The organism is Levilactobacillus suantsaiihabitans (assembly GCF_004745505.1).
GTDB lineage: Bacteria > Bacillota > Bacilli > Lactobacillales > Lactobacillaceae > Levilactobacillus > Levilactobacillus suantsaiihabitans.
This window is the reverse complement of sequence record NZ_RKLX01000017.1, coordinates 1-57671: the sequence shown is the minus strand read 5'-3', so window position 1 is coordinate 57671 and position 57671 is coordinate 1. Positions and strand designations below refer to the sequence as shown.

44 protein-coding genes and 1 tRNA gene (1 of these 45 running past the window's edge) are annotated in these 57671 nt (G+C 53.5%); 34 read left to right on the top strand and 11 right to left on the bottom strand.

The features are described 5' to 3' along the window. Nucleotides 1-1667 carry the 3' portion of an excinuclease ABC subunit UvrA gene (locus EGT51_RS09805; protein WP_135368533.1) on the top strand. 847 nt of this gene lie to the left of the window's left edge, so only the last 1667 of its 2514 coding nucleotides appear in the window; its start codon lies off the left edge, out of view; its stop codon occupies nt 1665-1667. Between the two features lie 156 nt (nt 1668-1823). Here EGT51_RS09805 and EGT51_RS09800 read toward each other — a convergent pair whose 3' ends face one another. Together EGT51_RS09800 and EGT51_RS09795 are read right to left on the bottom strand one after the other, a co-directional pair. Next, nucleotides 1824-2060 (bottom strand): hypothetical protein, encoded by a 237-nt coding sequence (locus EGT51_RS09800; RefSeq protein WP_135368532.1) that lies wholly within the window; start codon nt 2058-2060, stop codon nt 1824-1826. Between the two features lie 68 nt (nt 2061-2128). After that, entirely contained in the window at nt 2129-3538 is a 1410-nt protein-coding gene (locus EGT51_RS09795) for a C69 family dipeptidase (RefSeq protein ID WP_135368531.1), read from the bottom strand. Nucleotides 3539-3813: 275 nt separating this feature from the next. Between EGT51_RS09795 and EGT51_RS09790 the strand changes: the two genes are divergently transcribed. The 4 genes from EGT51_RS09790 (at nt 3814) to EGT51_RS09775 (ending at nt 8651) form a co-directional block, all read left to right on the top strand. Beyond that, complete coding sequence (locus EGT51_RS09790; protein ID WP_135368530.1) at nt 3814-4512, top strand: Crp/Fnr family transcriptional regulator; 699 nt, start codon at nt 3814-3816, stop codon at nt 4510-4512. A gap of 146 nt (nt 4513-4658) precedes the next feature. After that, complete coding sequence (gene asnB, locus EGT51_RS09785) at nt 4659-6542, top strand: asparagine synthase (glutamine-hydrolyzing) (RefSeq protein WP_135368529.1); 1884 nt, start codon at nt 4659-4661, stop codon at nt 6540-6542. A gap of 139 nt (nt 6543-6681) precedes the next feature. Continuing rightward, nucleotides 6682-7935, top strand: a complete 1254-nt coding sequence (locus tag EGT51_RS09780) for a carboxylate--amine ligase (RefSeq protein ID WP_135368528.1) — start codon at nt 6682-6684, stop codon at nt 7933-7935. A 5-nt stretch (nt 7936-7940) separates the two neighbouring features. Further along, on the top strand, nt 7941-8651 hold the full coding sequence (locus EGT51_RS09775) for an aspartate/glutamate racemase family protein (protein WP_135368527.1): 711 nt from the start codon (nt 7941-7943) through the stop codon (nt 8649-8651). A 66-nt stretch (nt 8652-8717) separates the two neighbouring features. Here the strand turns inward: EGT51_RS09775 and EGT51_RS09770 are convergent, their stop codons facing one another. The 4 genes from EGT51_RS09770 to EGT51_RS09755 all read right to left on the bottom strand — a co-directional run bounded on the left by EGT51_RS09770 (nt 8718) and on the right by EGT51_RS09755 (nt 12246). Beyond that, nucleotides 8718-9734 (bottom strand): zinc-dependent alcohol dehydrogenase, encoded by a 1017-nt coding sequence (locus EGT51_RS09770; RefSeq protein ID WP_167850188.1) that lies wholly within the window; start codon nt 9732-9734, stop codon nt 8718-8720. 264 nt (nt 9735-9998) lie between these two features. Beyond that, nucleotides 9999-10340, bottom strand: coding sequence for a DUF1516 family protein (locus EGT51_RS09765; RefSeq protein ID WP_135368525.1), 342 nt, complete (start codon nt 10338-10340; stop codon nt 9999-10001). Nucleotides 10341-10403: 63 nt separating this feature from the next. Next, nucleotides 10404-10934 (bottom strand): dihydrofolate reductase family protein, encoded by a 531-nt coding sequence (locus EGT51_RS09760; RefSeq protein ID WP_135368524.1) that lies wholly within the window; start codon nt 10932-10934, stop codon nt 10404-10406. Nucleotides 10935-10998: 64 nt separating this feature from the next. Continuing rightward, entirely contained in the window at nt 10999-12246 is a 1248-nt protein-coding gene (locus EGT51_RS09755; protein ID WP_135368523.1) for a peptidoglycan recognition protein family protein, read from the bottom strand. A gap of 360 nt (nt 12247-12606) precedes the next feature. On the opposite strand from EGT51_RS09755, the gene EGT51_RS09750 reads away from it, so the two are divergent. The 19 genes from EGT51_RS09750 (at nt 12607) to EGT51_RS09660 (ending at nt 33302) form a co-directional block, all read left to right on the top strand. Next, nucleotides 12607-12837 (top strand): DUF2187 domain-containing protein, encoded by a 231-nt coding sequence (locus EGT51_RS09750; RefSeq protein ID WP_125577469.1) that lies wholly within the window; start codon nt 12607-12609, stop codon nt 12835-12837. 78 nt (nt 12838-12915) lie between these two features. Then, nucleotides 12916-12986 (top strand) — tRNA-Gly (locus EGT51_RS09745). 311 nt (nt 12987-13297) lie between these two features. Further along, nucleotides 13298-14989, top strand: coding sequence for an arginine--tRNA ligase (gene argS / locus EGT51_RS09740; RefSeq protein WP_135368522.1), 1692 nt, complete (start codon nt 13298-13300; stop codon nt 14987-14989). A 286-nt stretch (nt 14990-15275) separates the two neighbouring features. Further along, nucleotides 15276-15758, top strand: coding sequence for a 5-(carboxyamino)imidazole ribonucleotide mutase (purE, locus tag EGT51_RS09735; RefSeq protein ID WP_135368521.1), 483 nt, complete (start codon nt 15276-15278; stop codon nt 15756-15758). Continuing rightward, the gene (gene purK / locus EGT51_RS09730; protein ID WP_135368520.1) at nt 15742-16872 is read left to right on the top strand and encodes a 5-(carboxyamino)imidazole ribonucleotide synthase; all 1131 of its coding nucleotides are present in this window, start codon (nt 15742-15744) and stop codon (nt 16870-16872) included. Before purE ends, purK begins: the two co-directional genes overlap by 17 nt. A gap of 5 nt (nt 16873-16877) precedes the next feature. Further along, nucleotides 16878-17615: a phosphoribosylaminoimidazolesuccinocarboxamide synthase gene (gene purC, locus EGT51_RS09725; protein WP_179951144.1), complete on the top strand. Its 738-nt coding sequence runs from the start codon at nt 16878-16880 to the stop codon at nt 17613-17615. After that, complete coding sequence (gene purS, locus EGT51_RS09720; protein WP_135368518.1) at nt 17602-17859, top strand: phosphoribosylformylglycinamidine synthase subunit PurS; 258 nt, start codon at nt 17602-17604, stop codon at nt 17857-17859. The genes purC and purS overlap by 14 nt, the downstream gene beginning before the upstream one ends. Next, nucleotides 17856-18530 (top strand): phosphoribosylformylglycinamidine synthase subunit PurQ, encoded by a 675-nt coding sequence (gene purQ, locus EGT51_RS09715; protein WP_167850187.1) that lies wholly within the window; start codon nt 17856-17858, stop codon nt 18528-18530. Before purS ends, purQ begins: the two co-directional genes overlap by 4 nt. Continuing rightward, nucleotides 18523-20751 (top strand): phosphoribosylformylglycinamidine synthase subunit PurL, encoded by a 2229-nt coding sequence (gene purL, locus EGT51_RS09710; protein WP_135368516.1) that lies wholly within the window; start codon nt 18523-18525, stop codon nt 20749-20751. Before purQ ends, purL begins: the two co-directional genes overlap by 8 nt. Beyond that, nucleotides 20727-22163 carry an amidophosphoribosyltransferase gene (purF, locus tag EGT51_RS09705; RefSeq protein WP_135368515.1) on the top strand — a complete coding sequence of 479 codons (1437 nt, stop codon included), beginning with the start codon at nt 20727-20729 and terminating at the stop codon, nt 22161-22163. The genes purL and purF overlap by 25 nt, the downstream gene beginning before the upstream one ends. A gap of 13 nt (nt 22164-22176) precedes the next feature. After that, nucleotides 22177-23199, top strand: a complete 1023-nt coding sequence (gene purM, locus EGT51_RS09700) for a phosphoribosylformylglycinamidine cyclo-ligase (RefSeq protein WP_135368514.1) — start codon at nt 22177-22179, stop codon at nt 23197-23199. After that, complete coding sequence (gene purN, locus EGT51_RS09695; RefSeq protein ID WP_135368513.1) at nt 23192-23770, top strand: phosphoribosylglycinamide formyltransferase; 579 nt, start codon at nt 23192-23194, stop codon at nt 23768-23770. The genes purM and purN overlap by 8 nt, the downstream gene beginning before the upstream one ends. Before the next feature lie 33 nt (nt 23771-23803). After that, nucleotides 23804-25051: a phosphoribosylamine--glycine ligase gene (gene purD, locus EGT51_RS09690; protein ID WP_135368512.1), complete on the top strand. Its 1248-nt coding sequence runs from the start codon at nt 23804-23806 to the stop codon at nt 25049-25051. A gap of 199 nt (nt 25052-25250) precedes the next feature. After that, nucleotides 25251-25718, top strand: a complete 468-nt coding sequence (locus tag EGT51_RS09685) for an arginine repressor (protein ID WP_135368511.1) — start codon at nt 25251-25253, stop codon at nt 25716-25718. Nucleotides 25719-25874: 156 nt separating this feature from the next. After that, nucleotides 25875-27965 carry a PBP1A family penicillin-binding protein gene (locus EGT51_RS09680; protein WP_135368510.1) on the top strand — a complete coding sequence of 697 codons (2091 nt, stop codon included), beginning with the start codon at nt 25875-25877 and terminating at the stop codon, nt 27963-27965. 89 nt (nt 27966-28054) lie between these two features. Beyond that, nucleotides 28055-28399, top strand: coding sequence for a YlbF family regulator (locus tag EGT51_RS09675; RefSeq protein ID WP_135368509.1), 345 nt, complete (start codon nt 28055-28057; stop codon nt 28397-28399). A gap of 86 nt (nt 28400-28485) precedes the next feature. Beyond that, complete coding sequence (locus EGT51_RS09670) at nt 28486-29703, top strand: metallophosphoesterase family protein (protein ID WP_135368508.1); 1218 nt, start codon at nt 28486-28488, stop codon at nt 29701-29703. Continuing rightward, nucleotides 29693-32314 carry an ATP-binding protein gene (locus tag EGT51_RS09665; protein ID WP_135368507.1) on the top strand — a complete coding sequence of 874 codons (2622 nt, stop codon included), beginning with the start codon at nt 29693-29695 and terminating at the stop codon, nt 32312-32314. Before EGT51_RS09670 ends, EGT51_RS09665 begins: the two co-directional genes overlap by 11 nt. A 10-nt stretch (nt 32315-32324) precedes the next feature. Continuing rightward, complete coding sequence (locus EGT51_RS09660) at nt 32325-33302, top strand: 3'-5' exoribonuclease YhaM family protein (RefSeq protein WP_135368506.1); 978 nt, start codon at nt 32325-32327, stop codon at nt 33300-33302. A gap of 215 nt (nt 33303-33517) precedes the next feature. Here the strand turns inward: EGT51_RS09660 and EGT51_RS09655 are convergent, their stop codons facing one another. From EGT51_RS09655 to EGT51_RS09645, 3 genes are all read right to left on the bottom strand, one after another. Further along, nucleotides 33518-34435 carry a peptidylprolyl isomerase PrsA gene (locus tag EGT51_RS09655; RefSeq protein WP_135368505.1) on the bottom strand — a complete coding sequence of 306 codons (918 nt, stop codon included), beginning with the start codon at nt 34433-34435 and terminating at the stop codon, nt 33518-33520. A 112-nt stretch (nt 34436-34547) separates the two neighbouring features. Beyond that, the gene (locus tag EGT51_RS09650; protein WP_135368504.1) at nt 34548-34868 is read right to left on the bottom strand and encodes a hypothetical protein; all 321 of its coding nucleotides are present in this window, start codon (nt 34866-34868) and stop codon (nt 34548-34550) included. Nucleotides 34869-34870: 2 nt separating this feature from the next. Beyond that, on the bottom strand, nt 34871-35329 hold the full coding sequence (locus tag EGT51_RS09645) for an HIT family protein (RefSeq protein ID WP_135368503.1): 459 nt from the start codon (nt 35327-35329) through the stop codon (nt 34871-34873). A 689-nt stretch (nt 35330-36018) separates the two neighbouring features. Here EGT51_RS09645 and EGT51_RS09640 point away from each other — a divergent pair. The 6 genes from EGT51_RS09640 (at nt 36019) to pepF (ending at nt 42932) form a co-directional block, all read left to right on the top strand. Further along, nucleotides 36019-36753, top strand: a complete 735-nt coding sequence (locus EGT51_RS09640; RefSeq protein WP_135368502.1) for an ABC transporter ATP-binding protein — start codon at nt 36019-36021, stop codon at nt 36751-36753. Continuing rightward, a complete protein-coding gene (locus tag EGT51_RS09635) occupies nt 36750-37970 on the top strand; it encodes an ABC transporter permease (protein WP_135368501.1) in 1221 nt (406 codons plus the stop codon). The genes EGT51_RS09640 and EGT51_RS09635 overlap by 4 nt, the downstream gene beginning before the upstream one ends. A gap of 68 nt (nt 37971-38038) precedes the next feature. Further along, on the top strand, nt 38039-38830 hold the full coding sequence (locus EGT51_RS09630) for a phosphotransferase family protein (protein ID WP_135368500.1): 792 nt from the start codon (nt 38039-38041) through the stop codon (nt 38828-38830). A gap of 66 nt (nt 38831-38896) precedes the next feature. After that, nucleotides 38897-39544, top strand: a complete 648-nt coding sequence (trmB, locus tag EGT51_RS09625) for a tRNA (guanosine(46)-N7)-methyltransferase TrmB (RefSeq protein ID WP_135368499.1) — start codon at nt 38897-38899, stop codon at nt 39542-39544. Between the two features lie 419 nt (nt 39545-39963). Beyond that, on the top strand, nt 39964-41058 hold the full coding sequence (locus EGT51_RS09620) for a competence protein CoiA (RefSeq protein ID WP_135368498.1): 1095 nt from the start codon (nt 39964-39966) through the stop codon (nt 41056-41058). A 56-nt stretch (nt 41059-41114) separates the two neighbouring features. Next, nucleotides 41115-42932 carry an oligoendopeptidase F gene (gene pepF / locus EGT51_RS09615; protein ID WP_167850186.1) on the top strand — a complete coding sequence of 606 codons (1818 nt, stop codon included), beginning with the start codon at nt 41115-41117 and terminating at the stop codon, nt 42930-42932. Between the two features lie 488 nt (nt 42933-43420). On the opposite strand, the gene EGT51_RS09610 is transcribed toward pepF, so the two are convergent. After that, nucleotides 43421-44281, bottom strand: a complete 861-nt coding sequence (locus tag EGT51_RS09610; protein ID WP_135368496.1) for a DegV family protein — start codon at nt 44279-44281, stop codon at nt 43421-43423. 220 nt (nt 44282-44501) lie between these two features. Beyond that, nucleotides 44502-45152 (bottom strand): DsbA family protein, encoded by a 651-nt coding sequence (locus tag EGT51_RS09605; protein ID WP_135368495.1) that lies wholly within the window; start codon nt 45150-45152, stop codon nt 44502-44504. A gap of 325 nt (nt 45153-45477) precedes the next feature. On the opposite strand from EGT51_RS09605, the gene EGT51_RS09600 reads away from it, so the two are divergent. The 4 genes from EGT51_RS09600 to EGT51_RS13005 all read left to right on the top strand — a co-directional run. Further along, nucleotides 45478-46134, top strand: coding sequence for a GTP pyrophosphokinase (locus tag EGT51_RS09600; protein ID WP_135368494.1), 657 nt, complete (start codon nt 45478-45480; stop codon nt 46132-46134). Between the two features lies 1 nt (nt 46135). Further along, nucleotides 46136-46939, top strand: a complete 804-nt coding sequence (locus tag EGT51_RS09595) for an NAD kinase (RefSeq protein ID WP_135368493.1) — start codon at nt 46136-46138, stop codon at nt 46937-46939. Further along, nucleotides 46936-47835: an RluA family pseudouridine synthase gene (locus EGT51_RS09590; RefSeq protein ID WP_135368492.1), complete on the top strand. Its 900-nt coding sequence runs from the start codon at nt 46936-46938 to the stop codon at nt 47833-47835. Before EGT51_RS09595 ends, EGT51_RS09590 begins: the two co-directional genes overlap by 4 nt. Before the next feature lie 855 nt (nt 47836-48690). Next, on the top strand, nt 48691-57671 hold an 8981-nt coding region (locus EGT51_RS13005), incomplete at its 3' end, for a KxYKxGKxW signal peptide domain-containing protein (RefSeq protein WP_318531309.1).

The following is a 57671-nucleotide window of genomic DNA, read 5'->3' as shown; positions in this document are numbered from 1 at the left end:
CGATTGCCAAGCTCAACAAGTTTTACACCTTTGATACCTGCCCGGATTGTCACGGCACGCGGTTGAATCCGAAATTACTGCGGCAACAGCTAAACGGGAAAAATATTGCCGAGGTCGCCGATTTACCCATCAATCAGTTGCGCGAATTTGCGACGACCATTGTCGACTGGCTTCCCGAACGGATGCACAAACTCGGTAGTGATTTGGTTGCTGAATTGCGGCTGAGCCTTCAGCCAATGGTCGACTTGGGGCTGGATTACCTGACGTTGAGCCGGCCAGGAGATACGCTGTCGACCGGGGAACTCCAACGAATCCAGTTGGGGCGGACCCTGCGCAGTGCCACGACGGGCGTGCTCTACGTCTTGGATGAGCCTTCAGTGGGACTGCATCCGGCCAACGTGACCGGGTTGATCAAGGCCTTTCGCGGACTGGTCGCCCAGGGGAATTCCGTGGTCGTGGTCGATCACGATACCCGTATCATTGGCGCGGCCGACTACGTGATCGAAATCGGCCCGGGTGCCGGGAAGAACGGCGGTACCGTGGTGGATGAAGGCACCGTCGACCAGGTGGCCCATAGCGCGCATTCGTTGATCGCACCATTTCTCAACGGAACGGCGACCTTGCGTGAACGGCCACAGCTGGCGGCCGACGCGCTCTGGCAAAAGGGCCAGCTGGCCATCGAGGTGCAACACCGGTTTAACATTGCTGACGTCGCCGTGAAATTTCCCAAGAATCGGCTGACGACGGTCACGGGGATGAGCGGGGCCGGCAAGACGACGCTGGTCTTGGACAGCCTGATTCCGGCTATCGAGGCCGACGTGGATCACCGGACCTTGCCGCGGCACGTGACCCATTTGGACCGGGCCGGCATTCGCCACGTGGTGAAGGTCGATTCGGTACCGGTCGGCAAAAACGTGCGCTCCACAGTCGCCACCTATACGGATATTTTGAACCGGCTGCGTAAACTCTTTGCGGCCACCCCAGCGGCTAAAGCACACGGCTATACCAATAGTCGCTTCTCTTACAACGTTAAGGCGGGCGCATGCCCAATGTGTGGCGGGACCGGACAAATTTCACTAGATGTGCAGTACCTGCCGGACATCACGGAAGTCTGCCCGCAATGTCACGGTCAGCGCTACAATCAAGAAACGTTGGCCGTGAAGTGGCATGACTACAGCATTGCCGACGTTTTGGCCTTGTCCGTGGATGAGGCTTTGCCCGTCTTTGCCGAGGAAGCCGGTATTGAACAGACCTTGCAGACCCTGCATGACATGGGGCTGGGCTACCTCTTGTTAGGGGAGAGCACGCCGGCCTTGTCCGGTGGTGAGGCCCAACGGCTCAAGCTGGTCTCTCGGATCGGCAAACGCCAAAACGGTACGCTGTTTATTTTTGATGAACCCACGGTGGGCCTGCATCCGCTGGATATTCAACAGCTGGTCAAGGTCTTTGACCAGTTACTACAGCAGGGGGCCACAGTTATCGCGATTGAACACGATTTGGACCTGATTGCCAATGCCGATTACGTGATCGACATGGGTCCCGGCGGCGGAATCAACGGGGGCCAATTGGTTGCCACGGGGACGCCGGCAGCTGTGAGTGAAACACCCGGGAGCGTCACGGGCAAGTACCTCAAGGACCAGTTGGCCTTGTTCGGACAACGGGCTTAGTCAGCGTTGATGGTCAAATAGTCGTTATGCCAATCAATTTGGTGAAACCATGACGCCAGCCACAGGCCAATCAATGGTCGGTTCAGATAGACTAACTGTTAGCCAGACAAACTAAAAAGCGCATCGCCAATTGCTCGGCGGTGCGCTTTATTTGGATTACATTTTCTTAGAAACGGTGTAGCGTTGTTTGGTCGAGGGTTCCGACTTATCCGTTAGCTGTTGCTCCGCTAAAAAGATATCAAATGATGGTTCCCCGTGTTCGCTCTTAACGACCAGGACGTGGCCGGATTCATCGTGACGTTCCCGGTAAATCTGAGCTTGCTGCACAGCTTCATGATAATCATGAAAGTTACCAATTGAATCTCCTGGGTTGAAAAGGACTACTTCATCCATCTAATCATTCCTTTCGCTGCTAGCTACTAATTTCATTATAGCGCATTTGCCTTGAAAACGATACCAAATTACAACCCGGCATCCATGGTGAAGGTCAATGCGGATTGCTCGGCGTTGGCCGCAACTAATCTGCCAATCTGTTCTTGCATCAATGTGGCCATCGTGGCAGCCGTGGTTGCGTTGAACGCGCCTAATCCCGTGGCCGAGGTGGTCGCCTGTTGGTCGCCGACCTGTAGGCGGTGGTAGCCGGCGATTTGCGTTTGCTTGAGGAAGCTGTCTAGGAGCTTGCGGTTTTGGTGATAGTGGGCTTCACTCAAGACGTCGAGCAGTTTGTTGGTCCAATAGGGATTCTTTTGGGTGTAGGCCTGGTTGTCGGCACTGTAAGCGGCGCCAACCTGGTCGCCTTGCGCGTAGAAAGGCAAATACGGGCTAAACGCGGGATTGCCCAGGCATTGCCAAATGACACCGGCGAGGACCGGCTGGACGTTGCGGCGAATTTGCAAGATGTGAGAGTTTTGCGTTCGCGACAGGCCGACCGCTCTGAATTGGTGTTTTTCCGTTGCTTTTCCGCTGCCGAGTGGGTCGTAGGGCGTTTCTTGATAGTGGGAGCCTAAAAACTCCTGAACCGCCGCCACGCTGATTTTTTGTTCGGCGTGCCGGATGAAGGGGAGGTCCTGGCTGGTCGGGTTCTCAAAGGCACTGGGCGTAAACAACTTGTGGCCGTACCACACGCGCGGCGTATTGTAGTGGGCGTCGTCACTGGTCTGAGTCCCAAAGATATGGCGAGAATTGAACCGATTGCCGTCCGGGTTCAAGCGGTTGGCCTGGACGAAGTGACGGATACCTTGTGAGGACATGAAGTTGTGCGGGTCGTCGAAATCAATGTCTTCGATGGCCAATTGGTTGGCGACCACGGCGTAAGCATTATCCGGGATGCGTTGGGCGACCCAGTGATGACCACTCACGATTTCCATGTACCAAACCTCTTCGCTGTCACTGAATAGCACCCCGTTGGTTTCGGCCGCGCCGTTGGTCGTGACCAGTTCGCCGAGGCGTTGAACGCCGGCCTGAGCGGAGTCTACGTAGGGCAAGACCACGGTTACCATGGCGTCTTCGGCAATGCCGTCTGCGACTAAGGGGTCCACACCCAGCACTCGAGAATTGGTATAGGCACTTTCGGTGGCACTCATCGCCACGTTTTTCTCATTGATACCGCTCTCCTCGTAGAAACCTTCACTAGGATCGGTATCGGGCATTGCCGTGTAATGGTAGGCTTTTTTGGGAAGTGTCGTGGTAAAATGGTTGCCCTTGGAAATAAAATTGAGGTCCCGCGGTTCGTTAGCTGCGTGAATCTGTGCGCGTTTGGGCCAAATCGCCACAAAATTATCTTCGTTGCGGGCAATCAGCGTGCTGCCATCGATGGTGGCCAGCTTGCCGGCCAAAAATGACGTGCACGCCGCATGAGTTTGACGGGTCATGAAAAATTCCTCCTTAACGTTAGGTTGAAACTAGTTGTCATTACTATAGCACAATTGCGACACTAACCCATGATATGTATGAAGGTTTGCGGGCATGAGGCATTCGCCACCGCTAAATCAGCAAAGTTTGCTAGAATAGGGGTGAGTCTCATGGTTAAGTGGCAATGCGTATTTTTATTGGGGGTGCGCCTACTTTGGCGACGGTAGGCGGCCAGCACACAATAGCGTTGCCCAGGCGATTAGAGTGATTAAAAAATCAAAAAGGAGATGCCGGTATGGCACATGCACATCAGCATGAATCAATTGAACAGGAACTAGAATGCGTTTCGCAAGTCCCAATTTTTCAGCGCCTGGCCGCCGATCAGTTGACGTCGGTCGCTCAGATGACCCGGCCCGTGGTGGCCAAGAAGGGGGGCACCGTCTTCAGTACCGGTGAGGTCTCCCAGACGCTGTACATCGTCAACGTTGGCCAGGTGCGGCTCTATCACTTGGCCGAAGACGGCCGTGAACAGGTCTTGCGGGTTCTGAATCCGGGCGACTTCATTGGGGAGATTGCCCTGTTTACGGATGAAATTCATTCATCTTATGCGGAAGCTACTAAGGATAGTGAACTGTGCACGATTTCGCGGGCCTCGCTAACGGCTCTGATCAAGGACATGCCGCAGCTATCAATGGCCTTGTTAGGGGCACTGGCGGATCGCTTGAAGACGGCGGAACGGCAGGCCACCTTGCTCGCCATTCCGGATGCCTTGCCGCGGCTAGCCGGCTATTTGCAAGAGATCAGTGGCCATCAGGCCGGGACCATCGACTTACCGATGAGTAAGCAAGACCTGGCCGCTTATTTGGGAATGACGCCAGAATCCTTGAGCCGTAAGCTGCGCCAGCTGGTCAAGGACGGCGTGATCGAAACGATTGGTCGCCGACAAGTGAAGGTTTTGGATAGCTCGGCGTTGGCCGCGGTGGCCCCTGAATAGGTAACGGGTTAGCTATCCCTTAAGAATCCTTAATATTATGGTATTCACCAAACAAATTTGCTAAAATAATGGGTGTTGTGTTTCATTTATCTTAATGAACGACTAAAATTAGACTTTAAATGACTTAGAAAAAAGGGGATACGCACATGTGTGGATTCGTTGGCTACGTGAATCAAAAAGATGTTCCGACTAACACCATCAATAGTATGGCAGATCGGATTAAGCACCGGGGGCCGGATGACGAGGCCTACTTCCACGACGAACAAGCCGTGATGGGTTTCCGCCGGCTGTCAATCATTGACTTGGCTCACGGAAAGCAACCAATGTACAACCGGGATCAAACCAAGGTTTTGACCTTTAACGGTGAAATTTACAACTATCAAGAAATTCGGGCTGACTTACAAAAGTTAGGCTACGAATTTCAAACGGACGTGGACTCAGAAGTCTTGATCCACGGTTACGATGCTTGGGGTCCTAAGCTGTTGGACCGGCTGCGGGGGATGTACGCCTTTGTCATTTATGACAAGACGACTAACGAAGTCTTTGGTGCCCGGGATCACTTTGGCATCAAACCGCTTTACTACTATGATGACGGCGACACGTTCTTGTGGGCGTCTGAAATCAAGGCGTTCTTGGAACATCCTAATTTCAAGAAGGAATTCAACGAAGCGCTCTTGCCAATCCATTTGAGCTTTGAGTTCATTCCTTCACGTGACACCATGTTCAAGAATGTCTACAAGGTCTTGCCAGGCCAATACTTCATTCACCACGCCAATGGGGAAACGGAAACACACCGTTACTTCAAGTTCAACTACGATCACATCGACAACACCCAAACGGTTGAAGCAGATGCCAAGAAGATTCGCGGCATTGTGGACGAATCCGTTAAGGCGCACATGATTGCCGACGTGGAAGTGGGGAGCTTCTTATCCAGTGGGATCGATTCTTCCTACGTTTTGAATGAAGCGTCCAAGTTAAAGCCAATCCAATCCTTCTCCTTAGGGTTCAAGAATTCTAAGTACAGTGAATTGAGCTGGTCCACGGAATTTGCCAAGGAAATCAAGCAAAAGAACACACCATTGTACATGACCGGGGATGACTACTTTGACATCTTGCCAACTATCATGTACTACATGGACGAACCGCTGTCGAACCCATCGGCCATGCAGCTGTACTACCTGTCCAAAGGGACGCGGAAATCCGTCAAGGTGGCGCTGTCTGGTGAAGGGGCCGACGAATTCTTCGGGGGCTACAACACCTATCTGGAAGCCATTCCGTTCGAACGTTACCAAAAGTGGGTTCCTAAGGGTATTCGCAAGATGCTGGGTGGCATCGCCGAAAAGCTGCCACGGTTCCACGGTCGGCGGTTCTTAGTTCGTGGGGCGCAACCGCTGAGCGAACGTTACTACCGGGTCAACTACGTCTTTGACTACCATGACCGCAACAAGATCTTGAAGAACCCTAGTCTGAACCAAGACGCTGGGGCTTACACCAAGCATCTGTTCGACGATGTCAAGGGCTTAGACGAAATGACGCAAATGCAATACTTCGATATCAACACCTGGTTGCCTTACGACATTTTGCACAAGGCCGACCGGATGAGTATGGCCAACTCCCTAGAAGTTCGGACGCCATTAGTGGATAAAGAAGTGGCTAAATTTGCGGCAACCATGCCTGTCAAGACGCGGATTCACGCCGATGAGACCAAGGTATCCTTGCGAACGGCCGCTGAAGCCGAATTGCCAGAACGTGTGGCCAAGAAGGAAAAGATGGGCTTCCCATCTCCAATTGCCACTTGGATCAAGACGGAACCTTACAAGTCGCGGATCATCGAGGCGTTTAACTCTGATGTGGCCCACAAGTTCTTTAATACCGATGCGTTGATGGAAATTTTGCATGAACATATCAATGGCAAATCCAGCATGCAAAAGATCTTTACCATTTACACGTTTATTCTGTGGTACGAAGTTTACTTCCCAGAAGACACGACGGCCAAGACGGTCGACTTAGTTCACCGCACGCAAGTTTAATTTAACCGGACCGCCGTTTGGCAGGACCGACCCTGATCAAGGTTGCTATTGGACTCGTCCGTTAACAACCTTGATTGTGTTTACTTAGCAAAATTTATTTTTAGAAATCCAGTACGTTGTGAAGGGACTTTAATTCGTTATGGAAACCAATGGAGTAAAATTCACGCCCGTTTTATTGGGGAGTGACTTTAACGTTTACGGGATGGCGCGGTCATTTTATGAACTGTACCACCAACCCGTTCAGGCCTTTGCCAGCATTCAGCTCGCACCGACCCGCTACACGAAAGTTGTCAACTTGGAATTGATTCCGGGATTCGATGAGGACCCCGTGTGGATCGAAACCATGCGCAAGTTGAAGGAACGCTACGCTAATCATCCGGAACCCGTGATTCTGATCGGGTGTGGGGATGGCTATGCCGAGTTGATCAGTAAGCACAAGGCTGAATTGGAAGACGTGTTCATTTGCCCGTACATTGATTACGATCAGTTGCGCCACTTGAACAATAAGGAAAACTTCTACAAGGTCTGTGATCAATACGGCTTGCCATACCCGGCAACGCGCATCATCACCAAGGCTGAAGCCACGGCCGGCGACGTGGAACAACCCTTTGACTATCCGGTGGCCCTGAAGCCCGCCAACAGTGTGGAGTGGTTGGATGTCCATTTTGAGGGCCGCAAGAAGGCCTTCCGGATTCAAAGCGAAGCCGAATTCAAGGATATCGTGGGAAAAATCTACGACAACGGCTACACGTCCGACCTGATCTTACAGGATTTCGTCCCCGGCGATGACAGCAACATGCGGGTGCTAAACGCCTACGTGGACCGCAACCATCACGTGAAGATGATGTGTCTGGGTCACCCGTTGTTAGAAGATCCCGCACCATCGGCTATCGGCAATTACGTGGCCATCATTCCCGAATACAACGAGACCATTTACCACAACATTCAAAAATTCTTGGAAGCCATCAAGTTCACCGGCTATGCCAACTTCGATATGAAATACGACGTGCGTGACCAGTCGTTCAAGCTGTTTGAAATCAACTTGCGTCAAGGCCGCAGCAGTTTCTTCGTGACGCTCAACGGCTACAACCTGGCCGATTGGGTCGTCAAGGACTACGTGAAGGACAGCCTCGAAGACGCGCCCACCGTTTACGGCAACCAAGATGAAAGTCAGCACGCTTTGTGGCTCGGGGTACCGGTCAAGGTCTTCAAGCGCTACACTCGCGAAAACGCCGACAAGGAACGCGCCTTAAAGCTGATTGCGGCGGGTAAGTACGGCACGACCTACCGTTACGATCAAGACATGAACCTGAAGCGTTGGGCCCTGATCCAATGGATGCAGCACAACTACACGGTTAACTTTAAGAAGTATTTCGCAGAAAATAAGGGGTAACTACCATGAAAAAATTCTTTACGATCATTGGTGGCATGGGCACCATGGCGACCGAAAGCTATATTCACTTGCTGAATAAGCGGACGCCAGCCCACGCCGATCAGGAGTATTTGAATTATATTTTGGTCAACCACGCGACGGTGCCGGACCGGACGGCTTACATTTTAGATCACAGCCAACCGAGCCCGTTGCCGAGTCTGCTCGAGGATATTCGCCAGCAGAATCAACTGGGCCCAGCCTTTTTCACCTTGCCGTGCAACACGGCACATTACTTTTATGATGACCTGCAAGCGGCGGCCGACGTGCCATTGCTGCACATGCCGCGCGAAACGGTCAAGGAAATCATCCGCAAGTTCCCCAATGCCAAGCGCATCGGTATCACCGGGACGCAGGGGACCATTACGGACAAGGTCTATGAACATGAGGTCTTGGCGGCGGGGTTGACGCCCGTGTTGCCGACCGATGAGATCGAAGCGGAGACCATGGCCTTGATCTACGACAACATCAAGGAAAAAGACCACGTGGATCCCGTGCTCTACCACCGCATCTTGCGGCAAATGATCGACGAACAGGGGGCCGACATCGTCATCCTCGGCTGCACCGAGTTGTCACTGGCCCAAGAACGCGAACCCGAAACACAGATTCCTTTAGTGGACGGCCAATCCGTATTGGTTGACCGGACCTTGGAACTGGCTTTAAAGATGCGTGAAGCCTAAAAAAACCGCACCAACCTGACTTCCCTAAGACGGGAGGTGGGTTGGCGCGGTTTTTTTAGATTTAAATTAGTCGTTGACGTCGATGACGACCTTTAGCGCCGTCTTATCGGTGTTGGCCCGTTGGAAGGCCTGTTCACTGTCGGCTAGGGGATAGTGAGCAGAAACGATGTTAGGGAAGAGATTGTCCGGTTGGGCAACGTTAGCGATGGCTTCCTGAATATCGGTAGCTGTGTAAATGGCTGAACCAATCAGACTGATTTCGTTCATGGCCAAGAACTGTGGCTTGAAGGTAACGGGCTCAGCCCCTAAGGCCACAACCACAAACTTGGCACCGAATTTTGCTTGGGCAATGAAGTCAGTCATGAAGCTAGGCAGGCCCACGCAGTCGATGTAAGTATCAACGCCAATTCGTTCGTCACCCATGAGGCCAGTACCTGTGCCGAACAGGTCTTTTAGCGCAGCGGTCAAGTCGGTCTTGGCCGAATTGATGACGTGGGCGCCGAGGCGTTTGGCAAAGGCTAAACGTTGCTCGTCGATATCGACCACAGCCACTTGGGTAATCCCTTGTTGTAACAATCCGGAGGCGCTTGCCAGTCCGACCGGTCCAGCACCAAAGATGCAGAAGCTTTGTTCCGGAGTGGGGTGGACGATGTTCTTGCCATGGATCCCGACAGCGTAGGGTTCAATAACTACAGCGCGGTCAAAGGAAAGGTCGCTTGGCAAAAGAAAGACATTGTCATTTAACACGGCGTCTTTGATGAGATTCAATTGTGAAAGGCCACCGGCCATAGCCAATTGACTGGTTGACCCCTTAGCTCGGCTAGGATTGACGAAAACGTGGTCCCCGGGGTGGATACCCTGAACGTTAGCGCCAACTTCAGCGACCTCGCCGACAAATTCGTGTCCGAGCGCGCCGCCTTTCAGGATACCAATCTCGTCGCCACCCAGATTGTAGGCGTGGAGGTCGGAGCCACAAATGCCGTTACGCATGACCTTTAGGACCAGATCGTTGGCGGTTGGTTGAGGGGCAGGGAGTTCCTCGACTGAAATATCATGAATACCGTGATAAATAACACCTTTCATTACGTTCACTCCTTCACATATTCTTAACTTTATGATAATGGACTGAAACTTGAAAGTCAAAACGGAGTGGGGATGGTATTCTGCAGAAAAAAGCCTGGGAAAATCTCCCAGGCTCATGTCACCTTTACATAGCGGAAACGTGGGCCAAAAGGCGCCCGGTTCCGCTTAAAACTGCTAACCAAACAATCCAAAACTGGGATTATTCGGTTAGCAGCCTTAATGCTCGCCGGCTAGTCGCCCTTTGGCCCACTCTGAAAATTTGAATTAGTGAAAGGCCAAGGTCAGGCCCAACCCCACCGTCAGTAGCGCCACCAGTCCCAAAATCCAGTAGACCAGGTGCGGCGTGTCGCGTTCCATTTTACGACCGAAGCTGATTTCAATCAGGGCAATGGTGCCGATGCCCAAGATGAATTTCAGGCTGATCAACACGGGAGCGTGGCCAAAGGTGCGAATGCTTAAGACCACGCCGCTGATAATCATGACCAGGTAGGCCAGCCGGGCGAGGATTAGGAACTGGGTGGCCCGCTTTTCCGAATGTCGCGTGAGACCACCGATGACGAGTAACGTTAAAATAATCCAGGTCCAAAAATGTAGGGCTAACCACATACCAACCGCTCCTTCGCGTACGAATATAGGTTAAGCGTACCATATTCACCTGATAAAGGGGTACTAATTTCTCCGCTGATAGACCAGTTCGGCTAGGGGGCCTAACTGGTGGGCCTGAATCAGGTCAAAATGTTGTGGCTGAGCCAAGTCGCCAAAGAGGCGTTTACCTTGGCCCAAGAGAATCGGGGCCAGTTGCAGAAACAGCGTGTCGACCATTTCCGCCGCTAAAAGGGGTGTGAGAATCGTTTGACCACCGACAATCCAGGTATCGCCCGGTTGGGTGCGTAGGTCGCGTGCCAAAGTGACCACGTCTTCATCGGTAAAGGTCGTCAGCGGCAAATTTGGCCGATTCTGGTGCGTTAAGACGTAATTGTGCATCTGCGGGTTGGCCGGGTTAAACGGCGCGTCAGGGGCTTGCTGGGCGACGTAATCGTAGGTCACTCGCCCCATGATGGCGGCGGCCATGCTTGCCAAAGTGGCGGTCCCAGCATCGGTGGGGATGTCGGTCAAATGGGTGAGCCAGTCCAGATTGTCGTCGCTAGTGGCCAGGTAGCCGTCGAGTGAAGTGGCGCCGTAAAAAATCAATTTTCCCATGACTGAGGTCCTCCTTAAGTAGACGAAAGGCCCGCAGCCAATCATCTGCGAGCCTTTCAATTTGTTAGGCGTTACCGTTCAAGCCAGCAGCTTGGATCCAGTAAGGCTTGTCGTTTAAAATGATACGGTACCAGTTCGAGCCGTCGCTAGCCTTGTAGCCAGCCTTGTTGACGGTGACCTTCGTGCCGGCTGGGAAGTCGGTCGTGTGGCCAGTGGTCTTGGACAGGTAATTGGAATTTAAGACGTGGTTGTACAGCGTGTAGTTGGTGGCCGTGTTCAACGTGTAATTGCCACTCGCGTCACTGTAGGTGACCTTCGGGAACTTCAGCACCTTGCTGTAGACCCAGTACTTGGCCGTGGAATTCTTACTGAAACGAATCCGGTACCAGGTACCACTCCAGCCGCCTTTTTTCACACCACGCGAATCAACGTAGACCTTAGCGCCACGGTGGTCCGCACTCAGACGACCCCAACCGATCTTGTAGGCGCCGCTGGTTCCCTTGACGTGATTGTAGACGGTCCACTTGGTGTAGTTGTTCGCCAATTTTGCCGTCTCATTGTTACCACCGTGGTTGTATTTAACCGTCTTCTTCGGCGTCGCGGGCGTGTGGTCCGTCGATGCATCAGTATCGGTGTCCGTCGTCGTGCCCCCCAGGTCGGCGTATTGCGTCTTGACCAGGTTGACGAAGTCGGTCATGGTGTACGTGGTCCCAAAGTAGGCGCTGGCGTTAGACTTCCAGTAGCCGTCCGGATCGGTATGGTTGGTGCCACCCAGATTCAGCGATACATCATGGTGAGACAGGATGGTCGAATTGCGCTTAGGTGTCAACCCGTATTGTTTCAAAATGTAAGCCGTGTAGTAGGCGGCATTGTTCAATTCAGAGGCAAAGGCTGCTTTACTGTGGACCTCGACCTGTTCAAATTGAACGTAGCGTGCGTTGGCGATTGGACCGGCTCCCCAGCACAAGTACTTGGTGTTGGCGATGTTAATAATGTGGTTGGCATCCACGAAGGTGTGCACGAACGCATTCCCATAATGATTTTTCATATAGGTGATTTCGTTATAGATCGTGGAATTCGGGTTGGCCGTTTCGTGAACGACGACCCCTTCTGGCTTCCCATTGCGGTAACTATTCTTGGGAAAACCAGACCAAATATTCTTCGTAATTGTTGGCGTGGCGTAATGCTGATTGGCAATATAATTATTGATTGCATTGGCGCTAGCCGTCACCGCGTTGCTGCCCCAAAAGAGACCCACGCATCCCGCGGTCAGAGCGATTCCCCGAACCGCCCAACGTTGCCATTTTTTCATAATGTCTGCTCCTCCTATAGAAATTAATTATGAACTAAACAGAACTGAATCAACGACTCGATTATAACTTATTTTCCGCAGAAATGCGTACGCGTGTTCTACTTGGCGAAATGTGGGGTCGTTCGGAAATTCATAGAAAAATCACATTTTAGTCGTTGAAAAGATGCTAATGGTCGTATTGTGTCGTAATTGTTGGCGAATAAACCGGGAAAGTTCGGTTCTACCATTTTGTTTCAATCATCTTACAATTCGATTGCAAAGTCGCCGAAAACTTTTCCGCCAGCGCGTGGGGGACTTTACTTGCGTCGACTAGGAAACTTGACTATAATGATATTTTGCATACGAAAGGAGCGACGAACAATGGCTGAGACTAAAGAGATTAAGATTGGCGATTACGTTGCGGCGAAGAAATTTGGTCCCCTGGAACACGATTTCACTGGGGAAGTCACCAAAGTGTATGATAATTCAGTTTTAGTAGAGATTCGGGACTACGATCCTGCCGACAAAACGGCCGTGGGCGACATGAATAACCGTGCCGTTGTGCGGAAGTCAGCTGCTAAGATTACCGGGAACAGTGCGGATAAAAACTAGTTTTTTCAAACTTTTTTGAATTTATTTGCAAAAAATGATGACAACTCACAAATGGTATGCTATACTCATTTGTGTTGTGCGGGTGTAGTTTAGTGGTAAAATTCAAGCTTCCCAAGCTTGCGTCGCGGGTCCGATTCCCGTCACCCGCTTTCGAATGGGGCGGCCTTCAGGGTCGTCTTTCTTATTATTCGAAAGTTTTAACCGTCAATGCAATAGTACGTCAATCAAGTCTTGTCAGCGAGTCCGGGTGGCTGTGAGCCGGATCAAGAATATTGGCAGAACGGGGCATTAGCGACATTTAAATGAACTTTTAAAGTGGACTAATAAGTCAATCAGAGTGGTACCGCGGGTAATCTCGTCTCTTACAAGTAATTTTGTAAGGGGCGTTTTTTTATTCCGTGAACCAAATTGGTGTAAACTAGGCTTATCAACGTCAGTCAAGAAATAGGAGGAATACAGGATGGATTACAAACAAACGGTGACCACGGCGTTAGCGACGGCCTTAGACGGCCAACTGACGGCAGATGAGATTGCAGCCAAGCTCGAACGGCCCAAGACTTCAGACAAAGGGGACATGGCCTTTCCAACGTTCACGTTAGCCAAGGTCCTGCACCGCGCGCCGCAACAAATTGCGCAAGACCTGGCCGACAAGCTGGATACGACCGGCTTTGAAAAGGTGGAAGTCGTGGGTCCTTACCTGAACTTCTTCTTTGACAAGGGCGCTTATAGTGAGGCAACGTTGAACACGGTGTTGACGGCGGGGGCCGATTATGGGACCAACGCCGACGGTAACGGCGGCAACGTGCCTATCGACATGTCCTCACCAAACATTGCTAAGCCAATGTCCATGGGCCACTTGCGTTCGACGGTCATTGGAAACTCCATTGCCGAGATCTTGACTAAGAACGGCTACCACCCCATCAAGGACAATCACTTGGGTGACTGGGGGACCCAATTTGGGAAGTTGATCACGGCCTACAAGCTGTGGGGGAACGAAGAAGACGTCAAGAAAGACCCCATCAACAAGCTGGTCGAATACTACGTACGTTTCCACAAAGAGGATGTAGATAAGCCGGAACTCGACGACATTGCGCGGGAATGGTTCAAGAAGCTTGAAGACGGCGACCCAGAAGCCCACCACCTGTGGGAATGGTTCCGTAAGGCGTCCTTGCAAGAATTCAATGACGTTTACGATGAATTAGGCGTGAAATTTGATACCTACAATGGGGAAGCCTTCTACAACGATAAGCTGGCCGAAGTCGTTCAGATTTTGAAGGACAAGCATTTGCTGGTGGAATCACAAGGCGCCCAAGTTGTCGATTTGAGCAAGTATGATCTGAACCCAGCCCTGATTTTGAAGAGTGACGGGGCTTCGCTGTACATTACCAGAGATATTGCGACGGCCTTGTACCGTGACCGGACCTACCACCCAGCCCAAAACCTGTACGTGGTTGGTTCCGAACAGACGTATTACTTCAAGCAACTGAAGGCCGTTTTAAAGGAAATGGGCGTGCCATCTGCGGATGACTTACACCACGTGCCATTTGGTCTGATCACCGTCGACGGCAAGAAGCTGTCCACGCGTTCTGGCCGGATCATCTTGTTAGCCAAGGTGCTGGAGGAATCCATCAAGTTGGCGGGCGAAGAAATCAACGAAAAGAACCCTGATCTGGCAAACAAGGAAGAAGTTGCCAAACAAGTTGGGGTGGGCGCCATCGTCTTTGGCGACCTCAAGAACGAACGGACCAACAACATCGACTTCGTCTTGGCTGATCAGCTGAAGTTCGAAGGCGAAACGGGTCCTTACGTGCAATACTCCCATGCCCGGGCCGAAAGCATCTTGCGTAAGGCTGGTAACGTTGACGTGCAAGCTGCCGGTAACCAAGTGGCTGATCCCGAAGCCTGGGATACCATCAAGGCCTTGGCTGACTTCCCAGCCATCGTTAAAATGGCCTGTGCCGAATTGGAACCATCCGTGGTTGCCAAGTACGCGATTCGCTTAGCCAAGACCTTCAATAAGTACTATGCGCACTCCAAGATCTTAACGGAAGACGCTGAGTTGCCAGCACGGTTGGCACTGGTCAAGGCGGTTTCGACGGTCTTGAAGGAAAGTCTGCGGTTGTTGGGCGTCCAAGCACCAGACGAAATGTAAAACTTAAGATTTCACTACGAGGACTCGCCATTTGGGCGGGTCTTTTTTAATGTTCGGATATTCGTTGATTTCGGGTATTTTGTCGTGACGAACATAAAAACAATTATATTTGCCGGAAGACACCGTTTTCAGTAGTAACAGTGAGGGTAGTTCGCTAGATAGACCGTAAATAGATTTGCCATAAACCGTATATTAATATATTTATATCAAATAAAGTTCTCGTTTTGATTGACACAAACTGTAATTATTGCTAAAATTGGCCTAAAATATGGGAAGAGGGATGGCGATGACGAAGATTGCGGTAGTCATGGGATCAATTTCGGACTGGCCGGTCATGCAGCTGGCAGTCCAGCAATTAGCTGATTTAGGGGCGGATTGTGAACGGCGGATTATTTCTGCCCACCGGATGCCGGCGACGCTGCAAAGTTACGGGGAACAGGCGCAGGCTCGCGGCATCCAGGTCATCATCGCGGGTGCCGGTGGGGCAGCCCATTTACCGGGGATGTTAGCGGCTAATACCGTGGTGCCGGTCATTGGAGTCCCGATGCAATCCCGGGCCTTAAACGGGATGGACTCGCTGCTATCCATCGTGCAGATGCCGGCCGGCGTACCGGTGGCCACGATGGCGATCGGACAGGCGGGGGCTAAAAATGCGGCGTTACTGGCTGCCCAGATTGTGGGATTACAAGATAGTAAGCTGCAACAAGCGTTACAGGATTTCCGACTGGCACAGCGACGGGAGGCCCAACGTAGTGAACAAGAACTCTGAAAATGTGATTTTACCCCCAGCCACCATCGGTATCGTGGGTGGCGGTCAATTGGGCCGGATGTTGACGCTCAGTGCTAAGCAGATGGGGTATCGTGTGGGTATTTTAGACCCGACCCCCGATGCCCCAGCCGGTCAGGTGGCTGATTTTCAGGTCATCGCTGATTACCAAGATCAGGCGGCCCTGCAAGCCTTGGCCCGGGAAAGCGACGTCTTGACGTACGAATTTGAAAATGTTGATGTGCAGGCATTGGCGGCGGTCCAGTCCCAGACCAGTTTGCCTCAGGGCGTCCAGTTGTTAGAGATTACCGGCAATCGCCTGCGTGAAAAACGCTTTTTGGCCGATCTAGGAATCGCGGTGACACCGTTTGCGGCGGTGCCCAACCAGGCGGCCTTACCCGCGGCCTTGGCCCAGGTGGGCACACCAGCGATCTTAAAAACGGTGGCTGGTGGGTACGATGGTCACGGTCAATTGGATTTAGATGGTACTATCTGGCCGTTGGAGACGCCCACGTTGACAGCACGGTCCTGTATCCTTGAGGCGCGCCAAGATTTCACCTGTGAGGTGGCGATGATGGTCGCCAGAAGCGCTGCCGGGGACGTGGTGACCTTTCCGTTGGTGGAAAATCAACACCGCCACCACATTTTACACACGACGTTGGCCCCGGCGCGGGTACCGGCAACCGTGCACGCCCAGGCGCAACGGATTGCCAAGAAGATTGCGACGGCACTGACCTTGCGCGGGGTGTTGGGGATTGAATTTTTCGTTCTCTCAGATGGCCAATTGGTGGTCAATGAACTGGCACCGCGACCGCATAATTCGGGCCATTACAGCATTGAGGCCTGCAATATTTCTCAGTTTGAGGCGCACATTCGCAGCATTTGTGGCCTGCCGTTGCCCGAGATCCACCAGACCCGTCCAGCGGTCATGCGTAATCTGCTGGGGACGGACCTGACGTTGGCCCGGCACGCCCTGATGACGCATCCCAATTGGCATTTCCACGATTACGGCAAGGCGGAGATCTTGCCCCAACGGAAAATGGGGCACGTGACCTGTCTGACCGATGATTTTTCCGCAACGCTACTTGAATTGACGAACTTGAAAGGGGACCACTGAACGTGATCGAAAAAGGCGAGTTATGTTACACCGGCAAGGCTAAGGCCATGTATGCGACCAACGACCCCGATGTGTTGTGGGTCGAATACTTGGATCAAGCAACGGCATTAAACGGTAAACGCAAGGTGGCCATTGCCCAAAAAGGCCTCTTGAACAATCGCATCTCCAGCTTGTTGTTTCAGGACCTGGCCGCACATGGCATCCCCAACCACTTCATTTCCCAGACCAGCGATTACGTCCAATTGGTCCGGCGCGTGACCATGTTGCCCTTGGAGGTCGTGGTGCGCAATGCCGCCTCGGGGAGTTTTGAACGTAAATTTGGGGTTGCACATTTGACGCGCTTAACCCCACCCGTTTTGGAATTTTTCTACAAGAGTGACCAGTTGGACGACCCGGCTATCAATGATTCCCAGATTCATGCGCTCAAATTGGCCAGCCCAGCCACGTTAGCTGAAGTGCGGCGACAGGCCCTGCAGGTCAACCACCGGTTAAGTGAGATCTTTGCGGCCATGGGGATTCAGCTGGTTGATTTTAAAGTGGAGTTTGGCTTAACGGCGACGGGCACGGTCTTGTTGGCCGATGAAATCTCACCGGATAGCTGCCGGTTGGTCGATCAAGCGACACATCGCTCATTAGACAAGGACGTTTTTCGCCAAGACCTCGGGGAATTGACCCCGGTCTACCAAGAAGTGTTGACGCGTCTGGCAACCGTTGAAGGGAGTTCCACACATGTATCTGGTTAAGGTCACCGTTACTTATAAAGAATCCATCTTAGATCCCAAGGGCGAGGCCATCAACGATGCCTTGCAACGCCTGGGCTACCGTGACGTGCAATCCGTTGAACTGGGGAAGTATTTCGAATTACGAATCGCCAAGAGTGACCGTCCCATAGCAGAACAGGTCGCCGAAATGTGTGACCGGCTATTGGCCAACGTCAATATGGAAACGTACGACTACGAAATCACGGAAATGGAGGCTCAATCATGAAATTTGCCGTGATCGTCTTTCCGGGGTCCAACTGCGATCATGACATGGCCAATGCCCTGCGCGATGTGTGCCACTGTACGGTTGACCTGGTCCCCGCCACGGCAACGACCTTGGCGGGTTACGACGCGGTCGTGTTGCCGGGTGGCTTTTCTTACGGGGACTACCTGCGTAGTGGCGCAATCGCTCGCCTGGCGCCGGTGATGACGGCCGTGAAAGCCATGGCGGCTGCGGGAAAACCGGTCTTGGGAGTCTGCAATGGCTTTCAAATTTTAACGGAGGCAGGTTTGCTGCCTGGAGCCTTACGTGCCAACCGGTCTTCGCAGTTCATCTGTCAGACCAGTACCCTGCGCATCAGCAATCCGCACACGCGTTTCACCACGGCTTATGCGGGACAAGCAACTATTCAATTGCCCATCGCGCACGGTGAGGGCAACTATTACTGCGATGAGGCCACCCTGGCCGAGTTACGGCAACACCACCAAATCGTTTTTGAATACGTCGACAATCCCAATGGCAGTGTGGCCAACATTGCGGGGATCATGAACCGCCAAGGCAACGTGTTAGGGATGATGCCCCATCCGGAACGGGCGGTGGAAGCCTTACTGGGCTCTATCGACGGTCTAGGCGTGTTTGCATCACTGATTGCCCACGAGGAGGAGAGCCATGCTTAAGACCAGAACGTTAACACCAGAAGAAGTCCAAGCCACCCGGATTTATCGGGAGTGGGGGCTGACCGATGCCGAATACCGGCAACTGTGCGATCAGGTGCTCAAACGCTTACCTACGCACACTGAAGCAGGGCTATTTTCCGGAATGTGGAGTGAACATTGTTCCTATAAGAACTCGAAGCCCGTTTTAAAGAAGTTTTGGACGCAGGGCAATCAGGTCATTGCGGGGCCTGGCGAAGGCGCGGGCATCATTGATATCGGGGATGGCCAGGCCGTGGTCTTCAAGGCGGAAAGCCACAATCATCCGTCGGCCATTGAGCCTTATGAAGGTGCGGCGACCGGCGTGGGAGGCATTATCCGCGACATTTTTTCCATGGGGGCCCAGCCAATCGCCATTTTAGATAGTTTGCGCTTTGGTGAATTGACCGATCCGCACACGAAGTACTTGGTCTCACAGGTGGTGGCTGGTATCGGTGGCTATGGCAACTGCATTGGGATTCCCACGGTCGGTGGCGACACGGGCTTTGATACCTGTTACCAGCACAACCCCTTGGTCAACGCGATGTGTGTCGGCATCTTAGATCAAGCCGACATGCAAAAGGGGCAGGCAACGGGGGTCGGCAACCGGATTATTTACGTGGGCGCCAAGACGGGACGGGACGGTATCAGTGGCGCGTCCTTTGCGTCGGCCGAGTTCAACGACGCCCGTGAGAGCCAACGCTCGGCGGTGCAGGTGGGCGATCCGTTTATGGAAAAATTGCTGATGGACGCTTGCTTGGAGGTCATTCACCAGCACCGTGACGTTCTAGTGGGGATTCAAGACATGGGGGCCGCCGGACTGGTGTCTGCTTCGGCCGAAATGGCCTCTAAGGCGGGCAGTGGGTTGGAGCTGAACTTAGACTTGGTCCCCCAACGCGAGACCGGGATGTCGGCCTTTGAATTGATGTTGTCGGAATCTCAAGAACGCATGTTACTGTGTGTGAAGGCGGGCGCGGAAGATGAGATCACCGCAGTCTTTGCCCGTTACGGCTTGGATGCGGTGGCCATTGGGACCGTCACCACCGGTCATCAATACCGGTTATGGCATCATCACGAACTGGTCGCCGATGTTCCCGTGGACGCTTTGGCAAGTGACGCGCCGGTCTATCAGCGAACTGGCCGGCAACCAGAGCGGCTCGCCCAGCAAGCCGGGGAGCAATTCCGCCCGATGGTGAGCGATGCCGCGGCGACACTGAAACGTTTGTTGCAACAGCCGACGATTGCGTCTAAACGGTCGCTTTATCGCACCTATGATTCGCAAGTACAGACCAATACGGTCGTGCAGCCGGGCTCGGATGCCGCTGTGGTTCGTATTCGCCACACGGACAAGGCCTTGGCGCTGACCACGGATGTGAATGGCCGTTACCTGTACCTGAATCCACGGGTGGGTGGTGAAATGGCAGTGGCCGAAGCGGCACGGAACATTGTGGCGTCGGGGGCCCAACCCCTGGGCATTACCGATTGCTTGAACTTCGGTAATCCGGAAAAACCAGAGCAATTTTATGAACTGGATGAGGCAGCGCAGGGCATCAGTCGGGCTTGTCGCAAATTAAATACGCCGGTGGTGTCCGGTAATGTCTCCTTAAACAATGAATCAAATGGCCAGGCGATTTATCCCACTCCAATGATTGGGATGGTTGGTCTGATTCGTCACCACGCTGACATCACCACGCAGGACTTTAAACGGGCCGGTGATTTGGTCTACGTATTAGGCGCCACACAAGGTGATTTCAATGGTAGCGAGTTACAAAAGCTTTTGACGGGCGAAATTAGTGGCACACTTTTCGACTTTTCGTTGACAATTGAAAAGCAACACCAAGACCTGCTGTTAGCGGCCATTCAGGCAGGCCTCGTGGCCAGTGCCCATGACGTTTCCGAAGGAGGGCTCCTGACGGCCATCGCCGAATCATGCTTTGGTCGTGGTCTCGGCGTGGACCTGACGACGGACCTGAGTGCGGTCGCCTTATTTGCGGAGAGTCAGTCACGTTTCGTCATTTCTGTGTCGCCGACCAAGCAAGTGGCCTTTGAAGCGCTGATGGGGACCGCCGTGACGTATTGGGGCCAGGTGACGGCCACCGATGACTTGCGGGTGCAAGCGACCGATCAACTGGTACAAGTCAGTGTGCGTGAAGCTAAACAGTTATGGGAGGAGGCGATTCCGTGCCTACTGAAGTCAAAGGATTAAATGAAGAGTGTGGTGTCTTTGGCATCTGGGGAGCGGCCAATGCGGCGACGTTAACGTATTTTGGCCTGCACGCCCTGCAGCACCGGGGGCAAGAAGGCGCGGGGATTACGGCAAACGATGCCGGTAATCTCCAGTCTGAACGCGGGTTGGGCTTGCTGGCTGACGTCTTCCGTGACCCACGGCGATTGGCACGCTTGACTGGAACGGCGGCGGTCGGGCACGTGCGTTACGCGACGGCCGGCAATCACGGTTTGGAAAATATTCAGCCACTGGCGTTTAACTTCAGTGACGCGCAATTTGCCCTCGCACACAACGGCAATCTGACCAACGCTCGGACCTTGCGTCGTGACTTGGAGGCCGCCGGGGCCATCTTTCACGCCAGTTCAGATAGCGAGATCTTGATGCATTTGATTCGTCGAAGCGCGGCCGCCACCTTGACCGAGCAGGTGCAGGAGGCCTTGCGGCAGGTCCACGGGGGTTTTGCGTATCTTTTGTTGACGAATGATCGTCTGTACGCAGCATTGGATCCCAATGGGTTACGCCCCCTGGTGATTGGCCAGTTACCAACGGGCGGGTACGTTGTTTGTAGTGAGACCTGCGCGTTAGATGCCGTGGGGGCCGAGTTCTTACGTGATGTGCAACCCGGTGAACTAGTGATGATCAATGATCAAGGGCTGCACATCAGTCGCTACACCACACACACGCAACTTGCCATCTGTGCCATGGAATTTATCTATTTTGCCCGGCCGGATTCCAATATCTACGGCGTTAACATTCATTCGGCGAGAAAGCAAATGGGCCGGCGATTAGCGGAAGAACAACCGGTGGCTGCTGATATTGTGGTCGGAGTTCCCAATTCGTCGCTGTCGGCGGCTTCAGGTTACGCGGAAGCTAGCGGGTTACCATACGAAATGGGCTTGATCAAGAATCAGTATTCTGCGCGGACGTTTATTCAACCGACCCAGGCCTTGCGTGAGCAGGGGGTGCGCATGAAGCTATCGGCGGTCAAGGGGGTCGTTGCGGGCAAACGCGTGGTGCTGATCGATGATTCCATCGTGCGCGGAACCACGAGCCGGCGCATCGTGAAGCTCCTTAAGGATGCGGGGGCTGCGGCGGTGCATCTGCGGATCGCTTCGCCGCCGTTACGGTATCCGTGTTTCTACGGGATCGATATTCAATCGACTAAGGAGCTGATTGCGGCGCAACAAACGGTCGCCGAAATGCGGCAAACTTTAGGTGCCGATTCGCTAGCCTTCTTGAGTGAACGCGGCGTGATCGATGCCGTGGGCCTACAGACGACGGCACCGTATGGTGGTTTATGCATGGCGTACTTTAATGGCGACTATCCAACGCCGCTATATGATTATCAAGCGGAATATGACGCTGAGGTGCAAGTTCACACACAAAAATGAAAGGGGTGGGGCAATGAGTGACGCGTACAAGAAAGCAGGCGTAGATCTAACCGCCGGCTATGCGGCCTTAAAGACGGTAAAGCAACTCAGCGGCAATGACCAATTAGGCGCCTTTGGCGGTGTATTTCCCTTGACTGACCAAGACTTGACGGATCCTGTTTTGGTGGCCGGTAGCGACGGGGTGGGAACGAAATTGTTGGTGGCCATTGCGGCGCACCAACACACGACGATTGGCATCGATCTCGTGGCAATGTGTGTCAACGATGTCTTGGCCCAAGGGGCACGGCCGCTATTCTTTCTGGATTATCTTGGCCTGGGTAAAACGGAAGCCGCACGGGTCCAAGCCATTTTGACTGGCGTCGTTGCCGGCTGTCGTCAGGCGGGGGCGCAACTGATTGGGGGCGAGACTGCCGAAATGCCGGATATGTATACCCAAGATCACTATGACCTGGCTGGCTTTGCGGTGGGCATCGTTTCTCGACAAGACCTTTTGGACCCAGCCAATGTGCGGGCCGGTGATGTGTTGATTGGCTTGCCATCGAATGGCCTGCACGCCAACGGCTTTAGTTTAGTCCGCGATATTCTGTTTAAACAACATGACTTGCCTCTGGAAACGGTCCTGCCCGAACTGGACCACAGTTTACAAGAGGAACTGCTCCGACCAACGCAAATTTACGTCGAGAGTGTCTGGCCGTTGTTAGCACAGCACCGCATTGCCAGCATGGCCCACATCACTGGTGGTGGCCTGATCGAAAATGTGGCCCGGGCCCTACCGAGCGGCTTGAGTGCCGAATTAGCGCTGGGCAGTTGGCCCGTCCCAGCCATTATGACCGTGTTGAGTCGATTGGGACAGTTAACACCGCAGGACTTACGGGAAACCTTTAACCTAGGACTGGGGATGGTGCTAGTGGTCCATCCTGAACAGGTGGCGGCCACCTTGGCTCAATTGGCGGCGGTCAATCAGCCGGCTTATCGCGTCGGTCGAGTGGGCGTTGGTGAGACGCCCGTCGTCTTTAAGGAGGCGACCCATGGTTAAGCGCTTGGCGGTCTTTGCCTCAGGAAATGGCACGAACTTTACGGCGTTGTGGCAAGCGATTCAAGACCGCCAGTTGCCCGCCACGATTGCGCTGTTGGTCTGTGATCATGCCGACGCGCCGGTGATTCAGCGCGCCCAAGCGGCTCGGGTGCCAGTATTTTGTCTTGATTTCAAGGCGTACGCCACCAAAGCCGAGGCCGAAACTGTCATTTTGGACCAGCTACGGGCAGCTCAGGTGACGGCCATCTTACTGGCGGGGTACATGCGCTTGATTGGCCCGACGTTGTTAGCCGCCTATCCTCAGCGCATCATTAATCTACACCCCGCGTTGTTGCCACATTTTCCGGGTAGGCATAGCATTGAAGATGCCTTGGCGGCGAAGGTAACGACCACCGGGGTGACAATTCATTTTGTGGACGCCGGTATCGATACGGGGCAGATCATTGGTCAGCGGGCGGTGCCAATCCTCCCCACAGACACGTATGCCACACTAGCGCCCCGCATTCACGCGGTGGAGCATCAATTCTATCCGGACACATTACAACAACTCTTAGCACAACAGCGAATTTAACCCGCACGATGGTTGCGAGAAAGGTGGTAGACAATGGCAAAAGTCTTGATAGTTGGCGGTGGTGGTCGAGAACACGCCATTGGTCGGGCAATGTTGGCCAGCCCCCAAGTGACGGCGGTATATTGCGCACCCGGTAATCCCGGTATGACGTTGACCGGAATCCAATGTGTGGCGATTGCCGAAATGGATTTCGTCGGTCTGGGCGATTTTGTACGTCAAGCAGGGATCGATTTAACGTTTGTGGGGCCAGAAGCCCCCTTAGCGGCAGGAATCGTTGATTATTTTGAGACCGAGGGGTTGCCCATCTTTGGGGCCAATCAGGCGGTGGCCCGGTTGGAGAGTTCCAAAGTCTTTGCTAAGGATTTCATGCGTCGTCACCAGATCCCCACGGCAGACTTTACCGTTTTTCATGACACCGCGGCGGCATTGGCCTATAGCCAGCAGGCCCCTTTGCCGCAGGTGATCAAGGTCGACGGCTTGGCGGCGGGTAAGGGGGTCACCGTGGCTAAGACCCATGCGGCAGCCGAACACGCCATTACCGCGGCCTTGGCCGTCACGCAGACGATTCTGATTGAGGCCTTTATGGCCGGTTTCGAGTTTTCCCAAATGGTACTGGTCGGAGGTGATCGGTTTTGCCTGTTGCCCACGGCGCAAGATCACAAGCGGTTGTTAGATGACGACCACGGGCCCAACACTGGGGGGATGGGCGCCTATTCGCCCGTGCCGCAGATCACGCTAGCCATTCGCCAACAGACGATTGAGCAGATCATTAAACCGACGATTGCAGGCATCAAGGCGGATGGTGCCACGTTCAACGGGGTCCTCTACGTGGGTGGTATCTTGACGGCAACCGGTGTTCAGGTCATCGAATATAATCTGCGCTTGGGTGATCCGGAGACGCAGATCTTGTTGCCGCAGTTGCGCGGGGACTTTTACCAAGTCATCGTCGACCTGTGTCATCACCGCCAACCGACGCTGACCTGGCAAACGGCCGCCACGTATTTAGGCGTGGTCTTGGCAACGCCGGGCTATCCCGACCACCCGCAGACTGGTGGTGCGGTGCCGACCTTGCCCACGGCCGATTATGCCGGGGTCAGTGGCACGCCGCAGCACTTGGTTAGCGCCGGGGGCCGGGTGATGATGGTCCTGGCGCAGGGAGCCGACCTGGCCACTGCGCAACGGCAGGCCTACGCCCAGTTGGCTCAGCTAGACACGGGACAGCTTCAGTTTCGTCATGATATCGGGTGGCAGGGGTTAACGACAGCCGCTTTTGAGCAGTAGTGAGGCCCTGGTAACGTCATGCGTGGCCGATTGCCTCCCCAGGTTCGGTGACTTACCTGATTACCTGAAATTTAGGCGGGGTCCTTTGCGTTCAAAACGAATATTTGGTACACTTGCTTTATAAATATGCAGAGGCATGTGGCTTCATTCCGAATCCTTTGCTATACTTAATGCAATTTTATGCGGGAGGGCCGTCGCCATGAAAAAAAGTATTCGCCAAGCGCGCATTGAGCAACTCATTAATCAGTACCCGATTGGGACTCAAGAAGAATTGATGGAACATTTGGAAGAAGTGGGTATTCAAGCGACTCAGGCCACCATCTCCCGGGATATTCGTGAAATGCAGATCGTTAAGGCCCAAGATGGCCACGGCCACTTGCGCTACACCATCTTTAAGGCGGGCAATCGCAGTGAAGAAGAGCACCTACGTGAGACCATCAACGAAGTCGTGACGGGCTTAACGCGGGTAGAATTTGTGAACATTTTGAAAACGCTGCCGAGTAACGGTAACCTGTTGGCCGCCATCTTTGACGATTTGAACTTGCCAGAGATTGCCGGGACGTTGGCGGGACACGATACGATTTTCATCATTAGTCCTAGCGCCGAGGTGGCCGAAAAGCTGCATGATGAAATCGCAGAGGAAATGAATCCGGAAATCGTACATTAATTTAGTCAAGTAAATGGGGCGGACCTGGTCGGAAATCAGCGACTTGGTCCGCTTTTTGCGGTTAAGGGTTATTAAAGATTCACGGGAATTGTGGTGTGTGCGCTGGACTATGCTAAAATAGGTCTAATACAATTGAGATAAGAAGAGGCTATTTCTATGAATAACCAAGAACCTAATCAGAATTTTTGGTCAGGCTTCAAAGCCCACTTCAAACGCTTCTGGCGGCGGTACCAACTGACGCGTTGGCTAATTGTGGTCGTCTTGACCATGATCTTAGTGGTGAGTGGTTACCTGACGTTTATGGCGAAGACCGCCAACGTTGGTAATTTGAAGGCCGCGCTGGAAAACCCAACGCAGATCTATGACCGTAAGAACCAAAAGGCGGGGACCCTGTATTCGCAAAAGGGGACCTACGTGGCGTTACGCAAGATTTCACCGAACGTGCAAAGCGCCGTGATTTCCACCGAGGACCGTAATTTTTATCATGAACACGGCTTTTCCATTAAGGGATTTGGCCGGGCATTTTTCCTGTACGCGAAGAATAAGCTGTTACGGCAGAACTACATCAGTGGTGGGGGGAGTACGTTGACCCAGCAATTGGTGAAGAATGCGTATTTGACACAAGAGCAAACGTTCACCCGAAAATTCAAAGAGTTGTTTTTATCAATTGAGGTTGAAAATGTCTACAGCAAGAAGGATATCTTGTCCATGTACCTGAACAACGCCTACTTCGGCAACGGGGTCTGGGGCGTTCAGGATGCGGCCGAACGCTACTTTGGCAAGACGGCGGCAAATTTGACGGTGCCGGAAGCGGCGACTCTGGCGGGGATGTTGACCTCACCGAGCGCCTACAATCCGGTGGATCATCCCCAAGCGTCACGGACGCGGCGAAACGTGGTATTGGGCTTGATGGCGGAGACCGGCGCGATTTCCAGTGCTCAGGCCAAGCAGTATCAAGCCACGGCGCAGACCACCAATGACACTTATAATTACAAGAACACGTATAAATACCCATACTTCTTTGATGCCGTCATCAATGAGGCTGTCAGCAAGTATGGCTTGACCGAGTCGGAGATCATGAACAAGGGCTACAAGATCTACACGACCTTAGACCAGGCCAACCAGACGCAGATGCAGACGCTGTTTAAGAACCCGAGTTACTTCCCGGCCAACGCTGCCGATGGGACCAAGGTTCAGGCCGCGTCGATTGCCATTGATCCGAATACCGGGGGCGTCGAAGCCGTGGTCGGTGGCCGCGGCAAGCACGTGTTCCGGGGCTACAACCGGGCCACACAGATGCAACGGCAACCCGGCTCGACCATTAAGCCACTCGCGGTCTACACGCCAGCGCTGGAAAATGGCTATTACTATGATTCGGAATTGACGGATAAAAAGAAGTCTTACGGGACCAACCACTATTCGCCAAGCAACTATGGTAACCAGTACAGCGGCAAGGTGCCGATGTACCAGGCGTTAGCGCAGAGTAAAAATGCGCCGGCCGTGTGGCTGTTAAACAAGATTGGCGTCGACAAGGGTTATGATTCCGTGAAGAAGTTCGGGTTACCCGTGACCAAGTCGGATAAGAACCTGGCGTTAGCGCTGGGGGGCTTGAAGACCGGGGTTTCGCCGCAACAATTGGCCCAGGCCTACACGGCGTTTGCCAACAACGGGACCATGTCGTCGGCCCATTACATTCGCAAGATCGTGGATGCTTCGGGCAACGTGGTCGTCGATACGACCGACAGTAAGGCTAAGACGACCAAGGTCATGTCCAGCAAGACTGCCAAGCAGATGACCAGCATGATGATGGGCGTCTTCAACTACGGGACCGGGGTCAGCGCCAAGCCGTATGGCTACACGATCGCCGGTAAGACCGGGAGTACCGAGGCCGATGGGGATACCGATGCGACGCGGGACAAATGGATCGTTGGTTACACGCCCGACGTGGTAGTGGCCACCTGGGAAGGCTTTGACAACACCAGCGCCAAGCACCATTTGGAAAACGTCAGCGGCACCGGTGAAGGTCCATTGTATCAGGCCGAAATGCAGAGCATCCTCCCCAACACCAAGGGGACCGCGTTTAACACCAAGGATGCCTCGACCATCGCCAAGGCGGCCAACAACAATAGTGGTACCGACGCTACCGACATTTGGGATTCCGTACAAAAGGGTATCGACAATGCTGGCAAGTCGTTTAACAACGCGGCCAACACCGTCAAGTCCTGGTGGAATTCCATCATGAATTAGCCAAATGTGGGTGGGATGAAAGCGCCTAACATGGTACAATAGAATTTGTATTGTAAATGGGCCGCGAGCCCACTGAGGAGGAAATGGACATGGCCGACAAAATGGCAGAGTTGGGCGAACAAGTGACCCAAGCACTCAAAGATTCAGAACAATTCCAAGCATTGCAAGCAGCATTCAACGCAATGAAGGCAGACACCGATACCTACAAGTTGTTTAAGGAATTCCAAAAGATTCAATTGGACTTACAACAAAAGCAGATGTCTGGTCAACAATTAACGGACGACGAAATGAAGCACGCCCGGGAAGTGGCCGACCAAGTCGGTAAGATCGACTCCATCAAGAACCTGATGGAAGCAGAACGTGGGGTCAACTCCATGTTAAACCAATTAAACAAAACGATTACGCAACCCATTCAAGATATTTACGCGGGTTAAGGATTTGTTGATCGTCGGCGCAACCACTCATTTTGGTGAGGTCGGTGCGCCGACGATTTTTTTATAAAAATTTGAGGGGGATTATCATGAAATTTATTCACGCGGCCGACTTGCATTTAGATAGTCCTTTTCTGGGCTTGACCGGTCTACCCAGCAGCTTGTTGGCCACTGTGCGCCAGTCCACGTTTACGGCGGCGACCAAGGTCTTTGACCAGGCATTGGCGCAACAAGTGGATTTTGTCCTGTTGGCCGGGGATTTGTTCGACCGGGCCGAGCAAAGCGTGGCGGCGCAGGCCTACTTGTTTCAACAATTCGACCGGCTTGATCAGGCGCAGATTCCGGTGATCGTCAGCTTCGGCAATCACGATTATTTGGCCGATCAGCACCAAACAGTCGCCTATCCCAAAAACGTGACGGTCTTAGGCAGTCAGGTGACCACCAAGACACTCACGCTGGCCGATGGTGAGACCGTCGCCATCAGCGGCTTTAGCTATCCACAACGGTGGGTGGCTAGTGACCCGTTGCCAGACTTTCCGGTCCACGCGGCGACGGACTGGCACATCGGGATGCTGCACGGGGCGGTGGCCACGGGAAGTGATGACCACTACGCGCCGTTTACCGTGGATGAGCTTTTGAGCAAGCGCTACGATTACTGGGCGTTGGGGCATATCCACCATCGCCAAACGCTCAATCAACAGCCGCCCATTCTGTACGCGGGCAACACGCAGGGGCGTGCCATCAACGAGACCGGTGCCAAGGGGGCCTATCTGGTCACCAGCGACCACGGCCACTTACAACCGCAATTCTTTTCAACGGCGACGATTGAATGGGCAACGGCGACACTGGATGCGGCCAATCTGACCACGCTCACGGCACTAGGCACGCGCCTGACGGACTGGCTAGCGAGCCAACCGGCCGCCCAACCGACGCTGACGGCGTTGACGGTGACGCATTTACAACTCGACGCGACCGATTTGACTAGTTTACGGCAGGGCGAGTGGCTGAACCTATACTTACGGACCCACGCGCGGCAACTGAAGGCGGCCCACCGTTATCTGGTGAGCGTCACGCCCCAAGTTCAGCCGCAAGCGCTCACGGCCCCGCAACTCGACCAGCAGTACTGGGACCAGGGAGCGGCTGCGGTCTTCACGCCGGCCAACTTACAGGCGACCTTTGGCAAATTGGCGCAGGAACCGGCACTGGCCGACTGGTTCACGCAGGCGACGCAGGATGCGACATTACGGCCTCAGGCGGAACAAGTCCTGGCAGAGTTAATGGGGAAGGAGGACCCTGATGTATCTTAATCGCTTGACGATTTATGGCTTCGGTCATTTCCACGACCGGACCTTCGACCTGACTCCCGGCCTCAATTACCTATTGGGCGCCAACGAGGCGGGCAAATCGACTCTGACCCAATTTATTACGGCCATCTTTTTTGGTTTTCCGACCAAGAAGCATCCGGCTTTGCGCTATGAACCGCTCGATGGCAGTCGCCTGGGCGGGGAGATCGCCTTTACCCAGGGTGACGTGGCCTATGTGGTCAGTCGCGTTGCGGGGCCACACGGTGGCAAGGTTACGCTGCGCGACGTGACCCATGACCTGGCGTTGCCGGCCGCTACACTCGCGCGGCTGTTAGCACCGGTCGATGCGCAGCTGTTTACCAGCGTCTATGCCATGAACGAGCCCCGGCTGGGGACCGTTTTTTCCGCGTCTAAACAGGAATTGATCGACCGCTTGCGTCACGTGGGGGCGGTGGGCAGTGACTTTTGGCTCCAGCAGGCCCATCAACTCGACCAGCAAGCCGAGGCGCAATACAAGCCACAGGGGCGCAATCCGCAGTTGAATCAACAATTACGCGAACACCGCGAGCTCACGGCGAAGTTGGCCAAGGCCGACGCGGCTTATGACACTTATTGGCAATTACTGCAGGATCAGCAAACGCTCCGGCAAACGCAACAGGCCACTCAGCAAGCCTTGGCCCAACAGCGAGCTGTCACGGCACAATTGACGCAACAAGCCGCGCTGTGGGCCACTTACACGGAGTGGCGGCGTTTGGGTGCGGCTGATCAGGCCCCGGTGAGTGGGTTTGCGCCCGAAGACGCCACCCAGTTGGAACAATTACGTAGCCACCTGACCGCCAGCACCCAGACGCTGACCCAGGAGCAGCAGCAGTTAAAACAACTTCAGCAAGCCGCCCAGTTACCACCGCTGTTTCAGGCGTACTTACCGGTGGCCGGGCAGGTCGACCCGTTGTTGACGCAACTACCCGCCATCGCCCAAGCGGCGCAAGACCAACAACGTTTAGTGGCTAGCCAACGGGACCTGGAGGCACGAGCAACTGCCTTGGAGCAACAATACGCCATCGACGGCCAAATGCCGCGGCCATTTTCCTTGGCCACCACGCAACAGGTCGCAGCGCTCCAGGACCGGTTAACGGTGGCCAGTCAAAAGCGCCGGCGCCTCCAACAAGAATTGAACCAACTCAATGAGCAATTTCAACGCCAACAACCGAACCGTCGCCAACAACGCAATCCCTTGGCCGACAAGCAGATCGTCTGGTTGGCGATTGGCCTGGTCGTTCTGGTCGGGTCGCTGTTGTTGCCCGGGACCTTGTTTAAATTGGTTGGCGCACTATTGGGCGTGGCCATTGGCTATTACGGGGTATTTCTGGTCGACAGCAGTACACCCGCTAGCCGCGAATTGGAAACGTTGACGGCCGATATCCGTGACAGCCAGGCGCAATTGCGTGAGGGCGGTCAGTTGGTCGATGACCTGAATAACCAGCTGGATGCCATCGCGTCTGCTCACGGCTTGGGTGATCTGCCCGTGGCCCAGTGGTCGGCGGCACAGGGGGCCATCGGTGAATGGGAGCACCTGACCCGGCAACTGGAGACCACGGGTACCCAGGTCGCCAAGGCCCAACAGACCGTGACGACCTATCTGGCCCAGCTTACGCAGGCCTTACCCGTGTTGGCTGGGGCCGATTGGGCAACCGTTTCACCGCAGTTGACACAACTACAGACACTCAAGCAATCACTGGCCACGCAAGCCGGTGACCTGGCCACGACCACTGACCGGCTCAAGTCGGCCCAAGCGGCGGTCGATGCTGCCCAACAGGCGCTGACGACCTTCTTGAGTACCCGTAACCTCCGCAGCGTCGAGGCCTTTTACCAGCGCTATCAAGCCCAACGTGAGCGGACCAATCGCCAGCAACAGCGTGCGGCTCTGGCCGAACAATTGGGCGACAACTTGGCGGCGCTACAACAGTTTAGCGACCATACCGCCTTGACCGACCAACTGGCGCAGGCCCAGGCCCAACAGGCGGCGACGCAACAACAGTTAGACCAGACGACAACGCGTTTGGCGACGCTAGCGGGGCAGTTGGCCCATTTGACGGCTAGTGGCACGCAGGCGACGTTGCGGCAGAAACTGGCGAACCTGGAGACGCAGATGCGAGCCACGACTCAGGATTGGTTGGTCAAACGCCTGACCAGTCAGTGGATCGCGGCGACCCTGGCCGCGGCCTCGGGCGATCGGCTGCCGCAAATTGTGGCGCAGGCCAGCAATTATTATGGCAAATTGACGGAAAACCGGTATACTGAAATTGAACTGACAGCGACGACGTTACGGGTCCGCCGACACGATGGCGAATGGCGCGAGGTCAGCCAACTGTCGCGGGGTACCGCAGAGCAGCTGGATTTGGCAGTCAAATTGGCCTTTGCCGTGGTCATGAACCAGCAGGTCGCCATGCCACTGGTGATCGACGATGGCTTCGTCAATTTCGATGCCCACAGACGCCAGGCGGCTTACGCGTTGTTAGCGGAAATTAGTCACACGTTACAAGTCATTTTCTTAACGGCAGATACCACTGTTGAACAGTTAACGGCGGGTAAGGTGCTTCGGCTTAGTGAATAGGAGGGCTAATATGGCGGCAACAAAACAATTGTTAGATTATAATGTCGATGAGGCGGTCGACCTCTTCGTCTTGTTGAAATCAGCGGATGTCCGCACGGCCAAGAATGGCAAGCAATACATTGCGCTGGTCTTCGAGGACCAATCGGGGGAGATCTCGGGAAAATACTGGGACGCTTCACCAGACGATATTGAAAACTACGTGGCGGGGCGCGTCGTTCACCTGCAGGGCAAGCGGGAGAATTACCAAACGCATCCCCAGATCAAGATTTTCCATCTGCGCTTGACCCATCCTGGCGAGCCCAATGACCCCAACAGCTTCATCGAGCAGGCGCCGATGTCGCGCGCGGCGATGGAAGAATACATCACCCAGACGGTCTTTGAGATTACGCAACCGACCTGGAACCGCTTGGTCCGCAAGCTCTTGCAAGAATACGCGGATAAGTTCTACACCTATCCCGCGGCCAAAAGCAATCACCACGCCTTTCAGGGGGGACTGGCCTACCACACGATTTCGATTTTGAAGTTGGCGCATTCGGTGGTCAAACAGTATCCAGACCTGAACGCGCCGTTGCTGTTTGCGGGCGCCATCTTGCACGACCTGGGCAAGACGATTGAACTGTCGGGTCCCAAGTCCACGGTCTACACGTTGGCCGGCAACCTGATCGGCCACATCGTGTTGATCGATGGTGAGCTGGTCCGGGCCTGTGACGCATTGAAATTAGATCCGCAAGCCGAAGACGTCTTATTGTTGCGGCACATGATCCTCAGCCATCACGGCTTGTTGGAATACGGGTCACCGGTGCGGCCAGCCTTGCGTGAGGCGGACGTCTTACATCAACTGGACGAACTGGACGCCTCCATCATGATGCTGGATACGGTCGTGGAACACACGGCGCCGGGTGAATTTTCCGAGCGCGTCTTTGCCATGGACGGTCGGCGGTTCTACCGGCCAACCACGACCACGCCCCAGCCACCGACGACGGATTAACCCAGAATAGGGGACTTAAAAAAAGCCTGCTGACGATTGACGTTGGCAGGCTTTTTATCTGCATTTCTGAAGGTTGCACCTAAAATTAACGCGCTGATTGCTGTAACGACGGTGTTCCGACACCTAAAATTGGTGAAACCAGGCGGCCAGCTAGCGGTAGGTACGAAAAAAGCACCGACCCAAACGGCCGGTGCTTTCACGCAAAACTGCGTTGATTACTTGGATGAAGATGAGCTCTTAGAACTTGAGCTGGTGGACAGGTAGTCGGAAAGGATGTTCTTCAAGTCGTTATCCTTGATAGAAACGTTACCCTTCTTCAAGACCTTGGCAACCACATTGTGCAGAACAGTGCTATCGTTCATGTCGTTGTCGATGATTTGCTTCTTAAGTTCAGCCTTGTGTTCCTTGATTGTGCCCTTACCAGGGTTCTTCAACATCAAGATGACGTGGTAACCGTATTGCGTCTTAACAGGCGTTGCGGTGTATTCGTCAGTTGACAACTTGAAGGCTGCCTTCTTGAAGGTTGAGTCCAGGGAAGTGTCGGTGCTATCAAAGGCACTCAACTTACCACCCTTGTTCTTGGTAGCCGTATCAGTGGAGTACTTCTTAGCTAACTTCGTAAATTCGCTAGTCAAATCGCTCTTCTTGGTCCCCTTGAGGTCCTTGATGATCGTTTGGGCAGTGGACTTCTTAGAAACTAAGATGTGGGCCACAGTGACCTTAGGTTCGTAGCTCTTGAATTGCTTCTTGAGTTGCGCGTCGGTAACCGTGACGTTGTCCTTAACGGCTTCCTTCAAGAGTAAGTTGGAACGGATTTCAGTCTTTAAGCTGGATTCCGTCATCCCACTTTGGGAAAGAACGCTCTTGAATGATGAACCGTATTGTGATTTGTAGGTATTGAATTGCTTGTTAACAGCGGACTTGCTGACCTTGCTGCCGTATTGCTTTTCCAAAACCTTGTTCAAAATCATTTGTTGCAAGACTTGCTTACCAGAAGAAGTACCCTTTAAACTGCTGTAGTACGCACTTTCGGTAATCTTACCACCATTAGTAGTGGCAACGGTTTGGCTGCCACAACCGGCAAGTGTTACGGTCAGTAACAAGCCAGCGAAGGCGATAAACCATTTCTTCATATTCCTCAACACATCCATTCATCAAAATTGGTGCAAGCACCATACTTGCCTATCATAACATAAATAGTGGCAAACCCAAAAAGGTCAGCAAAGCTTTACAAAAAGTTCAAAATTAATCGGCATTTTGCCGGTCGAGAACTTCTTGAATGGCTGACAAACGGGGAGCCGCTTTGAACGCAAATTTATCGACCTCCGTTTGAATGTCGTCCAACACGGGTTGGGCGGCAGTGACGGCAGCGGACAGTTTGGCGGCGTTTTGCGTCAGGTTGTCCTTGGCATCTTGCACGTCTTTGAGTTGCTGGGCGGTGTGGGTGAGCTGTTGCTTAACGTGGGTGCCCCAGGTGATAGGATCTTGGTTGGTCAGTGTTAGGTAAGCCACCAAACCAACGCCCACCCCCAGAGTGGTGCCCGCGAGAAAACGACCAAGTCCCATAATTATGCCTCCAATTGTGCCTTGATTTTGGCTTGAATTGCTGAGTAGGCTTCTGGCGTGTAGTTGCCGGAATTGTCCTTGAAGATCATCTTAAAGTCATCGTGGTCTGTGTAGCGGGGAACCAGATGGATGTGGGAGTGGAAAACGGATTGATAGGCCACTTGCCCATTGTTGTTTAAGATGTTCATGCCCTTGATAGCGGGGTCAGAATCCTTCACGGCCCGGGCAATCTTGGGAATCCGTGAAAAGACCGCGGCGGCCAAATCAGCGTCATAAGCAAAGATGTCCTTGACGTGGGTCTTCGGAATCACCAACGTGTGGCCAGGTGTCCCTTGCGAGATATCTAAAAAGGCCTTGACGATGTTGTCTTCGTAAACCGTGTAGCTGGGAATTTCGCCAGTCAAAATTTTGCAGAAAACACAATCGTCAGCGTAATGTGGTTCGAGGGTCATTTGATCCATGAAAACTCCTTCTTTCGGTTCAATTTCATTCATTATACACCACCACGGCGGCCAGTTCATCCGTCACTGTGAATTGGTGATGAGCATTGACTGTTAGCGTGTGGGAATCAGGACCGATGTTAGTCGGCGGGTCCACCTGTTATGGGAGAATAATTTCAGTTAAGGGAGCGACTGACCGACTTATCCTGGCGTCCAATCTGCTGGAACCATCCAGTTGTAACTGCGACATTGGTATGGCCAGGTCATTGCATGGATTAGCACTTGGTGGTATGACGCGAGTATAGTGAGTTAACTCACGGCTTATGGATGACGGATGGGAGATGTGTGATTACAGTGACCATCTAACTGGTGTTGGCGCTGCATTAATGGTTGTGAAATACTACCGTAGCCGAGAGTGGAGCGAAATCTAGGCTCAGCCGGGGAATTTGTCAGCGAGTTTTGCTGGCAAATTGGTGCCTTTGAGACGTGGGCTTCGGCTCAAAGCAAGCCGGGAGACCGGGTCTCAGGCTCGCGGCGGTCCTTCCCCAGCGTTCCAGCCTAGACTTTCGCGCAACGGCAAGGCGGCCAGCCCAGACACCTTCAACCAGGTAAAGGCACCGCTTAAACCAGCAACCACAAGATAACAGCGAACCCACCGTCACCTATGGTATAATGGAGCGGTTAATTTAAAGGAAATGAAGGGATGTTTAATGGCTTTAGAAGTCAGCCATGTAGTGGGTGGTTACTCACAAATTCCCGTCTTAAAAGATATTAGTTTTGATGTAAAAGACGGCGAATTAGTCGGTCTGATCGGGTTGAACGGGGCCGGGAAGTCCACGACCATCAACCACGTGATTGGATTACTCACACCACATAAAGGTAAAATCAGTATTAATGGGATTACGATCGACCAGGACAGTCAGGCCTACAAGCAACAGATTGCCTACATTCCAGAAACCCCAGTACTTTACCAGGAGTTAACGTTGCGCGAACACTTGGAAATGACCATGATGGCCTATGATCTGGATCAAAAGGTCGCTTGGGACAAGGCCCACGATCTGCTAAAGACGTTCCGCTTAGCCAACAAATTGGATTGGTTCCCCGCCAACTTTTCCAAGGGGATGAAGCAAAAGGTCATGATCGTCTGTGCCTTTTTGACCAACGCCAAGCTGTTTATCATTGACGAGCCGTTCTTGGGGTTGGACCCGCTGGCCGTCAATGACCTGTTGAACCTGATCGAACAACGGAAAAAGACGGGGGCCAGCATTTTGATGTCGACCCACGTCTTGGATACGGCCCAACGGTACTGTGATCGGTTCGTGCTCTTGCATGACGGTCAAGTCAAGACCGAAGGGACCCTCAGCGAGTTGCAAGCCGCTCTTCCGGAAGCGGGGGAATCGTTGAATGACATCTACCTATCAATGACGAAGGTCGACCGCGCATGACGGGGCTATTTAAAACCCGACTGCAACGCCATCTCCGGGAAATGGCCAAGTATTTGCGGTTGGTCTTCAATGACTTTTTCGTCTTTGCCTTACTGTTCTTCTTGGGGGGCCTGGGTTGGGGCTACTCCAATGTCTTGAAAACGTTGAAAGCCGGCCTCTGGTGGGCACCGTTAGTGGTGTTATTGGTGCTGGTAATCGTCGCGCAGATTGGCCGGTTTGCCACGCTGATTGAAGATGCCGACCGGGTCTTCTTGTTGCCACGGGAACGGGCGATGCACGCCTATCTAGTGGCGGCGCGGCGTTACAGCCAATTCTTGGCGCAGTGTACGCAACTGATTGCGTTGTTCATCTTGGCACCGTTTCTAAGTGTCGCCTTGGGCTGGACGTTGCCACAGGTGCTGGTCTTAGCGCTCGCACAGGTCGTCTTAAAAGACAGCCTGTTGCGCCTCGATTTGGCCAGTGTCTATCAGGTCACCGGCCAACGGCGGATGAACCAATGGCCGTTCAAGTGGCTGTTGGCCATCGTCGTGGTCGCCAGTGGCGTGTGGCTGAGTCCATACGTGGGACTGCTCCTAGCGCTGGTTGCTGATGGCGCCGTGGCCGTTTGGGAACGGCAACACTGGCAGAGCCAACAGATTCGGTGGCGAGAACAGATCAAGATCGAGGATAATCGGATGCTGGGCATCTATCGCTTCTTTAACATGTTTACGGAAGTGCCGATGGTGTCTGGAACCATCAAACGCCGGCGGTATCTGGATTGGCTGTTCAAGGGCATTAAACCTATCCACAGTCAAACCTACTTGTACCTGTTCAGCCGCGGCATGGTGCGGGGGACCGACTTCAGTGGGTTGGTGGTCCGCTTGACGGTGATTGGCATGTTGCTCCTGTACTTTGTGCGGGGTGAGTGGCTGCCAGTCATCCTCGCGGCTCTGTTCATCTACCTGATTGGTTTTCAGCTCCTGCCGTTCTTCCAGCAATACGATGACGTGGTCTTCACGCACGTCTATCCCGTCTTGCCAGCGCTGCGACTCAAGAACTTCGTTAAGCTGGTCACGCTGATCTTAAGCACCACGGCGCTACTCCTGTGGGTGGTCGTGGTGATCGCCAATCCGCACCTGATGACGGCGGGGATCACGCTTGCAGTCGAGGTCGTTGAAGTTTGGTACTTGGCGCGAATCTATACGCCGCACCGGTTAGCACGCGCGGACCAAAAATAAGGCTTGACGTGGCCGCCATTTCCCCATAGAATTAATAATAGCTGACAAATCGAGGAGGGGTGGCACGCATGGCACTAGATCTTAGTGACGGTTGGAGCTTGTATCCGCTGGGCGGTAATACCGGTACGGCCTATATGGGGACCAAGGCGTCACAAAAAGTGTTCTTAAAACAAAACGCGTCACCGTTTCTAGCGGCGCTCTCGATGGAGGGTATCACGCCGCGGCTGGTCTGGACCAAGCGCTTGGCGACCGGCGACGTGATGACGGCGCAGGAATGGCTGAACGGCCGCACGCTTCAGCGCAGTGAAATGCGCGAACAGCGGGTCGCCCGGCTAATCCACCGGGTCCATCATTCCCACTTGCTGCATGATATGTTATTAAAAGTCGGCGGACGATTTACCACGCCCGCCCAGTTGTTGACTCGCTTACAGCCAGCCTTAGCCGCTGACTTGCGGCAACATCCGCTGATTCAATCGGCGTTTGCGACGCTGCAAAGTGAGCAACCACAACTGCCCAAGACGCACTATGAAGTTTGTCATGGTGATTTAAACCATAAGAATTGGTTGTTGTCCGACCGCCAACGGCTGTACCTAGTCGATTGGGATGCCGCGACCTTTGCGGATCCCGCCTTTGACCTCGGTGCTTTACTCTGTGAGTACGTGCCGTTAGAGGAATGGCAACGTTGGCTACAGGATTATGGTGAAACGACGACGGCCGATTTGACCGCTCGGGTGAACTGGTATGCCCGCGTCCACTGTCTGAGTGTGATTGCGGAGAGTTTTCACCAACAACGCTTCCAAATTATGAATCAACACTTAATTTTACTAGAGAAACTGACACGTGAGTCAGTCACTGATTAGAACAACGTCGGCGGGAGCGGGGGTGAACCTTGCGCCCGCCGTTGTGATTAGAGGAGGAATTTTACCATGCGTGTGCGTAATAAACCGTGGGCCAAGGACTATGTGGCCGAACATCCCGATAAACTGGTGGAACAACCCGAACCCTTGAAGGGCAACTGGCAAAGCCGCTTTCCGAAAGAGCAACCCCTGTTTGTCGAAATCGGTACCGGGAAGGGCCAATTCATCGTGGAGATGGCCCGGCAACATCCCGACCGCAACTTTATCGGCATTGAGATCCAATTTTCCGTGATTGCGGCCGCCTTGAAGAAGGTCGTGGCCAGTGAGTTGACCAATATTCAGTTGGTTCACACCGATGGCGAGGCCGTTAACACGTTCTTTGCCCCAGGTGAAGTTGCCGGCCTGTACCTGAACTTTTCTGATCCGTGGCCCAAGAAGCGTCATACCAAACGCCGCTTGACCTCCCCCGTGTTCTTGGCCCACTACGCCGACGTCTTACAGCCGGCCGGGTCGCTACAGTTCAAGACTGATAACCGGGGCTTGTTCGAATACTCTTTAGGCAGTCTGAATAACTTCGGCATGGTCTTTGACGGCGTCTGGTTGGACCTGCACGCCGCAACCGATGGGGTAGAGGACATCCAGACGGAATACGAGCAAAAGTTCTCCGCTAAGGGCCCAATTTACCAGGTCATCGCCCATTTTCCGACGGAGAAGTAAAGGTTGAATCTAAAATTAACGTGTTGATTGCCGTAACAGCGGTGTTCTGACACCTAAAATTAGTGAAACCAGGCACCTGCATCAGGCTAGGGTGGTCCCGTTCTGGGGAACACCCCCTGGTCTACGAAGATTAAGTGAACCTGTTTTTAGAGCTTGAGTGAAAATCTCAGGCTCTATTTTTTTCGAGAGTGGGGCAAAAGGCGATTAGCCGGCGAGTATTAAGGCTGCTAAGCGAATAATTCCGGGCTTGGATGGGTTGCTTAGCAGTTTTAAGCGGAACCGGCTGCCTTCTGGCGCACGTTTCAGCTAGGTAAAGGTGACGCGAACCAGCCTGGGAGGCTTTCCCAGACTCATTTTTTTCACCAATTTAAAATAATCCCGCCCGCTTTACGGAGTTGTTCTGTAAAGGGGGACTGACGATGTTGATTGCTAAGCTTGATACGGTTCTAGTGGATGCCAAGAATGCCCAACGGGGTGGGAGTTACGTGTGCCCGGCCTGTGGGCAGCGCGTGGTGTTACATAAGGGAACCCGGGTCCAGCCGTACTTTGCCCACCGCCCCGCGGCACCCTGTACGTATCCAGGCGAAGGAGAGACGGCCCAACACGTGCAGGGGAAACGCCAGTTGGCCGCGTTTTTTGCGGACTGGGGGACCGTGACGTTGGAGCGGATCTTGCCGACGATTCAGCAACGCGCCGACTGCTGGATCGCCCATCAGCCACAGGCCATTGCGTTAGAGTTTCAATGCAGCCCCATTAGTCGCGATGACGTGGCTCAACGGACGCAGGGTTACCGTAAGGTGGGGGCGTATCCGTTTTGGCTTTTGGGCAAACGCTATGCCCAACAACAATTGGGCTGGGGCTTGATCGATCGCTTTGCCGGCTGGTTGAAGGGGTGGGGCTTGTGTCTGCTCTTCTGGGACGTTGACCGCCAACGGTTGCGCGTCGACCACCACATTTGCCAGGCGGTGACTGGCGACTATCAGTGCCAACAGACCTGGGTCACGTCGCTAGCGATGTTGGTGCGCGGACCGCAACGGCGACAATGGTGGCCGGACCCCAACCTGGCGCGTTTTCGTTGGGAACTAGACCGGGACCTGCGCCGCTCGTCGACCGTATTGCAGCCCCTGCAAACGGCGGTGTATTTGACGGGACACCATCTGGCCGGGTTTCCCGAGAGCCTGGTGACGACGCAAGTGACGCCACCACTGTTCGGTCGGGGCGTCCTGTTGTGGCGGATCGTGGTGGCCGCCTGGCTCTTTGAACACGTTCGCTTTTCACTGGCCACGGCCCGGCGACTGGGGGAGGAGGCCTTTCGATTGGTCGGCGGAACGACCACGGCCATACGGTTTCAGGGGCCCCAGTTGGTGAATCGTGCCTTGGCCGACTTGCTGGCTGATCTGGTTGCCGGCCACTTTCTTCAGCGGATTCCCAACGGCTGGCGGGTGCTCGCCCAACCGCAATGGGCCGCGGATTACACTGCATGGTTAGAAAATGATGAGAAAAAGCTGGGCTGATGGTCCAACAGTCAGGGGAAAAGTGGTAAAATGTTGCTATGCAATGTTAAAGGAGGATGAGAAATTTGAAACAAATTCCAAAACGTGCGGCGGTACCGACGGCTTTGACCTGGGACCTCACCACGATCTACCCTGACGACGCGGCCTTTCAAACGGCGCTGACGACCGTGAAGACGCAAGCCGACCAGGTGGCCCAATTGAAAGGTCATCTGGCCAAGAGTGGTGCGGACCTGTACCAGGTCACCACGGCTTATTTGGACTTGAACCGGCAGCTGGAACGGCTGTACGTGTATGCCTCCCTGAAAAACGATCAGGATACCGGTAACGCGGACGCCCAGGCCTTGATGGGTCAAGCCGAAAGCCTGGTGGCGACGGTCAGTGCGGCGGTCTCTTGGTTTGAACCCGAGGTCTTGGCATTGGACGCCGACGCTTTACAACAACTGATTGACGCCGAACCTAAACTCGCGGCCTATCAACATCTCTTTGATGTCTTGGGTAAGCGCCGGGCCCACACCTTATCGGCGACAGAAGAAAAGCTGTTAGCTGGCGCCAGTGACATTTTTGCGGCGTCTTCTAAGACCTACAGCGTGTTGAGTGATGCCGATTTGAAGTTCCCGGTCGTCCAAGACGAGCAGGGCAATGACGTTCGGTTGTCGGAAGGTCTCTATGGCGTCTTGCTGGAGTCGACCACCCCAGCCGTCCGTGAACAGGCCTTTAAGGCCCTCTACAGCGTTTATCAGCAGTTCCGGCATACCTTTGCCTCAACGCTGGCTAGTGAGGTCAAAACGCACAATTTCAACGCCCAGATTCGTCATTATGACAGCGCCCGGGATGCGGCCATGAGTGCTAACAACGTGCCGGCGGTGGTGTATGATACATTGGTCCGGACCGTCAATGACCATTTGGACTCGCTGCACCAATACGTCAACCTGCGTAAGGAAATCCTCGGTCTGCCCGAATTGCACATGTACGACCTGTACACGCCGATCACCGGGGAACCGAGCCTGCGCTACACCTATGAAGACGCGCAACAAGAGGCACTCAAGGCCTTAAACGTCTTGGGCCCCGATTACGTGGCCAACGTCCAGAAGATGTTTGATGGCCGCGCCATTGACGTGGTCGAAAATCAGGGCAAGCGGACCGGCGCCTATTCTGGCGGGATGTATGACACCAAGCCGTACATCTTACTCAACTGGCAAGATAGTCTGGAAAGCCTGTTCACGCTGGTTCACGAAATGGGCCACAGCATGCACAGTCACTACACCCGGACCAACCAACCGTACCAGTACGGCGATTACTCGATCTTCGTGGCGGAAATTGCCTCGACGACCAACGAAAACTTACTGACGGACTACCTGTTGAAGACGCAAACGGATCCTAAGGTGCGCGCCTATGTCTTGAACCATTATTTGGATGGCTTTAAGGGCACGGTCTACCGGCAAACGCAATTCGCTGAGTTCGAAGATTACATTCACCAACAAGCCGCCGGTGGGCAAACGTTGACCGCGGACTTCATGAGCAAGTTCTATGGCGACTTGAACCACCGCTACTACGGCGACGGGGTCATCTCGGATCCGCAGATTGCGGATGAATGGACCCGGATTCCGCATTTCTATTACAACTACTACGTCTATCAATACGCCACGGGCTTTGCGGCGGCCACCACGTTGTCACAACGCATCTTGAGTGGCGACCCGGCCAAGCGCGATGCTTACCTGACTTACCTGAAGTCCGGCAGCTCGGCCTTGCCACTGGACGTCATGAAACGTGCCGGGGTCGACATGACCCAACCGGATTACCTCCAAACGGCCTTTAAGACGTTCGACGATCGGTTAGCCGAATTCAGCCAGTTGGCGCGTGACTTGAAAAAGTAGCCGTCACCCTTACTAATGAACTGACGAGTGGATTGGTGACCGGCTGAGGACTGAATTTAAGAAATTTTTACGAAAAAAAGATTGGCCACCGATGTTTATACCATTGGTGATCAATCTTTTTGTTTGTTGTTAGTTTCGTAAGGAGTGAAGATAGTGTTGCTGCAAAAGCGGTGTTCTGACACCTAAAATTGGTGGAACTGGGGACCTGCGTCAGTCTAGGGTGAGGCCTGATCTGGGGAACGGCTCCAGTCTGAGGGCGGTTTTCCACCTCACTGGGGTCATCCCTGACTGAACTCGACAAGGTGACGGTTATCAGTAACCTTGTGTTGGTCGGCGACCAGCTGATAAGTTGCTTGCTACCAAGGGTTAAACCAATGGTTATGGCAACCACCACTTTGGCGAACGGTAGGCGGCCAGTTCCCGCTATGACGCGGTCAACAACTAATCCTAACGTCGTGAGTTTCTTTATTTTTCAACCTTCAGTCAGGTTAGTAAGACTGCCAGTCACGCTGCCACAGCAGGCCCATGGTCTTTTCGCCGGTATGGACACTGATGGCGGGGCCGAGTTGACTTTGAACCACGCGGACTTCGGGGAATTGTTCTGTCAAAGCCGCCGTCCAGTCATCGGCCAGTTCAGCGTTGTTGGCGTTGATGACCGTGACCAGCAGGGGATAGTCTACCTTCGCCAACGTGGCTTGTAACTTGGTCGTCATGTAGTGGAAGGCCTTCTTCATGGTCCGTTCCTTACCGATGGCGATAATCTTGCCTTCGTCATTGAAGGTCAGCAGTGGCTTGATGTTCAGTAGGCTGCCAATGATGGCCGAACGGTTGCTCAAACGGCCGGTCCGCGCCAGATGACTGAGGTTGTCCACGGCAAAGTAGACTTCCATGGTATCACGCAGGTCCTCCAGTTGGGGGACGATGTCGGCTGCCGAATTGCCATTGGCCACGAGTTGGCCGGCTAACAGGCACAGGTTGGCTTCACCGGCACTGGCGACCAAAGAGTCGACCGGGTAGATCTTGGCCTTGGTGTAGGTGCGACAAAACATCTTGAGGTTGCTCATGAACGAGGTGATACCACTGGAGAGATGAATCGAAATGATTTCGTCGTAGCCTTCACTGGCCAGGCGGTCGTAGGCTTCTTCGACTTGGCCCAGTGAGACTTGGGCGGTCGTCGGTAATTCCTGGTCGGTCTTTAGGTAATCGTAAAATGTTTTGAGGCTTAACTTAGACTCAGCATACTGCTGGTCGCCCAGAATCACGGTGATGGGCAGAACCACGATGTGAAATTGCTTGATCTGTTCAGGGCTGAGATATGAGGCGGTGTCCGTAACAATAGCTGTTCGCATAAATTTTCCCTTCAGTCAACAAAAATAGTTGGGTTCATCATACCATATCGTTGTAAATTCTGGTAGTGAAAACCTTGACGTTTCAGGGGATGGTGGCCAAAAACTTTGGGGGACCAAAAGGTAGTCAATAAAAAAGCGTTGTAAAATCGCTGGGATTTTACAACGCAGGACGTCGTGGGTCATGAGGTGACTGAATTAACGTAAAACGATTCATCAGGGCTTATAATACGTGAAGATTAGACTGATTGTTTGCCAACATTAATGAAGTCGCCTGTTCATTAGTTTGATAATTAGGTTCAGCCATTAACATTTCTTTCGTGGCAACGCCTTGACTCTCGCAGACGTCACACAGGGATTCATAGGTCACATCGTTTAAGAGGAGACCGCAGTCGGAAACGTCGCAGTTGAAGATGACGGCCGATGAGGATTGTTCGATCTTCATCTCGGCAGCCAATTTCTGGTCCGTTTGAAAGGCTTGTTTCGCCAAATCGGATTGGCAGTCTTCCGTGAACATGTCGAGGTCTAACTGGCACTTCTTGGCCATTTCTAACGTGAGTTGCTCTGAAAAAGTCTGGTGTTGACTGACAACGGCGTCCTGCATGTTGAGCAAGAACTTCCGGCCCTTCCGTTTACCCTGGAACAAAGCGGCCTTGTACGCCAAGATGGCCTGGTAGGTCACGTTGAAGCGGGCGTTGCGCTCCGCCAGCGTCGGGTGGGGCGCCAGTGACTGGGCCACCGTTTGCTGGTTCAACAGCGGAACAAATTGAAATGACACCTTGCTATTCAGATGATCGGCCAACCGGATGATGTTGCGCTCAGAACGCATACAGCGCGCTCCCAGCGGGTTGACGAACAAATAGACTTCTAACACATTGCTTCCTCCTATATCTGTCTTAGTTGGCAATCAGCAAGGGTCGCCGAACAAAAAGTAACAATACCACTACATTACCAAATTTTCAAAAAATAGCAATTGGAACGTTTGTTTGAGGTGAAGACCGTTCATTTAAAACGCAACCCTATCATGCAACATTTTTCGACTGAGGTAAAGCTAAACGCCTCGTCAAAGTTCATTGGCGGCAGAATACCGCTTATAGTGAAGAAATTAACAATCGGCTGAGGTAATTACTCTCAGTTCGCTCAGAAATATGGTAAAATCGAAAGATGAGCACTGTAATCAAGGTTGGGGGATAGTCATTATGGTAACGAACTGGGATCAATTTTTATTGCCCTATCAACAGGCCGTCAGTGAGCTCAAGGTGAAGCTCCGCGGCATCAGAAAGCAATTTGAAAATCAAAATGAACGTCCACCCATTGAATTCGTCACGGGGCGGGTCAAGCCGGTGCCAAGCATCAAGGAAAAGATGACGCGGCGCCACGTTGCTGAGGACCGCCTGGAACAAGACATGCAAGACATTGCGGGTCTGCGGATCATGTGTCAGTTTGTCGAGGACATTTATCAAGTCGTGGACCTGCTGCGGCAGCGGACCGACCTGACGATTCTGGAAGAACGCGATTACATTCACAACGAGAAGCCGAGTGGTTATCGGTCCTACCACATTGTGATCGAGTATCCGGTTCAGCTGGTTTCCGGCGAAAAGAAAATTTTGGCGGAGATTCAGGTACGGACCCTGGCCATGAATTTCTGGGCCACGATTGAGCATTCATTAAATTACAAATATCAAGGCGCCTTCCCCGAAGCCCTGAGCGATCGACTGCAACGGGCTGCGGAGGCGGCTTTTAAACTGGACACGGAAATGTCCGAGATTCGCGAAGAAATTCAAGAGGCCCAGCAGTATTCACCGAAGAGCGATGGTGATGCGCACGCGACACCTCATCAAAATAAGGAAGAATAACATGAAGGTTGCCATTTTTAGTAATAACGGGCCGGCGTCGCAAAAGGTGGCGACGGCGCTACATCAAGGCTTGCTGGCTGCCGGCGTGGTGCTGGACAGTTTGAACCCGGACGTGGTCGTGACGGTGGGCGGCGACGGGACGTTGCTCTCAGCGTTCCATCACTATAATGACCGGCTCGACAAGGTGCGTTTCGTCGGAATCCACACGGGGCACCTGGGCTTTTACACCGATTGGCGGGACTTTGAGGTCGCAGAATTGGTCGCCAGTCTGGCCCAAGACAACGGTCAAAGCGTTAGCTACCCGTTGTTGTCGATTCAGGTCGACTATGCCGATGGGACCCATCCAGATCAGGCGTTAGCGCTGAATGAATCGACGATCAAGAAGGTCTCCGGGACCATGGTGGCCGACGTCTATATCAAGGGCGAGCTCTTCGAAAGCTTTCGGGGGGATGGTCTGTGCATCTCGACGCCGACCGGTTCCACGGCCTACAACAAGTCCGTGGGCGGGGCCGTCTTGAACCCGCGTTTTAATGCCATTCAAATGGCTGAGATCGCGTCGATCAACAACCTGGTCTTCCGGACGTTGGGGTCGCCGCTGATTATCCCGGCTGACGAATGGATTCGCGTTGAACCCACCGATCCCACGGATAACGTCTTGATGTGTGATCAGTTGGGCATCGAGGGTCGGCCCATCAAGGCCATCACGTACCGGATTGCCCGGCAGCGCATCGCGTTTGCGGAATATCGCCACACCCATTTCTGGCAGCGCGTGGAGGCGTCCTTCATTGGCCGCGACCAGTCATGATCCAGTTTGAGTGGCGCGTGACGGGGACCAGTCCGGTACACGTCCGGACCGTGTTGATGGCCCATGGCGTGACCCGCACGTTTTTAAAACAAGTCAAGTTTCACGGCGGCGTCCTCACGCTGGATGGCCAAGAGGTGCGGGTGATTGCGATGGCCCAACCGGGGCAAACGGTGGGGCTACAGTTGCCACCAGAGCCGGCCAATCCTCACGTGGCGACGTCGTTTAAGCCGTTAGAGATTTTATACGAGGACCCACATTTTCTGGTCGTCAATAAGCCGGCGGAAATGGCCAGTGTGCCGTCCCACCTGTATCCGGATGACACGTTGGCCAACCGGGTCAAGGGCCATCTGATAAAGATTCAAGCGGCCAGCACGGTGACGCACATCGTGACGCGCCTGGACCGCGAGACCAGTGGGGCGGTGTTGTTTGCCAAGCACCACTTTGCCCATTCGGTGCTAGATAAGCAGCTAAAAGACGGTGTGTTGGACAAGCGCTACATCGCAGTGGCCACCGGCCGGGTGCCGGTCGATCATCAACTGATCGATGCGCCGATCGGCCGGGCGCCGGATTCGTTTATCAAGCGGATGGTCAGAGCGGATGGCCGCGCCGCGCAAACCGAGTTTTGGGTCCGCGGCCGGTCAAATTCAGCGACGTTGCTGGCGGTTAAGCTCCATACCGGACGGACCCACCAGATTCGGGTGCACTGCCAGTCCATCGGCCATCCCTTGGTCGGCGATTGGTTGTACGGCCAGCAAACGAACCCCTGGATTCGCCGCCAGGCCTTGCACTGTGCGCGGTTGCGGTTCTACCAGCCATTTAGCGGCCAGTGGATCACCTGCTACGCCCCATTACCGGCCGACATGGCTCGGGTCATCACCCAGGAGATAATTAACTAAATAATCATATTTGGCGTCTGGCTAACTGACAAGTTGGCTGGGCGCTTTTTTGATGGGAATAGCCGACTAGCCGGTTTATACAGGACGTGAAGGCGGGGGTGGGGTGGTTTCAGAGATAAGAGAATTTATGAAAACGGTTAAGGCCGGCCTGGAGGCCGCTAGCAAGGTACTGCGAATAATCAACATCTAATTGTAAAAGTGGTTTTAAAACCAAACTAACCGACTGTTACACATTGTAAGTTATGTGAGTGAACGAGAAGGGTAAAACGAAAAACTAGAAAAAACGCGGTTAAAATTCTTGCGTTTTAGGTAAAAAAATGGCCAAGTGTGTGACTCACGGAAGTTACGATGTGGACAACTTTTCTAATCGAAAATTAATTTTATCGACTAACCCAGGAAATTGTGAAACGCAGCTATCGTTAATGGTATTGCCCCAACAATAATCGCGTGATAATTAATTAAAATCCAGTGCATTGCTCGAAATTGCTGATTTAACAGTATTTCTATACTGATGTAGTCAGTTAATATACTTCCACTAACACTCGCAAGTGACTAATCAGCAGGCTAAAGGTGAGATGAAAATGAAATGTGATTTCCTTAACATTAGAATGCGGTAATTAAGATTTTTGTATATACCACCGATAAATTTATCTTTAAAACAGTACGCAGCGTAAATTTGTGTTAAAATAACGATTGTTAAGATATTGGTTTATAGGGGATACTCTTTATTGGGGTAATGTGTATAGACCAAATCCAAGACATTTAGCAATTTTTTTAATAGCCAATTAATGGGAGTAGTGATTGTCACTCAACTATCACATGTTTAACTTAAGGAGGACGTTTAAAGTGAAATTCATGCGGAATAAAGCTTTTAACGGCGACCCTAAATTACGGTACAAGATGTACAAGGTAGGGAAGACCTGGGTTTTCGCTGCGTTGGCGTCATTTTCTCTGCTGGGGGCAGGGACGTTGTCTGCCAGTGCAGATACCACCAGTCAAGCAGATAGTACCAGTAGTACCAAGGTCGTTTCATCGGCCGCTAGCACCTCGAGTGCCAGTGCGGATCAACCAGAACAAAGTCAATCAACAGCTTCGAGCGCTAGTAGCTCAGCCACCAGTGCAGCCAGCACCAGTACCACCAGCACGGCGAGCTCAGCAGTTGTAGAAAGTCAAACAGTTTCTACTACTAGCAGTTCAGCAAACTCATCTTCAAGTACTTCAAATAATACGCAAACCAGCGCCACTTCAACCAGCGCCGTAGCGACTAGTGCGGCCACGGCCACCAGTAGCGCAACGAGTTCAGCCACCAAGGCGAGCGCTGACAGTATCGCGGCTAGTACCGCTGCCAGCGTTTCCACCGATGTGACGTTGAACACCAATGTGACTAAGACAGTCGCCAAGGTTGCCACGACCAAGAAGAGCGTGGTGACGCCGGTTGCGGAGAGTGCTACGACGATCACCGCGGCTGCCAGTTCCAGTGCCACCAGTGGGGCGGATAGTGCGGCTGCTAGCAGTGCCAGTAGTGCGGCCGCTGCGGCTCAAGCCAACGCTGAAGCTGCCAGCAGTTACGCGGCCTTAGTCCCGACTACGGACACTAAGAACGCCTACAACGCGACTAGTAGCTATGCGGCCAAGACGGCCACCGCTGCCGATATCACACAGTATTACAACAGTCTGGCTTCGGCTTATAAGCAGGCAGTTGCGGACGATATGGGTGATTCCGATACCATGATCGACCGCTACACGACCGCATTATCTTCCGCCAGTTCTGCGGCTAATGAAGCCGTTTCCTATGCTGATTTGGCCTCTAGCACTGCGGCAATGGCGAAGTCCGCCGCTGCGGCTGGGCTCAAGGATTTGGTCAGCAGCGCCAACACGCCGACGTTCTCGGCTGCCGCTGCCGCTAGTTCCGCCGCTGTTGCCGCTGCTGCGGCTGCCAGCAGTGCCTATAACGCGACGCAATACGATACCAGTAATGCCGCCGCGGTTGAAGCCTACGCTACGGCTAACAGTGCTGCTTCGGCCGCGGCCGCGGCTTCATCATTAGCGACGTCCTTAGCCAGCGACGCCCAAGCGCAATATATTCTGGCCTCTAGCGCCGCAATCAGCGGTGACTACGAAGCTGGCAGTGAAGCACTGGTGGCCGCCAACAGTTTGGCCGAACAAGGATTAGCGGCCTTCAATACGGCTAGTGAAGCCAATGACACGGCGCAATCGGCCGCCAATACTGCGACGTCCTTAGCCGTTGGGGATTCGGCAACCAAAGCGTCTTCCAGTGCCGTTTTAGCGGCTGGCTACGCGAGTTCCGCGAATTCTCTGGCCGAAGAAGCTGGAAAATACGCCGGGAACCAATCCGATGACTACGCTAGCAGCGCGGCCTCTTACGCCACGTTGGCAACCTCTTCGGCAAGCTTAGCTAGCTCGGCCGCTTCACAGGCAGCTGCCGCAACGAGTGCAGCCGACGCGGCTTCCTTAGCGCGGGTCGCTAGTTCAGCAGCCTCCGAAGCCGCCATTTCATTGGCCGGGGCCTCCAGCGCCGCTTCCTTAGCCGCCGCGTATGACACGGATACCAGCAACACGCAGACCACGACGGACAGTGACGAAGAGGCTGCGGGAGCAACGACCAACACCATCACGTCGACTAGTACGGCCGTGACGGTGGGCGAAAGCGTTTCCCTCAGCAATGCGATGGAACTGGGCAGCTACTACAACGGGCTGCTTGGTGGCGGGAGCCGAGACTACAATCTCAAGGGGTCGGCTACCTTCACTTGGTACGTGTCCACGGACGGCACAAACTGGGAAGTGGCCTCGACCAGCACCGAAAAAGGGACGACGGGGACCTATACGCCAACCTACACGGCAGCCGGAACTTACTACTACCAGTTAGTGGTTAGTGGAACCAAGACGGCCACGTATCTGTTAGGAACGGTTTCGACCGCGACTTTCTCGGCCGCGTCTAATGTCTTGACCATCGTGGTCTCGGATGTCAACGGCAACTACACGGATCAGGCTTCCAGTGCGGCCACCGCGGCTGAAACCGCTGCCTCACTGGCCAATGCCATGGCTTCGGCGGCTAGCTCGTCTTACCAACAATTGACGACGACCACGGAAATCGGGGCCAGCGTGACGATTCAATCCTACGCCTCGAGTGCCGCGGCCCACACGGCTAACACGGCTTCTTACGCGGCCTTGGCTTCCAGTGCTGCGACAGCTGCCAGTCAGGCTAGCAGTTTAGCTGCAAGTTACGAAACGGGCCGGGATTACTCCAGCGCTTCTAGTGCGGCTCAGGCGGCCATCGCCGCGCAAAGTGAAGCCGCCGAATACGGTGAGAAGACCTCTTCCGCCGCTAGCATGGCCGCTTCCTACGTGGCCTTGACCTACAACGCTGCGCAAACGCAATCTTCCGCCGCGGCCTACTTGGCCTCAAGTTACGCAGCCGCTGCGTCAACGGCTGCGAGTCAAGCCATGGATCAGGCGCAAATCGCCAACTCCAACGCTGCCGATGCCGCCAACGCCTTTGCCTCGGCGCCATTGTATCAATCGGCGGCCAACGCGGCCAACAATGCGGCCATCACGGCCAATTCCAATGCATCTTCCAACGCTAGTCAGGCTGCGGTCAGTTCACAACTTGCCGCTTCCTACGCGGCTGCAGGGGACTTGAATTCGGCCTCCAACGCCGCGGCGGATGCCGGTACGTATTTACAATGGGCCAAAGAAGCCGCTAGTTCGGCTGCCAGTTCTGCCAGTCAAGCGACGAAGATCATCATCGATGGGCAATCGTCAGCCGCCAGTGAAGCCGCTGCCGCCACAGCGGCCATTGACTCCGCTGCTAATTTAGTGGCGCAAAGTGCCGGTTCGACGGCCGCTTCCTTAGCCGCCGCTATGACACAAAATACCAGCATGGGGGCCTCCTACACGGCCGCTGCTGCGCAATACGCGCAAGACGCCCAATACGCTGCTGCCACGGCGGATGCCGCTACCAGTGACGCCAACAGCTACATGGCGCTGGCTTCCTCGGCCGTTGCTGCCGGGAGCTTCGCCATGGCCAGTGAATACTCGACGGCCGCGGATGCAGAATTGTCGACTGCCGCAGAGTTAGCCTCCACAGCCACGGTTACGGCCGCCGCTGCCAGTGAGGCTGCGAGCTACGCGGTCATGTATTCCAATAACTTGGGTAAGCCTAACGGTAAGCCAACCGGTGACGCTCTGATTGTTTTAGGGATGGTCATCTCAGGTGGGTTCACACAACAACCAACCGCTTTGACCTCGACCACTTCTGGACAAACGATCACGTTGACCTCGACTGCTAAGACAGGGCTGGGAGCCATTAACATTTCTCACTCGACGACCTGGTACGTTCAGATCAATGGCAAATGGTCCAAACTGAAGAATGGTGTCATTACGGATGCTAACGGCGCTTCGATTGGGACGTATACCACGGAAGACATCACGCCATGGTACTCCACGTTGTCCACGGCTTCGAATAGATTGACTGTAACGTTAGATGAAAATTATACTGGAACACTTCTATTCCAAGCAGATGCCAGCTTCCTGGGGACCAATTCCATTACGGGGGACTTCCACAGTAACGTCGCGCAAGTCGATGTTTATGACAGTGAAATTCCGGCGACGGCAATCACGATTGATGGGGATGATTACATCCTCAACGGGTCGACTCAAACTGAAGGGGTCTTCACGGCAACCACGAACCCTGGAAACGCGACTGGCACGATTGTGTGGACCAGTAGTGATGAATCGATTGCGACTGTCAGTTCAGATGGAACCGTGACGCCAGCCACGAAGACGTCCGCTGGGAAGGTCACGATTACCGCCACGATTACCAATGCGGACGGGACCAGCTATTCAGCTAGCAAAGAAGTCACGGTCGGTAATGGTTTAGCGGATCAAACGGCCAACACTGGTGACACACTGACTTGGACGCCAGAAATGGACACGTCAGATTCTGATAGTAGCGTCACTTATCAATGGTATTACTCAGCAACGGCCGGCAGTACCGGGCAGGCGATTGCGGGGCAAACCGGCGAGACGTTGAATATTGATGGCATTACGACTAGCAACCAAGGATACTACACGTTAGTTGTGACAAGTGGAAAGACCACCATGGCCTTGGGTCAAGCCTACTTGACGGTCAATGCGACCTCCACTGAAGGCGCATCATCGTCAGCTAGCATGGCTGCCGACGCTGCCAATGAAGCGGCAAACTACGCTAGCGTTGCCAATTCCTATGGGGATGTTGCTTCACAATATGCCGTTAAGGGATCGACCGCAAGTTCACACGCGGCCAATGCTGCAACCGCTGCATCGACAGCGACTTCAGCAGCTTCGGCCGCACAATCGGCCGCTGCTGCCGCGTCCTCTGCTTACTCGGCCGCATCTTCTGCGGAAGCCGCCGCTGATAATTCAGCCGCCCAATCCTACGCGAAGGAAGCTGAGTCAGCAGCATCCGCGGCCAAGGAATCGAAAGATCACGCCTCCAGCGCCGCAGCTGATGCGCAATCATATGCTAACTTAGCAATTGCAGCTGGTGTAGACGATTCCGATAGCGATTCCGATTCAGAAAGTGATTCTGACGCGGATAGTGATTCGGATTCAGACAGTGATTCAGATACAGATAGCGATTCTGATAGTGACTCTGACACAGATTCCGACAGCGACTCCGATACTGATTCCGATTCAGATGCGGATAGTGACTCAGATACGGATTCCGATAGTGATTCTGACACGGATAGCGACAGTGATTCCGACACCGATTCTGATACAGATAGTGATACGGATTCTGATTCGGACTCTGACGCCGATTCCGACAGCGATACCGATTCAGACACAGACAGCGACTCCGATTCCGATACTGACAGTGACTCTGATGCCGACTCAGACACTGACGGTGATTCGGACAGCGACACGGATTCCGATAGTGATTCCGACACTGACAGTGACTCCGATTCGGATTCAGACAGTGACGCCGATTCCGATAGCGACTCTGATTCTGACAGTGACACGGACTCCGATGCCGACAGTGATTCAGACAGTGACTCGGATTCCGATTCCGACGCTGACTCTGATACCGACAGTGATTCTGATTCAGATAGCGATTCAGACAGTGACTCAGACTCCGACACGGACTCAGATTCCGATAGTGATACGGATTCAGATTCAGACAGTGACACCGATTCTGATAGCGATGCCGATAGCGACACGGATTCTGATACAGACAGCGATTCTGATACGGATAGTGATTCCGACACAGACAGTGATTCAGATTCAGATGCGGATAGCGACGCCGACTCAGACACTGATAGCGATTCCGATTCCGACACGGACTCCGACTCCGACAGCGACTCTGATAGTGATACAGACTCGGATAGTGACTCAGACAGTGACTCTGATGCCGACTCCGACGCAGATAGCGACTCTGACACGGATTCCGATTCTGACGCTGACTCAGACACTGATAGTGATACGGACAGTGACTCCGATACTGACTCTGATTCTGATTCGGACTCTGACGGTGATGCGGATTCCGACAGTGACACTGATAGCGATTCCGACACAGATAGTGACTCCGATTCCGACAGTGATTCTGACAGCGATGCCGATTCTGACACGGATTCTGATTCGGATAGCGACTCAGATAGTGACACCGATTCAGATGCTGATAGTGATTCTGACAGCGACGCTGACTCTGATACCGACAGTGATTCGGACTCAGACAGCGACTCAGACACTGACAGCGATTCCGATACCGATTCGGACAGCGATGCCGATTCTGATACTGACAGTGACTCCGATTCCGATAGTGATTCAGATACTGACAGTGATGCAGACTCAGATAGCGACTCCGACAGCGATACCGATTCCGACAGCGACTCAGATACTGACAGCGATACCGATTCGGATAGTGATTCAGACTCTGACACGGACTCAGACTCTGACGCCGACTCCGATAGTGACACCGATTCGGACTCCGACTCAGATTCAGACAGCGATACGGACACAGACAGTGATTCTGATTCCGACACTGACTCAGACTCCGACAGCGATACAGACTCGGATAGTGACTCCGACAGTGATTCCGACTCCGACGCAGATAGCGACTCTGACACGGATTCCGATTCTGACGCTGACTCAGACACTGACAGTGATACAGATAGTGACTCTGATACTGATTCGGACTCTGACGGTGATGCAGATTCCGATTCAGATGCGGATGCCGACTCAGACACTGATAGCGATTCCGACGGTGACTCTGACTCGGATAGCGACTCAGACTCTGACACGGACTCTGACAGCGACTCAGACTCCGACAGCGACACGGACTCCGACAGTGATACAGATGCCGATTCTGATTCGGACAGTGACACGGACTCTGACTCAGATTCTGATAGTGACACGGACTCAGACGCGGATTCCGACACAGATTCCGATACGGATAGTGACTCAGACACTGACAGTGACACTGATACTGATTCTGACAGTGACTCCGATTCCGACAGCGATTCGGACACAGACAGTGATACGGATTCAGACAGTGATTCTGATTCCGACACTGACTCAGATGCAGACTCCGATTCTGATACAGATTCGGACTCCGACAGTGATTCGGACTCCGATACTGACTCTGATACTGATTCTGATAGTGATACGGATTCTGATTCGGACTCTGACAGTGACTCCGACAGCGACACGGATTCAGACTCTGACACAGATTCCGACGCAGACAGTGACTCGGACAGCGACTCCGATTCCGATAGTGACTCTGATTCTGACAGTGACACGGACTCCGACACAGACACCGACAGTGATTCCGATTCAGACAGCGACGCGGATTCTGATAGCGATACGGATTCAGATACCGATTCTGACGCGGATTCAGACAGCGACTCAGATACTGACAGCGATAGCGACTCTGACACAGATTCCGACGCAGACAGTGACTCAGACACTGACAGTGATAGCGACTCTGACACAGATTCCGATACTGACACAGATTCCGATACTGACTCAGATTCGGATAGCGACTCAGACAGCGATACGGACTCAGACGCTGATAGTGATTCCGATTCTGATTCGGACACGGACTCCGACTCAGACAGCGATACGGACTCCGATGCCGACAGTGATTCTGATTCAGATAGTGATTCAGACAGTGACTCAGACTCCGATACGGATGGCGATTCCGACAGTGACTCTGATTCCGATAGTGACACGGACTCCGATTCAGATAGTGATTCAGATAGTGACACTGACTCAGACAGTGATTCGGATACAGACTCTGATGCGGATAGCGACACAGACAGTGATTCGGATACGGATTCTGACGCTGACTCCGATTCAGACAGTGATACAGACTCGGATAGCGATTCCGATGGCGATTCCGACACGGACTCAGACAGCGACTCTGATAGTGATTCCGATAGTGATACGGACTCGGATAGCGATTCAGACAGTGATTCGGACAGCGACTCAGATGCGGATTCGGACTCAGACAGCGATTCAGACAGTGATTCGGACAGCGACTCAGATGCGGATTCGGACTCAGACAGCGATTCAGACAGTGATTCGGACAGCGACTCAGATACGGATTCGGACTCAGACAGCGACTCTGATACTGATTCGGATAGCGACACGGACTCCGACTCAGATTCAGATTCGGACAGTGACTCCGACACAGACACCGATTCCGATAGTGATGCGGACTCGGATAGCGACACCGACAGTGACTCTGATACTGATTCGGACAGCGATTCAGATGCGGATAGTGACTCAGACTCTGACAGTGATTCCGATTCTGATTCTGATTCTGACGCTGACTCTGATACCGATTCCGACAGCGACACAGATTCAGATAGTGATTCGGACTCTGACAGTGATTCGGACTCTGACAGTGATACTGACTCCGATGCCGACAGTGATTCTGATTCTGACACAGACTCGGATGCCGACTCTGATACTGATTCGGATAGTGATACCGATTCTGACGCTGATTCCGACAGCGATTCTGATTCGGACTCTGACGGTGATGCGGATGCTGATTCTGATTCTGATTCAGATGGTGACACAGACTCCGACACAGACAGTGACACCGATTCTGATAGCGATAGCGATTCCGACACAGACTCCGATTCTGACACTGATTCCGACACGGACGGTGACTCGGATTCGGACTCAGATTCAGACTCCGATACGGATGGCGATTCAGACTCGGATAGCGACTCCGACTCCGACAGTGATTCAGATTCAGATAGCGACTCCGACTCCGACAGTGATTCAGATTCCGACACGGACTCCGACTCCGACAGTGACTCTGATAGTGATACAGATGCCGATTCTGATTCGGACAGTGACACGGACTCAGACTCAGATTCCGACAGTGACTCGGATAGCGATTCCGACACAGATAGTGACTCTGATTCGGACTCGGATTCAGACAGTGACACGGATTCAGATAGCGACTCTGATTCTGACACGGATTCCGACTCAGACAGTGATTCCGACAGCGATACCGATTCGGATAGCGACAGTGATTCAGATTCCGACACGGACTCCGACAGCGACACGGATACTGACTCCGATACGGATAGTGATTCCGATTCTGACGCTGACTCCGATAGTGACACCGATTCCGACAGTGATTCTGACAGCGATGCCGATTCTGACACGGATTCTGATTCGGATAGCGACTCGGATAGTGACTCGGATAGTGACACCGATTCCGACAGTGATTCTGACAGCGATGCTGACTCTGATACCGACAGTGATTCGGACTCAGACAGCGACACAGATTCCGATTCTGATACGGACAGTGACTCCGATTC

Excerpts from the sequence above, each read along its gene's own strand:
- EGT51_RS09800 (WP_135368532.1), bottom strand. The coding sequence starts at position 2,060 with ATGGATGAAGTAGTCCTTTTCAACCCAGGAGATTCAATTGGTAACTTT.
- EGT51_RS09795 (WP_135368531.1), bottom strand. The coding sequence starts at position 3,538 with ATGACCCGTCAAACTCATGCGGCGTGCACGTCATTTTTGGCCGGCAAG.
- EGT51_RS09790 (WP_135368530.1), top strand. The coding sequence starts at position 3,814 with ATGGCACATGCACATCAGCATGAATCAATTGAACAGGAACTAGAATGC.
- asnB (WP_135368529.1), top strand. The coding sequence starts at position 4,659 with ATGTGTGGATTCGTTGGCTACGTGAATCAAAAAGATGTTCCGACTAAC.
- EGT51_RS09780 (WP_135368528.1), top strand. The coding sequence starts at position 6,682 with ATGGAAACCAATGGAGTAAAATTCACGCCCGTTTTATTGGGGAGTGAC.
- EGT51_RS09775 (WP_135368527.1), top strand. The coding sequence starts at position 7,941 with ATGAAAAAATTCTTTACGATCATTGGTGGCATGGGCACCATGGCGACC.
- EGT51_RS09770 (WP_167850188.1), bottom strand. The coding sequence starts at position 9,734 with ATGAAAGGTGTTATTTATCACGGTATTCATGATATTTCAGTCGAGGAA.
- EGT51_RS09765 (WP_135368525.1), bottom strand. The coding sequence starts at position 10,340 with ATGTGGTTAGCCCTACATTTTTGGACCTGGATTATTTTAACGTTACTC.
- EGT51_RS09760 (WP_135368524.1), bottom strand. The coding sequence starts at position 10,934 with ATGGGAAAATTGATTTTTTACGGCGCCACTTCACTCGACGGCTACCTG.
- EGT51_RS09755 (WP_135368523.1), bottom strand. The coding sequence starts at position 12,246 with ATGAAAAAATGGCAACGTTGGGCGGTTCGGGGAATCGCTCTGACCGCG.
- EGT51_RS09750 (WP_125577469.1), top strand. The coding sequence starts at position 12,607 with ATGGCTGAGACTAAAGAGATTAAGATTGGCGATTACGTTGCGGCGAAG.
- argS (WP_135368522.1), top strand. The coding sequence starts at position 13,298 with ATGGATTACAAACAAACGGTGACCACGGCGTTAGCGACGGCCTTAGAC.
- purE (WP_135368521.1), top strand. The coding sequence starts at position 15,276 with ATGACGAAGATTGCGGTAGTCATGGGATCAATTTCGGACTGGCCGGTC.
- purS (WP_135368518.1), top strand. The coding sequence starts at position 17,602 with ATGTATCTGGTTAAGGTCACCGTTACTTATAAAGAATCCATCTTAGAT.
- purQ (WP_167850187.1), top strand. The coding sequence starts at position 17,856 with ATGAAATTTGCCGTGATCGTCTTTCCGGGGTCCAACTGCGATCATGAC.
- purL (WP_135368516.1), top strand. The coding sequence starts at position 18,523 with ATGCTTAAGACCAGAACGTTAACACCAGAAGAAGTCCAAGCCACCCGG.
- purM (WP_135368514.1), top strand. The coding sequence starts at position 22,177 with ATGAGTGACGCGTACAAGAAAGCAGGCGTAGATCTAACCGCCGGCTAT.
- purN (WP_135368513.1), top strand. The coding sequence starts at position 23,192 with ATGGTTAAGCGCTTGGCGGTCTTTGCCTCAGGAAATGGCACGAACTTT.
- purD (WP_135368512.1), top strand. The coding sequence starts at position 23,804 with ATGGCAAAAGTCTTGATAGTTGGCGGTGGTGGTCGAGAACACGCCATT.
- EGT51_RS09685 (WP_135368511.1), top strand. The coding sequence starts at position 25,251 with ATGAAAAAAAGTATTCGCCAAGCGCGCATTGAGCAACTCATTAATCAG.
- EGT51_RS09680 (WP_135368510.1), top strand. The coding sequence starts at position 25,875 with ATGAATAACCAAGAACCTAATCAGAATTTTTGGTCAGGCTTCAAAGCC.
- EGT51_RS09675 (WP_135368509.1), top strand. The coding sequence starts at position 28,055 with ATGGCCGACAAAATGGCAGAGTTGGGCGAACAAGTGACCCAAGCACTC.
- EGT51_RS09670 (WP_135368508.1), top strand. The coding sequence starts at position 28,486 with ATGAAATTTATTCACGCGGCCGACTTGCATTTAGATAGTCCTTTTCTG.
- EGT51_RS09665 (WP_135368507.1), top strand. The coding sequence starts at position 29,693 with ATGTATCTTAATCGCTTGACGATTTATGGCTTCGGTCATTTCCACGAC.
- EGT51_RS09660 (WP_135368506.1), top strand. The coding sequence starts at position 32,325 with ATGGCGGCAACAAAACAATTGTTAGATTATAATGTCGATGAGGCGGTC.
- EGT51_RS09655 (WP_135368505.1), bottom strand. The coding sequence starts at position 34,435 with ATGAAGAAATGGTTTATCGCCTTCGCTGGCTTGTTACTGACCGTAACA.
- EGT51_RS09650 (WP_135368504.1), bottom strand. The coding sequence starts at position 34,868 with ATGGGACTTGGTCGTTTTCTCGCGGGCACCACTCTGGGGGTGGGCGTT.
- EGT51_RS09645 (WP_135368503.1), bottom strand. The coding sequence starts at position 35,329 with ATGGATCAAATGACCCTCGAACCACATTACGCTGACGATTGTGTTTTC.
- EGT51_RS09640 (WP_135368502.1), top strand. The coding sequence starts at position 36,019 with ATGGCTTTAGAAGTCAGCCATGTAGTGGGTGGTTACTCACAAATTCCC.
- EGT51_RS09635 (WP_135368501.1), top strand. The coding sequence starts at position 36,750 with ATGACGGGGCTATTTAAAACCCGACTGCAACGCCATCTCCGGGAAATG.
- EGT51_RS09630 (WP_135368500.1), top strand. The coding sequence starts at position 38,039 with ATGGCACTAGATCTTAGTGACGGTTGGAGCTTGTATCCGCTGGGCGGT.
- trmB (WP_135368499.1), top strand. The coding sequence starts at position 38,897 with ATGCGTGTGCGTAATAAACCGTGGGCCAAGGACTATGTGGCCGAACAT.
- EGT51_RS09620 (WP_135368498.1), top strand. The coding sequence starts at position 39,964 with ATGTTGATTGCTAAGCTTGATACGGTTCTAGTGGATGCCAAGAATGCC.
- pepF (WP_167850186.1), top strand. The coding sequence starts at position 41,115 with ATGAGAAATTTGAAACAAATTCCAAAACGTGCGGCGGTACCGACGGCT.
- EGT51_RS09610 (WP_135368496.1), bottom strand. The coding sequence starts at position 44,281 with ATGCGAACAGCTATTGTTACGGACACCGCCTCATATCTCAGCCCTGAA.
- EGT51_RS09600 (WP_135368494.1), top strand. The coding sequence starts at position 45,478 with ATGGTAACGAACTGGGATCAATTTTTATTGCCCTATCAACAGGCCGTC.
- EGT51_RS09595 (WP_135368493.1), top strand. The coding sequence starts at position 46,136 with ATGAAGGTTGCCATTTTTAGTAATAACGGGCCGGCGTCGCAAAAGGTG.
- EGT51_RS09590 (WP_135368492.1), top strand. The coding sequence starts at position 46,936 with ATGATCCAGTTTGAGTGGCGCGTGACGGGGACCAGTCCGGTACACGTC.